This window comes from Variovorax sp. OK212, assembly GCF_900112425.1.
Taxonomy (GTDB): domain Bacteria; phylum Pseudomonadota; class Gammaproteobacteria; order Burkholderiales; family Burkholderiaceae_C; genus Variovorax.
The window spans coordinates 54,028-111,520 of the sequence record NZ_FOLP01000015.1 but is presented as its reverse complement, the minus strand read 5'-3'; the positions used below and the strand labels follow the sequence as shown (position 1 = coordinate 111,520).

The window sequence follows — 57,493 nt, the reverse complement described above, 5'->3', positions numbered from 1 at the left end:
CGATGCGCACCGACACGCCGTAGCGCAGCGCGATGTCCTTGTGCGGCGTCTCGTCCACGCGCGACGCAATGAAGATGTCCCGCCGGCGGCGCGGCAGCTCCTCGAGCGCGCGCTCCAGTGCCTGCACCTCGCTGCGCGACTCGGCCACGCGCGCCGGGTCGTGGCTGTCGTCGGCAAAGCGCAGCAGCTCCTCGACCTCCACGAAGTCGAGCAGCCGCCCGTTCGCGATGCGCCGGTCCTCGGCCACGTTGGACGCGATGCGCAGCAGGTAGGCCACGGGGCTTTGCACCGGGCCGGGGTCGGCCATGCGGTGCACGCGCAGCCAGGTCTCCTGCAGCACGTCGTCGGCGGTTTCCTCGGAGCCGAACTTGCGCTTGAGGCGGTTGCGAAAGTCCTGGTAGCGGCTGACGAGCAGGCCGCGCAGGAAGCCGGGGGTGTCCTGTTCCATCGCGGGCTCAGGGCGCGGCGTCCGGCGCGGCGCAGACGTCGGTGCTGCCCTGGGTGTCCGGCAGCAGCAGGATGGTCAGCGGTTGCTCGGCCTCGCTCGCGGGCGGCGCCAGCACCAGCGTGCCCATGGCCGCGCGCAGCGCCGCGTCGCGCTGGGCGATGCCGGTGGAGGCCAGCATGCGCGTGCGGCGCACATGGCCCGAGGGACCGATCCACAGCTGGACCACCGCGCGGTAGCTGCCGGGTTGCGCGCGCGGCCAGCGGCACAGCATGCGCTCCAGCGCGCGCTGCACCGCGCGCGCATTGCCCTCGGCCAGCGGCTCGGCAAACGGCGCCGGCAACGCCGGCACACCGGCACGCACCGAAGCGCCCGCGTCGTCGACCAGCGTGAGCGTGGTGTCCGCCGCGAAGCGCGGCGCCAGCCCCGAGCCTTCGAGCAGGCGGCGCAGCGCCTCCTGCGGCGTGAATTCGCCGTGCACGGCCACGCTGGTGCGCCCGGCGGTGACCTGTGCGTCGAAGAACACCGACAGGCCCGTGGCCTTCGCGTAGGCCTGCAGCGCGTCGCCCAGCGGCTGCGCGGCAATGTCGAAGCCGATGCGCTGTGCCGGGGCCGCGCCTTCGGCAAGGCAGGAGGCCGCGGACAGCAGAGCGAAGATCAAGGTCAAGGCACGAACCAGGCGCGACCGAGCCATCCGAAGCATGCCTGGTCCTGTCAGGGGAAGGGGAAGCGGCTCGCCGATGAATGCGTGGCCGTACTGCGTTTGTCGGCGCGATGCTAGTGACGCTTCGTGACAGGTTGAATGCAGCGCCCGCTCAATCGCCGCCGCCGTGCGCGGCCGCGCGGCGCGCGGCGTTGAGCTCGGCCATCGAGATGTTGAGCTCCGCCATGGTCTGCACCAGCAGCGCCAGCAAGGCCGCGCGCTGCTTCTGGCGCACGGTCTCCGCGCGGCGCGCGCGCTGGGCCTGCCGGCCGGCGGCGACGATCGCGCGGCCGGTCGGCGAATCGTGGCTGTCGCCGGCCGCGCCGCTGCGCTGCATGGCGCGCATCCTCAGGCGGCCGCGGCTTCGCCCCGGGCGTTCCCGGTGTTGTCGCCGGCGGCGCCTTCTGCGGTGTTGGCGCTGTTGCCGTCGTTGCCGTTCGCGGCGTCGGCGCGCGTCTGCGCCGCCGGGCCGTAGTTGCGCAGGTGCAGGAAGAACTCACCCATCATCTGCATCCACAGCCGCACGGCGAACGCCAGGTACGCGGGGCTCACGCCGCCGGCCACCACCACGTCCATCTCCAGCACCACGAAGTCGCCGTGCTGCGCCACGCGCGCAAAGCGCTTGGTGCGGTGCCACGAGGCCAGCACCGCCTCGGGCAAGGTGCCGCCCTGCACATGCAGCGGGCAGCTCAGCGTGAAGTCGGTGTACTGCGTGGTGGTGACGGGGTTGCCCCACATCACCTGGAAGCCGATGCCGTGGCTGGCGCTGTGCAGGCGCACCACGCCGTCCTGCTCGATGCTGGTGACGGCGCCGCCGGCAGCCTTGATGGCGTCGGCCACCTGCTCGGGCGTGACGGCGTCCAGCATGTCGATGGGGGCTGCGGCGGTGTCGCTGGTGTCGGGGGGGGTCGAAGTGTTGTTCATGTTGGCCCTGTGGATGTGTTTGTGTGCGGATGGAATCAGTTGGTCTTCTTGAGCGCCGCGTCCAGCGCGGCGGCATCGATGCTCAGCGCCGTCGCCGGCGCCACCTGTGCAAGGTAGGCCTGCACCAGTTGCTGCTGGCGCTGCTGGCGCAAGGCGGCCTGCAGCTGGGGCTTCATCTCGTCGAGCGTGGCGGTGCGCGCGGGCGTCACGTCGAGCAGCTTCACGACGTGAAAGCCGGCCTCGGACTGCACGGGCTCGCTCACCTGCGCGGGCTTGAGCTTCGCGATGGTGTCGCGCAGCTCGGGCAGCATGCGCGCCAGCGGCAGCGTGTCGACCTCGCCGCCGCGCTCGGCGCTGCGCTTGTCCTGCGAGCTGGCGCGCGCCACGGCGGCGAAGTCGCCGGTGCGGGCCTGGCGCGCAAGCCGGTTGGCTTCGTCGCGCACCTTGGCCACGGCGGCCGCGCTCCTGTCTGGCGTGGCCAGATAGATCTGCGCCACGCGGTAGGCGGCCGGCAGGTTGTAGCCGGTCTTGCCCTGTTCGTAGGCGGCCTTCACTTCCGCGTCGGACGGAAAGCCCGCGGGCACCTGGCTCACCGCGTCGAGGTAGGTGGCGCTCACGACGCGCGCGGCAACCTCGCGCGTGGCCGCATCGATCTTCGCCTTGACCTCGGGCTTGTCGGCCCAGCCCTTGGCGCGCGCGTCGCGCAGCACGGCCTCGCTCAGCAGGCGCTGGCGCAGCCAGCCGTCGAGCGTCGAACGGTCGGCCTTGACGGCGGCACGCTCGGCCTCGGGCAGCGCCTGCAGCAGCTTCTCGATCTCGTCCTGTGCCACCGTGACGTCGCCGACACGGGCCACGACGGCGTTGCCCGGCACGGCCACCGGCACCTGCGCGCTGGCCACGCCGACCGAGGAGGCCAGCAGCACGAGCGCCGCGGCCGAGGAGGACTGGAGGCGCTTCATGGCTTTTCTCCGGATGCGGGGGCTGCAGGGGTTGCAGGAGCAGCAGCGGCGGCCGGCGTTGCGGCCGCGGCCTGTGCCGGCGCGCCCACGGCGCGCACGTCGAACTTGCTCTCGTACAGCTTGTCGCCGTACTGCTGCGCGATCTGCTCGAACTTCACGCGGCTCTGCGCCGCGAACGGCTGGCGCGACGCGAGCACGGTGCCCACGTCCACCGTCTCGTAGGCCCGCAAAATCTCCTGCCCCACCGCGTACAGCTGCGTGTTCTTGGCCTCGCACTGCGTCATGGCGGTGCGGTGCGTCGCGCTCTCGGCCGCCAGGCGTTGCCGCTCGGCTTCCGACGCGCGCGCCATCTTCAGCAGCTCGTCGTAGGCGTTGCGGTACTGCCCGATCTGCGCGGTGGCCTTCTCGGTGGTGGCCTGCGCCTGCTGGCGCAGTTGCTGGCTGCCGGCGCTGGCCGACTCGCGCGCCTGGCGTTCGGCCGCGAGCTGCGACTGGCTTTGCGCCAGCTCCTTCTTCAGCGCGTCGAGCTCGGACCTGGCCGGCGCGGTGGCGGCGCCCGCGGGGGCGACCGCTGCACCTGCACCAGAACCTGCACCTGCGGGTTGCCCCGCCTTCAGCACGGCGAGTTCGTTCTGCGCCTGCTGCAGCTGGGTCGTGGTCGTGCGCAGTTGCGCGCGAAGCCGCTCCTCCATGCTCTGGCCGCCGGGCTGCTGTTGCGGCTGCGCATGCGCCACGCCGGCAGGGACCGCCAGGGTGGCGAGCGTGGCCAACGTGGCGAGCGTCAGCGCCGGGAAGATCTTTCCTCTGGACACGGCCGGCTCCTTAGAAACGCGCATTGAATTCGAGCTGCAGGGTGTCGATCGACTGCGGCGGTCCGTAGACCTCCTTGGTCGAGATCCAGCGGCCGGTGAACCACATGTTCTTGTCGATCGCGTACGAGCCGCCCAGGAAGTAGCCGCGCGCATTGGTGCCGCCGCCGTGGAAGGTCGAGTCGTTGTAGCCGTCGGGCATGGCGTCGGGCTCGATGCGCTTGTAGCCCGCCAGCACGTTCCAGTCGCCACGCGCGGTGGGTGCCGGCTTGCCGTAGGTCGCCTGCACCATGTAGGCATTGCCGCCGCTCTTGAAGTCGGACTGGCTCACGCCGCCGGTGGGGCCGAAGTTGTTCACGATGGCGCCGCGCAGGCCGGCACGGTTCCAGATGTCGCGCGAGTCGTACGCGGAGTTCTTCACGAAGTTCGCGTCCAGGCGCAGGTTGTTGCCGGCCACGGCCGTGTCCCAGCGCAGGTTCAGGTCGATCAGACGGAACTTGGAGGCCAGGCCCACGAACTGCGGCTGCGGCGTGCCGGCCGGGTTGAGCGGGTCCAGCGAGATGTCGCGCAGCAGCATGAGCGTGTTGCCCTTCTGCATGAAGGCCGGGCGCGACCAGTCGGTGCTGCAGCCGTCCACGCCCGCATACAGCTTGCAGGGCTCTGAGACCTGGCCGCTGATGTTGCGGAAGTTGTAGTACGCGAGCGCGCCGCGCACGCGGTTGTCGTCGTCGATCTTCCAGTCGGCGCCGATCTGCGCGCCCAGCAGCCACTTGTTCTCGCTCTTCATCTTGATCTGGTTGCGCGCCGGCGCGTTGTCCGACGAATATTCCAGCGGGATCAGGCCGAGCGTGCCGAACAGCGACAGGTCCTTGTTGGACGTGAGCTTCTTGTCGAACTGCGCGGCGATGCCGTCGAAGTTCAGGTCGTTGGAGTACAGCAGGTCGCTCGACATGAAGGGGTTGCCGAAGCGGCCCGCCGTCACGGTGAGCCAGTCGACCGGCTTGTGCGAGATCCACATCTGGTCGAGCCACACGCTCTTCTTGCTCAGGCCGCCGCCCAGCGTCTGGGTGGTGGACACCGGGCTCTCGTCGCTGCCCGAGGCCAGGCGCACGCCGGCCTTGGTGTTCTCGGTGAGGTCGGCGAACACGCCCAGCCGCGCGCGGGCGCGGAACAGGTTGCGGCGGTCCTGGCGGGTGTTCAGCAGCGACGGCAGCGCCAGGTTGGTGTTGGGGTTGACGTCGTAGCCCGAGCCCTTGTTGAACTCGCTCCAGTTGGTCTCGATGTCGCTGTTGCCGCCGGCATAGCCGCGCGACTCGTTGCGCACGCGCACGTCGCCTTCCACGCGGATGCGCTTGCTCCACTCGGGCGTTTCGTTGGGCGCGGCCCAGCCTTCGTCCTTGGCCTGCGCCATGACCTGGGCCTTGACCTCGTCGCGGATCTGGTCGCGCACGGTCTGCGAGATGTAGGGCACGCGCACGTCGCCCGCTTCCAGGCGCAAACCGCCAGCCGTGCCGGCGGCGCTGGCCGACGCGGCGGTGGCCGAAGCCGGCATGCGCTGCGCCTGCTGCGCGGCCATGGCTTCGGTCTGCGCCTGCGCGAGCAGGGCCTCGCCCACGTCCTTGGCGAGCGTGCCGCTCTGGATCAGGCCGCGGATCAGCCTGACCATGGAGGTGTCCGCCGGAGCGGCCTGGGCCGCGGCGGTGCCGGGCGCGAAGACGAACACGGAGGCCACGGCCGCCGCGAGCGCGCACTGGCGCAGGACCGGCATGGCGCGCCGGCTCGGAGTTTGTTGAAGTTGGTTCATCGCTTCGTTCACAGGATTGAATGGGACAGTCGGGGCGGCCGGGGCACGGACCGGCAGGCGGTCAGCGTTCATGGCCGGCGCCCCTTCATGGACACGCGCATCGGGAATCGCAGCGACGCGGGCGGTTTCTCGTCGATGCGGTCCAGGCCGCGGATCAGCGCGAGCACCGTTTCGTCGATGTCGCTCGTGCCGGTGCCGCGCACCAGCTGCGCCCGCACGGTCTTGCCGTCGGCGCCGAGCCACAGGTCGATCTGGATGTCGTCGAACACCAGCTGGCGGGTGCGCGCGTCGCGCGACAGCGCCTGCTGCAGCAGGTTGGCCACGTAGCGGCCGTAGGAGCCGCTGCCCAGTCCGCCGCCGCCACCGGTGCCGCTCATGCCGCCGCCGCTGCCGGCCTGGATGCCGAACGCGTCGTTGCCGGCCTGGGCCGCGCTGTCCATCGTCACCGGGTCGCCCAGGTCTTTCGACGGGCTGGGCGGGGTGTCGTCCTTCGGCGGCTCCAGCGGCTCGACCGGCTTGGGCTCGGGCTCTGACACGGGTTTGATCTTTTCCGGCTCGGGCTCGGGCAGCTTCTCGGGCTCGGGCGGCGGTGGGGGTGGCGGCGGAGGCGGCAGCATGAGCATCGGCGCATCGGCCACCACGCGCTTGGTGCTCGCGGTGTCCGACAGCAGGTGCCATACCAGCGCCACCAGCGCGGCGACCAGCACCCCGCCAATGGCCGCCCCGCCCCAGCGGCGCCACAGCCCTGGCTTCGCGCCGGCGCGCCGCGCGGAAGCAGGAGAACTCGGGTCGCGAGGGTTCACGCTCGGTTCCTCACTTCTGCTTGCCGGTCACGAGGCCGATCTGGTTGAGCTCGATGCGGCGCAGCAGGTCGAGCACGTCGATCACCTTGGCGTACTGCACGCTGGAATCCCCGCGCACGATCACGGGAAAGTCCGGCGACAGCGCCTTCTCGGTGCGCAGGCGCTCCTCGAGCTCCGGCAGCGTGACCGGGTAGGCATCGAGGAACACGTTGCCCGCGTTGTCGATGGTGATGGCCTTGGTCTTGGGCTTCTCCAGCGCCACCGAGGCGCTGGCCTTCGGCAGGTCGACCTTGATGCCCGGGATGCTGGCGTTGCTGGTGAGGATGAAGATCACCAGCACCACCAGCAGCACGTCCACGAAGGGCGTGATGTTGATGCCACCGGTGCGCCTGCGCGGCGCGAACTTGGCTGGGGTTGCCATGTCGGTGCGCTCCTCAGGCCCGTGCTCGTGCCGGTACCGACGGCATCGAGCGGCCTTCGCCCTGCTCTTCGGCCAGGCGCGTGACGAACTCGTCGACGAACACGGCCATGTCGGCGGTGATGGCGTCGGAGCGCGAAGCGAGCCAGTTGTAGCCGAACAGCGCGGGAATCGCGACGCCCAGGCCGGCGGCGGTACACAGCAGCGCGGCCGCCATGCCCGGGGCCACCGAGTTGATGTCCACCGCGCCGGCCATGGCCGCCACGACGAACACCAGCATGATCCCGATCACGGTGCCGAACAGGCCCACGTAGGGCGCGCCTTCGATGGTGGTCGACAGCCAGTTCATGCGCTTGGACATGCGCTCGATCTCGCGCACCATCACGCCGTCCATGGCCGCGCGGATGGCGCCGATGGTGGCGTCGGACACCGCGCTCAGGTCGTAGCCGCGGTCATGGCGGCGGCGCATTTCGTCCACGGCCACTTCGTACAGGCGCCACAGCGACGAGTCGGCACGCACCTCCTGCGGCACCGTGTTGTGGGTGGCCAGGCGGTCCAGCGGCGCGCCGGCGGCCTCGCGGAAGTGCTCGATGAAGGTGCTGTTGGCGCGCGCGGTGGCACCGTAGTGGCGGCCCTTGCCGATCATGATGGCCCACGAGACGGCCATCATCAGGCCCAGCAGGCCCACCACGATCCACGCGTCCAGCGGCATCGCGGCCAGGATGAAGCCGAAGTGGCTCTTGCCGGCCTGCTGCTCGTCGGCGCCGAACACCGTCAGGCGCGACTCGGCGCCTTGCGAGACGGCGTCGGCCAGCAGCAGCGCGTCGCCGCGTGCCACCTTCGACAGGCGCGCTTCGTCGATGGCGCCGGTGAAGGGCGCGAAGGCGGCGGCTTGCGCGGCTTGCGTCCCTTGCGCTCCGGCTGCGGCAGCGCCCGCCGGCCCGGTGGCCGGTGCATCGGCGCCGAGCGCGGCGGCGGTGTTCATCGCGGGCAGCTTGGCCGCCAGCGACACGGCGGGACGCCCACCCACGTAGAGCGCCACGCTCTCGCCTTCGGCCTTCACCGCGATGTGCGACCACTGGCCGGCCTGCACCGGCTGGCCCGGCGTGCTGCGCTGGCCGTTGACCTGCACGAAGGGCACGCCCTGGTCGATGCCGACCACGAACTCGCCGGCGCCGTCGCGGCGCGCATAGATCGCCTGGCGCGCGCCGAGCTGGTCGGGCTTGATCCAGGCGGAGAAGGTGAGCGTGCCGCCGGCCTGCACGGCGAGCGACGGCGTGGCCGGCAGCATCAGCGCGCCGTTGCCCATCTGCGCGCCCTTGCCGATGACCGTGCCCTCGACCGGGACGGTGGGCGTCTGGCCGTTGTTGCCGTAGGCGGTGGTGTCGCGCGGGGGCACCGCGCCTTCGGCGAAGTGGTAGACCAGCGTGTAGTCGGGGTCGAAGCTGCGCTGGCCGTTGCCCGAGGCCGGGGCCTTGGGGTTGCCGTAGTACATCCACAGCTTCTGCGGCGTGCCGGCCGAGACGTTGGGCACGTCGACCCAGATCAGCGCCATGCCCAGCAGCGGATCGAACTGTTCGATCTGGTGGTTCAGCACGGTCTTGTCGTCGGCCGCGACGAAGCGCAGGTCGGCGCCGGTCTCGCTCACGCCTTCGAACTTGAAGTTGCCGGTGTGCAGGCGCACCAGCACCGGCACGCGGCCGGCATCGCTGCCGATGGCACCGGCCTGCGGGCCGCCGTCGATGGTGACGGGCTTGCGGTAGGACCACTCGGCCTGCCACCAGGCGTGGGCCAGGCCCGGCAGGAGCGTGCTCAGCAGCGTGAGCACGATGAAAAGGATGCGTCGCATGACAGTTCTCCGGAAAACTCGTAGAGAGAGAAAAAAATGAAAAGGAAACGGGGAGCCGCGCCGCCGGTACTCAGTAGCTCGCGGTCAGGCTGAAATTCACGTTCGCGTCGTGCCGCTTGGTGCGCGGGCCGTCCTTCAGCGGGTAGCCGAAATCGACCCGGCCCGAGAAGTACTGGCCCACCTTGAAGGTCGTGCCCACGCCCACCGAGGCGAGCTGGAAGCGGTCGGCCTGTTCGGCCAGCGGGTTCTTCAGGCGCAGCCGCGCGGCATCGACGAAGCCGTACACGCGCCAGTTCTCGACCGTGCTGCCCAGGAAGGTCAGCGGCTGGCTGCGCAGCTCGAGCGAGCCGACCACGCCGTAGTCTCCGGTGGCCTCGGCCGAGAGGTAGCCGCGCACCGAGTTCATGCCGCCGCCGGCGATCTGCTCGCTCGACACCAGCGGCGAGTCGGTCATCTGCGCGTTCACGCGGAAGGCCAACTGCTGGCCGCCGTCGAAGGTGTGGGCGCCGTTGAAGTCGGTCTTCAGCACCATGAAGCTGGGCGAGGACTTGTAGCGCTTGTAGTCGAAGGCGGCGGAGTCGCTGCCGTACTTGAACGAGCTGCTCGTGCCCACCACCAGCGACAGGCCCACGCCGTACTGGCTTTTCTCGGCCTGGCGCAAGCCGGTGTACGACAGCGTGATGGGCGCGTACTTCAGCGGCACCGTGTCGCCCGAGCCCTTGAGCTGCAGCGCTTCCTTGTTGTTCTTCAGGTCCACGCCCATGCTGAACGAGTGCCACCAGTTGCCCGCGTTGGGCACGGTGTAGATCGCCTTCAGGCCGATGGAGTGGCCCTTGCCCAGCACGCTGGTGCCGCCGACGGTGGCCACGTTGCTGTCGGACACGTAGGCGTTGCCTTCCAGGGCCCAGTTGGTGCCCGCGAACGGCGCGTTGTACGAGGCCGAGAACACCTTGGTCTGGCTCAGGTCCTGCGGCGCGCCGAAGAAGCTGATGGAGGCGCTGTGGCCCATCTGCCAGAGGTTGTCGTGGCCCAGCGAGACGCTGGCGCGCAGCTTGCGCGTGTCGGCGCTGTAGTCGTTGTTCAGGCCCACGCTGGCGCGCCACGGGTTGCTGTCGTCGACCTTCAGGTCGACGTCCATCGTGCCGGGCAGGCTGCCCTGGCGCACCAGCGGCATCACCTGGCGCTTGGGGCCGCGGTTGAGCGCGGTGAGCTCGGTCTGCGCCTGCGTGAAGTTGGGCACGCCGCCTTCCTTCAGCGCGGGCACCTGGTCGCGCACGTCCAGCGGCGAGCTGTACTCGGCGCCCACCACGCGCACGCGGCCCACGCGGGTCTCGTTGACCTGCAGGAACACCACGCCCTGCGTGACCTGCTGCTCGGGCAGGTCGACATACACCGACTGGTAGCCCGCGGCCTGGTAGGCCGCGAGCAGCGCGTCGCGCGCGGCCTCCACGTCCTTCAGCGTGCGCTCCGGGCCGAGGAAAGGCGTGACGGCCTTCTCGATGGCGCGCGCGTCGAGCACGGTGTTGCCGCGCACGATGTACTCGGCAATGTCGACCTTGCGCTGGGGTTCCGCGGGGGCGGGGGCGGGTGCGGCTGCCGCCGCAGGTGCGGCTGCGCCTGCCGCCGCAGGTGCGGGTGCACTTGCCGCCGCGGGCGTGGCCACGGGTGCGACCACGGGCGCGGGTGCGCCGTCCGGCGCGCCCGCCTGCGCGAAGGCCGCTCCCTGGGCGCCCATCGCCATCACTGCCAGCCACACCGCTCTCCAACACATCGGTGGGCTGTTCTTCTTCATGTCTTGCATTTACAGCTCGTTCTCAAAGATGAATCGCTGTGCAGCAGCGCATGGTGGAGAGCCCTCATGTCGCTGCTGCGTACGGTTATCTAGACGCACGGCGCGCGCGGCGACTGCCGTTTGTCACAAAAACTTCATCAAGAAACCGACACTCGGTCCGGCGCACGGGTTTTTGTTGCACATAAGAAGAAGGGCCTCCGAATGGGAGGCCCTTGTTTTTGACACTGCGATGAAATCAGCGGCGAATCACGCTCATTGCCTGAGCCCGCGTTTCTCGCCCGGCGTGAGCGACTGCATCTGCGCCGCGGTGAGCGTGCCGGCGCCGAGCACCTGCACCACGCCCTGCGGGTCGTAGGCCGCATGCGGTTCGCGCGCCTTCGGCGCGGCGCCGTTGTCGCCACCGCCCGCGCCTTCGTTGCCGAAGCCCAGCACGCGCACGCTGAACACCGAGGGCAGCGCCTGGCGCTGCGCCGCGCGGTCGCGCTGCAGCACGTCCTGCGCGGCCGCCGCCGCCTGCGACGCCGCCGCGCTCGCGTTGGTCAGCGCCCCCACGTTCACCGCCGCGATCACCGGGATGCCCACCGACTGCCCCTTCACCTGGATGTTCTCCGCGTTCACCACGCGCAGCGCCGCAAGGTTCACGTTGCCCGACACCCGGATCCCCGCCTCCCCCGCGTCGATCGTGCCCAGCGGCGCGATCAGGTCCACGTCGCCCGGCGGGATCTCCGGGATCGGGTTCAGCGTCGCGATGCCCGCGCCGGTGTTGGGCGTGTTCGGCGACAGCGCCACGTTGCCGACGTTGTCGTAGGCCCGCCGCTGCGGCGTGTACACGATGGTGGTCTTGGCGCCGCGCCCGGCATTGATGTCGCCCTGCGCCGACCACGCCAGCACGTTGCCGCCGAAGGTGGTGAAGATGCGGCTCTGGCCGAGCAGCAGGCTGCCATGCGTGTAGACGTTGATGTCGCCCTCGCCCTGCGTGAGCAGGCCCGAGCCCTCGCCCGGCGTGAAGCCGCCGTCCACGCCCACCACCGCGCGCCCGCCCGGCACCAGCAGGCTGATGTCGCCGCCGAAGTCGGTGTGCATGCCGGCGTCGAGCACCTTGTAGTACGGCAGGTCGGTGCCCGTGCCGCCCATGGTCAGCCATTCGTCGTAGCGCATGTAGGTCTTGCCGGGCAAGGGGCGTTTGGTCGGCTCCGCGCCGCTCAGCTCGAAGTACCGGGCGCTGCTGAACATGGTCAGGTCGCCCGCGTAGCTGCGCGCGTTGCCCTGCGCGTCCTGCGACGGCAGCAGCGTGGCGATGGCCTCGCGCCCGCGCAGGTAGCTGCCGCTGCGCCGGCTCTTCGGGTCGTTGTACTCGCGCCCGCCGGCCTTCAGCTCGGCGTAGTACACGTTGCGCAGGAAGGCGCGTTGCTGCGGTTGCGGCAAGGCGTCGAAGAAGGCGCGCGCGTCCATCGTCTTCGCGTCGAAGTGCAGGCCCAGGCCGTTGGCGCCGCCGAAGTGTTCGGCGAGCCAGTTGACCAGGTGCAGGCCGCTCTCCAGGCGGTACTCGCGCTCCAGCGTGCGGATGGCCGCGCCGCCGCCGGTGCCGCTGCCTTGCCGCCCGCGGTCGAGCTCGGCCTGCTTGCCCGCCAGGTACGCGGGCGCGCCCGCCTCGTCGCCGCCGTAGCCGAACTCGCGCGCCAGCCATTGCGCCAGCGACAGCGCGCCTTCGTAGGTGCGCAGCGCCTTGCCCGGCTGTTCGGCGAAGGACTGATCGGCGTTCGCCAGGTTCTTCGGATCGAGATAGCGTGCGGCAAAGGCCGCCCAGTCGGCGCCTTCGCGACCCGCGCCCACGGTCACCGCAATGCCGGCGCCGCTGCGGCGGTCGCCCGGCACCACGCCGGGCCCGCGCGCCACCGAACCGACGCTGCGCAGCTCGGCCTTGTCGGCCATGTACACGTCGCGCCCCGCCGTGAGTTCGAGCTGGCCAGGCCCGGCCACGTAGAAGCTGCTGTAGCGGATGTCGCGGCCCGCTTCCACCACCGACACGTCGTCGATGTGGTTGTGCACGATCAGGTTGCCCGTGGCAAAACCGTTCCCCAGCGAGGGCTCCGGCCGGTACGGCGCATTGCTGTCGGGGCCGCGGGTGCGCGTCCAGCCCAGGGCATTGGCCGGCAGGGCCTCGGGGGCGCCGAGCGGCGTACCGGCATTCACGATGTCGCGCCCGGCGCGGATCGCGACCGGGCCGCTGCCTTCGTACCAGGTGTCAGTCGGGCCGAAGACCTCCGAGCGCGAGATGATGGAACCGGTGCGCAGGCCGACGATGTCCCCCTGCACCGCGTAGAAGCGCGACGGCGCCTGGCCCGTGACGCTGTAGCCCGAAGCCGTGGGCGGCACGAAGCTGAACAGCGGATAGCTCTGCGCCGTGACATTGGGCGCCGAGCTGCCCGACAGCAGCACCGAAGGCGCGATCGCATCGGGGTGCACGTTGGTGATGCGAAGCGGCCCGTACCAGACGGCCTGGCCCAGGCCGACGAAGCCCGGGTTGAACGGCGTGGGCAGCATCGCCGGATCGACGCCCGAGGGCGTGACCGCATAGCCGCTCGCGTAGATCGAGTCGCCGGCCAGCAGTTCGAGCTGCGGCTTGCCCTGATGCACGAACTGCGCGCCGACCGGGGTCGGTGCCAGCAGGATGCCGGTGCTCGACTGGTCCGGCACGTTGCTGCGGTTGAACGTGCCGGTCACGGCGTTGCCGTAGTAGAGGCTGCCGTTGGCCGATGCCGCGCGCAGCACCGAGGGGTAGATGAAGCGGTCGCCGCTCGCCACCTGGTCGCTGCGTTCGCGGTTGTCGGTCCAGGCCATGCCCGGTGTCAGGTTGCCGCCGGCCGAGAACAGGTCGACCGCGGTCGCCGGCGTCCACAGCGAAAACCAGCCGATGCCGCCGCCCGCGAAATGCGAGCCGCCGGAGGTGAACGGCACGCCGCCGTTGAACTGAGGCACGCGCCCGGCGTCGGTCACGGTACCGATCACCAGGTCACCGCGCGCCTCCACGCGCAGGCCGCTGTCGCCCAGCACCAGCACCGGACCGCCGCCGGCAATGCCGGAGCTCGACACGTTGACACGCAGCGCGCGCGACTCCGTCGGGTCGGCCCGGTCGTAGCGCAGCTCGATGCCGCCCACCGCGCCCGCGTCCACGCGCAATGCGCCGCGCAAGTTGGTGAAGGTGCCGTTCAGGTCCAGCCGTTGCTCGGTGCGGCGCAGGTCGGTCGCGACTTGGCTGCCTCCGTAGGGCGCGAAGCTGCGCGTCTCGGCCACGGGGTTGAGGCCGCCGCCGATGCGGATGTCGAGGTCGCCGCCGCCGGTGAGCACCAGCTCGCCAGCGGAGGTCACGCGGCCGGTGCTGCCCACGGCCAGGCTCAGGCCCTGGCTGCGCGAGACGAAGGCGGCGTTCCAGTCGCTGACGAGGTTGAGCATGCCGGCATCGCGGCCCGCCTCGAAGACCAGGTTGCCGCCGCCCAGCGTGCCGAAGCCGGTGAAGCCCATCAGGTAGGGGGCGCTGTCCTTGCCGGCACCGGCCACATAGGTTCCGAAGTTGATCCACCAGGCCGTCGGCACGTCCTGGGCCACGGCGCCGCCGCCCTGGCGCCACAGCCATTGCCCGACGGAGCTGGTGCTCGTCATTGGCCCGCGCACGCCCAGCGGGTCCGTTCGGAGCAACGCGGCGGCACTGCCGACCTGGTCGCCCATGACGTCGCCCCCCGCGCGCAGCAGCAGGTTGCCGCCGTGCTCGGGGTACCACGCCTGGTAGAGGCTCTGGCTGCTGCTGCCGTCGACGAAGGGCGCGAGCGTGGTGCCCAGCGAACCGAGCATGCTGCCGTCGGCCTGCTGGCCGCGGGGCAGGTTGTGGAGATCGGCCTTGCCCGGCTGCGCCAGCGAGGCCGAGGGCGTGCCAGCGGTGTAGACGCCATACGGCGAAGTCATCAGGATGTCGCCGCCGGAGACCAGGTCGAGGTCGCCGGTACCGGTGCGCAGCACGCTGAAGATCGGCTCGCGCAGCGGCTTTTCTTCCAGCCGGGTCTGTGGCGGCTTGCCGGGCGCGGTCTGCACCAGCAGCGGGCCGACGCCGAAGTTGTTGAGCTCCAGGCCGCCCCAGCCAAGAACCTCTTCGACCTGCGCCGGTGTCAACGCCTGCCCGGGGTGAATGTCGAAGCCCAGGCCTTGCTCGTTCCAGAGCGCCACGTCGGCGTCGATCGCCCACATGAACTCGCCGGGTGTGGCGGTGCCGGGAATTTCAATCCTGATGAAGCTGGAGCCGTAGTGCGTGTCGGACAGGCGGATGCCTGCATTGGCATGCGGCTGCGTGAGGCGCGAGTCCGCCGCCGACAGGTCGGCCCCGCCGACCAGGCGCAGGTCCCAAGACTGCGAGCCCTGCGCCAGCAACGGCGCCAGTGCCCAGGTGCGGCCCTGGGTGCCGTCGGCCTCGCGGTCGCGCAGGTCGACGAAGTTGATGCCGCCCGGCAGGCGCACCAGGGTTTCGCTGGGAATGACCGCGCCCTTGGCCAGCGCAAGCGGCCGCGCGAGCTGCACGCCGTTGAGAGGCGATCCCGGGAAAGACTGGTCGTGGATGACGCCGTCGGGGAAAGGCAGCGCCACGCCGTGCGGCCAGGTCATGGCCGCCACGTTGGCGACGTTGTTCAGGCGAAAGCCCGCGCCCAGTTGGGCGCCAGCGGGCAAGGTCACGTCCGACGGGAGCACCGTGCCCGCGGCGTACAGCTCGTTGCCGGCCGCATCCCGCACCGCGCCGCCGAGCACCGCGCCCTTGGCCAGTGCCAGCGGCTGGCTCAGCGTGGCCGTGACGGGCAGCAAGGTGCCGCGCGCCAGGCTCATCGCCTGCATCGGCAGGTCGTAGTTCAGCACGCGGCCCGACTGGAAGAAGGTGCCTGTGTCCAGCGTCACGCGCCCGCCCTGCGGCAGCACCATGTCGCCACCCAGCGGGATGCGCCCGCTCGGCAGCACCCAGCCCTTGTCGTCGGGCGTGACCGGCAGGCGCGCACCGTCGAAGCCGTCGCTCAGGCTGCCGAAGACGTCCAGCCGGCCCTTGGCGCGCAGCACCAGCGCGCCGGCCTCGCCCGAGCCCGCGACGCCGGTGCGCTGCGTGTGCGGGTTGACGCTCTGGTAGCGGTAGCCCGACAGGTCGATGTCACCGTCCAGGTGCAGGTCGCCATCGGCCGTGCGGCTCGCGATTTCGATGCCCGGGCGCAGGTGGAAGGCATCGCCGTACGCGCGCAGGCCCTGCAGCCGGGCGTTCATCAGCGTGCCGTTGCCCAGCGCGTTGGCCATGAAGACCGTGCTGTCGGCGTGCTTGGCATTCAGGTAGGCCTGCGTGACCGACTGGTAGCTGCGGCCGTCGACGCCAACGTCGGTGCCCACTGGCGCATCGTCATAGCGCCAGAAGGCGTTGAGCATGATCGACCGCGCGCCGTCGATGGTGATGCCACCCGCCGCGTCGATGCCGATGTCGTTGCCGGTCGCGCCGCCCAGGCGCGGTGCGTTGAGCGCGACGGTGCCGAACGAGCGGCCCGAGCCCCCCGCGCGCAGGTCCATGCGCACGCCGGGCTCGATGCGCAGGCGTCCGCTGCCCGCATCGATCTCGATCACCGCGCGGTTCGGTGCATCGATGGCCTGGCCGTAGCTGTCCACGCGCAGCACGCTGCCATGCGCGTCGAGCACGGCGTTGCCGGCCAGCGTGACGCCGTTCTTCGCCGCGAGGCGGATGCTGCCCACCTGCTCGCCGCTGGCGTCGACAGTGCCGGCCACGGTGAGCTGGCCGTTGTCCACCGACACGTTGATTTCGCGCGCGCGCAGTTCGTTGCCCACCAGCAGGTCGCCCTGCCTGAGCTGGAAGCTGCGGCCGCCGACCACGCCGCCGTCGTTCAGGCGCTGGTTGAGGCCGGTGAAGTCGTCGATGTGCTGCGCGCGAATGTCGGCGCGGCCCGCCGCGTAGGGCACGTCGGTGCCGCCCGCGTCGTAGTGGCCGCTGCTGGCACCGCGCAGGGTGCCCGCGAGCGACACCGTGCCCGCGGTGTCGCCCAGCGCCATCGCCACGATCTTGCCGGCGCGGTTCTCCACCGCCGACACGTCGATGGCCGAGCCCGCCGCCTGCGCGATGTTGCCCGCGCGGCTTTCGAGCAGCACGTCGCCACCCCAGCTGTGCTTGGCGCTGTCGAAGAAGTCGATGCGCCGGCCCGCCATGTCGATCTGCGCGCCCGCCCCCAGCAGCAGGTCGCCCTGCGCCGCGAGGCTGAGCTTGCCGCTGGGCAGCAGCACCGCGGTGTCCAGGCGCAGGTTGCCCTTGCGGCTGTCGAGCGACAGCTCGGCGCCGAGCGCGTCGGCCAGCGCCGCGTTGTCGGGCGCGCCGGCGCGCTCGCCGGGGAAGGCCGCCACGTCGATGTCGCCGCCCGCCGAGATCCTGTTGACCGAGCCCGCGCGGCCGGTAAGCAGCGGCGTGCGCAGGTGCAGCGTGCCGCCGCTGTAGCTGAAGTCGTTCAGCGTCTGGTCCCATGGGCCGCGGCTCTGGTAGACCGACAGCGAGCCGCTGCGGTTGGCCGTGATGCGCTCGCTCGCGTTCAGGCTCACGTCGGCAAAGCCGAGTGTCGTGCGATCGAAGGTGTGGACCGAATCGACGCGCGCACCGGGGCCGAAGCCGAACTCGATGCGGCGCGCGTCGATCGCCAGGCGCCCGCTGCCGGTGCCCGCGCCGCCGGCCACCACGTTGCCGGCCGGCGTGTTCGCTCCGTTCCACACCAGCGTGTCGGTCTGGATGCGCGCGAGCGCGTCGGCGCTGCCGTGGCCGTAGATGGCGGGCGTGCCCAGCACCAGCCGCTCGACCGACGAGCGGCCGGTGGCGGGGTCGATGGTGGACAGCGTGGCCGTGTCGTAGAAGTTGAGCGAATCGCGCACCGTGAGAACCAGGTTCTCCAGCGCGGGCGCGCCGGCCTCGGTGTCGCCGCGCAGCAAACGGTCGAGCACGCCCTGGTTGAGCGTGAGGCCTGGTGGCAGCACGCCACGCGCGGTGGCATCGGCCAGCGACTTCTCGCTGCCCACGTTCACGCCGCCCACGGCCAGCACCAGGTTGCGCGTGCCGTAGCGCACCGCTTCACCGAGGTTGAAGGCGTTGTCGGTCGCGGCCGTGATGGTGCCTTCGGAGTACAGGCGCGTGACACCGGCGCACGGCGTGAGCGTGCAGACGCCGATCTGGATCGCGCCCGCGCCCTTGCCGTCGCCTTCGGTCGGCAAGGTGGGCGCCAGCATGTCGAGCCAGCCGTTGGACACGGCCACCAGGCTGTTGGGACCGGGTGCGAAGACGAAGCCTTCCTTCGAGTCGTAGGCGGCGTTGCCGCGGCCCAGCGTGTTGATGCTCGCGCCCTGCTCCACGGTGATGCCGCCGGCGCGCGAACTGGTGATCAGAAAGACCTCCGCCGCACGCAGTTCGCTGCCGGCGCGCAGCACGACGGCGCGCGACTGCGTGGTGGCATTGACCATGTTCGCCTGCTGCAGGCTGCCCTTGTTGTCGGTGTAGGAGGCCGTGAGCTGGCCGCCGATGACCAGGCGCGCGGCGCCGATGGCGTTGAGCTCGGAAGCGTGGATCGACACGCCGGTGAAGCCCGGCGTGCGCGAAGCGCCGTCGGGCAGGATCTCGACGTCGCTGCCGCCGCCGACCGACGCCGTGCTGCCGCGCCCGCCTTCGGCCGGGGCGGCCAGTACGCTGCCGGCAAAACGCAGCTGCTGCGGCCGCTCGAACGAGCCGGCTTGCGTGGGCGCCACCAGGTCCACGCGGATCGACTTGGCGTCGCGCTCCAGCACCGCGCGCGGCACGCCTTCGCGCAGCGCCTGCGCTTGTGCGAAGGCGCTGTAGCCCATCTCGTTGTATTGCGAGTAGGTGCGCAGCGTGTCGGCCGGCGTCAGGATCACCTGCGTGGGCATCGCATCGCGAAACGCGGTGCCGGCCGTGCCGAGCTGCCCAGAGGCCGCCCACGATCCGTTGCGCATGGCACCGGCGGTGCCCATGGTGCCCACGCTGGGCGCCAGCCCGTTCAGCTCGACCCGGAACGCGCCCGGCAGCAGCGCGTAGGTGGAAGGCAGCAGCGTGTAGGTGCCCGGCGGCAAGCCCGGCACGCCCGCGCCGATGGTGATCTGGCGGCCCACGGCCGCGCTGCTCGCGCCCTTCTCGCCACTCGCGCCATTCACCGGCGCATAGGCCGCCGACATGCCCGGCACGATCGCGTACACCGGGTTGGTCGCAAGGCCCGGCAGCACGAAGCCGTGGCCGTCGGCGCTGCGCTGCATCAGCGGGTTCATGCGCGCATCGACCGAGCCGCCACGGCCCGGCAGGAAGGCCGTGCCTGTGAGTTCGCCGCCGCCGGACAGGTCGACCACCGCGCCCGCGTGCACGTCCACCGCGTGGCTCACCAGGCTGACCGACGGGTCCCGCCCGACGCCCCGGTACTCCACGTCCTTGCCGTTGACGACATAGTTCAGCCCGTCCGACGTGCCGCCATAGGGCATGCGCAGCCCGGCCGCGCTGACCGACGTGACGCTGCCCGGCATCAGCTCGACCAACCCGGTGTAGCCGCTGCCCGTTGCACTGCCCAGCGTGATGCCGCCCAGCGGCGCACGCAGCACGCCGCCCTGCACCACCTTGGCCGCCGACAGCGTGAGCTGGCCGAACACACTCTGCGGCAAGTCCGGCAATGCGTTGCCGATGCGCTCCACGGTGAGTGTGCGCTGGGGGTCGAACGCGACGTCCACGGTGCCGAATTCAGGCCGGGGAGTGCTGTAGCGTCCGGCCACCACGGTGGCCATTTCGTTGCTGGCCGGATAAATCTGCGCCGCCGCGAGCGTGAGGTTGCCGGGCACATAGAGCCCGCCCCGGTCCTGGAAGCGAATGTCTCCCTGGCTGGCCAGGCGCATGTCGTCGAAGGCGAGGCGCTCCACGGCCACCTTCTTGCCATTGTTCAGATAGACCAGGCCGCGGGTGCCGGTCATGACGTCGCCGGCGATGTCGATCTGGTCGGCGTCCACCCGCAGGCTGCTGCCCGCCGCCACCTTCGGAACGCCCAGTTCCCCGCTGCCCTGGCCCAAGTTGCGCGCGCCGGTCACGGGGTTGGGCATGAGTGTGTTGTCGACCTGGCGGTTGGCCGAGCCGCCAAGGCGCACGTAGGGGGCGCTCAGCACGATGCGGCTGTCGATGGGGGCGTTCTCCACCAGGCCCAGGCTGCTGGCGGTCAGGCGCAGGCTCTGGCCCAGCCGAAGTTGCACCGAGCCGTCGAAGCTCAGCACGCCGTTGACGCCCAGCGCCAGGTTGTCGAAGCCGCCGGCCTGGATGCGGTCCACGCCGACGCGCGCGTGGCCGTAGGTGAGCGCGGGATCGGCCGCGCCGGCCTGCAGGCCGGCCGCCAGCACGCCGTCTCCCTGCGTCTGTGCCAGCACGAGTTCACGCGTCTTGCGCACCGTGTCGGTCACAGTGGGGCCTGCGTAGGTGAAGTTGGCGACCGGGCCGTAGATCGGCGTCTCCAGCGTCAGGGCCAGCGTACCGCCGGCCGCGCCAGCGCCGCCCGAAGCGGCACGCATCTGGCCGTCCAGGTACAGGCCGCGCGAAGAGGTGAGCGAGATCACGCCGCCCTGGCTGGGCGCTTCGAGGGGCCCCGCGCCCGGCTGGTACAGCGTGGCCGTGGCGCCCGAGGCGTCGAGTCGCGCGCCGGGGCGCACCACCACGAAGGCGTCGGCCTGCGCCGACTTGCGGGTGTCCAGGTCGAAGGGCACGCCGATCTCGATGGTGCCGCCCGCGCTGACCTTGCCGTAGGCATGGCCGAGCGAGTCGGTGGCGGTGAAGGCGCGTCCGGAGACGTCGAGTTCGGCGTGTTCGCCGATCCAGATCGAACGGTTGTCACCGAGGCCATTGGCAGTGTCCGCCGGCCCGGCCTCTTTGTAGGCCCCGCGCAGCACCGAGATGCGTCCGCCCGGGGCCTGCAGCAGCCCGTCGATGGTGGTTTGCGCATTGGCTTCGAGCGCAATGGCGCGGCCCGGGTCGACCTGGATGCGCGCACCGGTTCCGATGGTCAGCGCCCCTTCCGCTTCCAGCGTGCCCGCCTTCAGCGACAGGTCGGCGCCGTCGCGCATCGTGAGCGTGCGACGCACCGCGTTCTCTTGCTGCAGCGGCGGCAGCCAGGCCTGCAGCGCCTGCGAGGTATTGCCCCCGGTGGCCAGCATGCGGCCCGCGGCCGGGTCGAAGCGCAACACCGGCATGACGACCTGCAGCTGCGCGCCGTCGACCACCGAAATGCCGTCGGGCGAATTCACCGCGTAGCGGCTGAAGCCGCGCTGGAACAGGCTGGGGTCCAGCGCGAGAAAAGGCACCACAGCCACCGTGTCGGGCCACACCGTGCCGGTGGCAATGCGCGTGCCTGCGGGCACCGTGACCGGAAACCTGGAGGCAGTGCCGGCCTTGTAGACGGCGACCAGCTCGAAGGTCGGCAGGCCATTCGGAAACACATCGGCCGGCAACACATAGCCCGCGGGAATGTTGGAGATGCCGACCAGAGCGCTGCCCGCCGGCACCACCTGGTTGGCGGCAATGAGCTTGCCCGAAGCCAGTTGCACGGTCGACGTGCTCACCCACGGGGCGGCGGTGATCACGGGGTTCTGGTCGTCCAGCCGCGGCTGCGAGTTCTGCCGCACCACCTGCCCTGGCGCCAACCTGTCGCTGGTGACGGAGAAGTCCATCGGGATCGGCGCGCCCGCGCCAATCACGTAGTCGTTGGCCAGGCGCAGCGGCTGCGCGCTGGCCAGCCCGCCCTGCAGCACCTTGTCGGCATCGGTCGGCATGCCGCCGATGCTGATGGTGGTGCCGTGTTCCACGCTCAGCTTGCCGCCGCCGCGCACGCCGTAGCCGCGCAGCTCGCCGTCCATCGCCAGCGCGCCGGCGCCCAGGTTCTGGCTGGCGCCCAGCGTCACGTTGCCGCCCTTGCCGCCGCGCAGCGAACCGTCTTCCATCAGTGCCGCGCCCGACGACACGTCGATCAGGCTGCCCGTGCCCAGCGCCACGCTGCCGGTGCTGCGCATCGACACGCTGCCGCCGTCCACGTACGGCAGGCCGGCAATGTCGTTGCGGTCGATCTTCAGGTTGGTCCAGAGGCCGCGCGCGTCGAGCGTCACGCCGGGGGCCACCCGCGTCTGGGCGAAGTAGCCGCCGGGTGGCATCTTCTCGATCGGCAACTCCAGCCAGGGCTGGGCCGCGGAGGACGTGCGGCGCTCGATCATGTTGCCCAGCAGAATGCTGCCGCCGCGCGCCGTGAGGTCGGCATTGACCTTCACCTCGGTCGCGTGCAGCGCGAGCGTGCCGCCGTGGGCAACGCTCACCGCGCCGTCCACCTGGATGCCGCCCGCCGCGTACACGCGCAGCTCACCCAGCCCCAGGCTGCTGAGCCAGCCGGCGTCGAGCAGCAGGCTCTTCGCGGCCGCCTCGGGCAGCGGCTGCGCGAGGGCCAGGCCGTCGGCCAGCTGGCGCGCATGCGTGCCGATGTCGACCTTCTCGACCACCGCCTCGGGGCTGTTGCGCAGGTTGCGCAGGGCCTTGTCGTGGTACGGCGTGAGCGCGCCGATGACGAGCTGCCCCTGCTTCGCAACGGCGGTCTGCGACTGCAGGTAGCCCTCCATGCCGGCGTCGCGCGCGCGCTGCTGGCGCGGTCCCTGGAAGGCGGCGGTGGTGAGTTCGCCCTCGAGCACCGCGGCGCCCGTGGCCACCACCAGCCGGCCGGCGTCGCGGCCCACGGTGTAGCCGCTTTCCAGCCGCTGCTGCGGCGCGATCAGCGGGTTGTAGAAGAAGTCGGTGGCCGAATCGCCCCAGCGCTTGTGCGCCGACTCGAAGCCCTTGTACACGCCGTCGTACAGCAGGTCGCCCGGTGCCTTCGAGGCTTCGTAGAGGCGGCCGTCGCGGCCCTTCAGGTAGCTCTGGCGGATGTTGCCGGTCTGCACGTCGAGCGTGCCGCCCGAGAGGTTGATGCTCGAGCCGCCCTGCGTGACCAGCTCGCGGCCCGCGAACTGCACCGTGCCGCCCTGCGCCGCCCACTCGCCGATGCCGTGGCCGTCGGTGCCCAGGTAGCCGCTCACCTCCAGCAGGCCGCCTGCCGTGTACCAGCGGTCGGTGTCGTAGCCCTGCTGCGCGTCCTTGGGCACGCGCACCAGCGTGCGGCGGTCGATCCACAGCTTGCTGTTGTTCAGCCGCTTGCTGTCGCGGTTGCCCGGTGCGTCGCGCTGCTCGTTGCCCTGCACGTCGACCTGCACGTTGTTGGCTTCCATCGCCACGTTGACGCCCACCGCGCCCGAGACGTCGATGCGCGCGCCGCTGGCCACCTGGCTGCGGCGCGCCGCGTCGACCATCACCTGGCCGCCGGTGGCGAGCGTGAGCGACTCGCCCTGGAAGTCGACGTTGCCGCCGCTCACGATGCGCACCAGCGACTGGTCGCGGCGGTTGAAGCCGTCGCCGCCGGCCTTGTCGCTGTCCGTCAGCAGCGACTCGCGCTGCACGTCGAGCGCGGTGGCGGGGTCGGCGTCGAGCCGGATCGCGCTGATGCTGCCGGGGGCGAGCGTGACCGTGGCGCCAGCCTGCTTCTGGTCGGCCAGCAGATGAATGGTGCCGCGCGTGTGCACGGAGGTGGTCGCTTCCAGCACGCCCTCCTGCCGCACCTGGCGGCCCACCATCGTGATGTCGCCGGTGGGCGCCTGCACCAGCCCGCTGTTGACCACGCGGCCGGCGGCCGAGTCGCCCAGGTACAGCGGCGTGACCACGTTGCCGCGCGTGCTGGAGGTCTGGTTGGCGTCGGTGCCCATGCCCTTGCGGATCACGAAAGCGTCGCCGGCGGCCAGCACGGCCTGGCCCGACGGCGTTTCGATGTGGCCGCGGTTGATGCTCTCGCGGCCCGCGAGCAGCACGTAGCCGCCGCCTTCGGTGACGCTGGTGGGCCGGTGCGTGGCGATGCGCGCGCCGGCCTCGACCGTCACGTCGGCCGTGGCCGCGCCGTGCGTGAAGCCGGTCGCGGTCACGGCCAGGTCGTTGGCCAGCGTCGGCACGAAGGCCGAGCCCTGCGCGTCGCTGTACAGGCCCTTCTTGAACTGCGCGTCGCTGAGGCCGACGGCGGAGGCCACGAGGTTGCGCGTGTTCACCTGGCTGCTGCCGCTGAACACGATGCCGTTGCGGTTGACCACCAGCACCGTGCCGTCGGCCTGGATCTGCCCCTGGATCTGCGAGGGCCGCGCGTTCGGGTCGTTCACGCGGTTGAGCACGGCCCAGCTCGGCTGCTGCTCGAACTTCAGCGTGGTGTTCTTGCCGACGTTGAAGGTCTCCCAGTTCAGGATGGCCTGCGCGCCGGTCTGCGCAACGGTGACCTGCGTGCGGCCTTCGCCTTGCGTCTGCACCGGCGCATTGGCATTGGCCCAGCCCGCCGTGAGGCTGGCGGTGTCCACGCGCAGGCCGCCTTCGGCCAGGCCGTCGGGCACGCCCTGCCCGCCTTCGATGGCCGCACGGCGCGCGGCCTCTTGTGCGGCCTGCTGCGCCGCGATGCCGCGCGCCGCGATGTTCAGGTTGCCGATGGAGCGCTGCAGCTGCTCGCCCGCGCGCTGCTGCTGCGCCTGCGGGCTGGTGAGCATCGACGCGGGCATGCCGTTGGGCAGCCGGCCGGTGGCCGCCGCGGTGCTCTGCGCCATGCTCTTCTGCGCCATCCACGCGGGGCTGAAGGCTTGCTGCGCATGTGCGCCTTGCACCGCGGCGCCGGTGGCCAGCATCAGGGCGATGGCATGCACCAGCGGCGTGAGCCGAGGCTGCGGCGAGAAGAAAGAAGAAGGGTGCGTGTTGCGCCGGGACACCGTGCTGCTGCTGCGTTGCATGCGGACTTCCATGGGTTCGTGTTTCATTGCTCGAATCGATGCCACGCGCACACGTCCGGACAGCGGACGGCGCGTGGTCTACCGAGCTATGACAGCGAAGAACGCGAGCGACTGCACCATGTCACGAAATCTTCACAAAAGGCGTCCGCGGCGGCTGCCGGCCGCCATCCCGCCATCCCACATTCACGCCTTGCCCATGCCGAGCAGCACGATGCCCCCGGGCAGCTGCGTGAGCTCGGCGCCGTACACGTCGCGCACCAGCGCCGCCACGTCGTCGAGCCGGTCGATCGAGAAGCTCGCCTGCACCTTGCTGCGGCCCAGCGCCTCGCTGGTCAGCACGAGCCGGCCGTGGCGGTAGCGGTTGACCTCGGCCACCACCTCCGCGAGCGGCACCTGGTCGAACACCAGCTGGCGCCGGCGCCACGCGCTGACGGCGCTGGCGGCGCCGGTGTCCACCGCCGTCACCGGGCCGAGGCCGTCGGGGCCGTAGCGCAGCTGGCGGCCTTCGACGAGCTGCGCGCGCTGCGCGCCGCGCGCCACCTCGACCTGCCCCGCCAGGCAGGTAACGCAAACCTCGCCGCCGAGGTTGCGGATGTTGAAGCGCGCGCGCACCGCCGACACCATGCCGCCCGCCGCGGCGACGCGCACGCGGGCGCCGCCGCCGGCGGCCGGCGCGCCGGCGAGCACCTCGGCCTCGCCGGCCACCAGCTCGATGCCTTCGCCGGCGTCCGCGCCTTCGCCGCCACCACTGCCACTACTGCCACTACTGCCACCACCCGGCAGCGTGTTCACGCGCGTCTGCGTGTTCATCTGCACCACCACGCCGCCGCCGATGTCGACCTCGCGCTGCTCGCCGGTCGCGGTGCGGTAGTCGGCACCCCATTCGGTCACAGAGGCCCAGAGCCCGAGCGGCGGCGACACCGCCAGGTAGGCCACCGATGCCAGCGAGGCCGTCACCGCGCCGCCCAGCAGCGCGCGGCGGCCCGCCGCGGGCATGGGCCGGGGCGCGAGCAGCGGGGTGCGCTGGCGCGCCGCGCGTTCTTCCTGCTGGCGCACGCGCTGCGCGGCCGGCGCCATCGACTGCCACACCTCGCGCGCCCGCACGAAGGCCTGCGCGTGCAGCGTGCTCTGCGTGCACCAGCGCCGGAAGGCGCGTGCGTCGTCTTCGTTCGCCTGTTGCGAACCCAGCCGCACGACCCAGGCCTGCGCTTCCCGTTGCATGGTTTTCATCGCTTCGGACTCCCCGCGTTCAGCTGTCATCACGCTTAGACTGTTTTCCCGCGCCGGGACCGAAGCGCTGGATGAAATCCCTGCCCAGCCTTTCGCAGCAATGCTCCAGGCCGGCGCGCAATTCCTTCTCGACCGTGCGCACCGACACGCCGTAGCGCGTGGCGATGTCCTTGTGCGGCATCTCGTCCACGCGCGCCGCGAACACGATGGCGCGGCGGCGGCGCGGCAGCTCGGCCAGCGCGCGCTCGAGCGCCTCGATCTCGCTGCGCGCCTCGGCGCCGCGCGCCGGGTCGGCCATCTCGTCGGCCATGTCGTAGAGCTCCTCGACCTCGCCGGCATTCAGCAGGCGCGCGTTGCTCTTGCGCTGGTCTTCCGCCGCGTTGAGCGCAATGCGGAACAGGTAGGCCGACGGGTAGCGCACCACGTCGCGGATGTGGGTGTTCTCCACGCGCAGGTACGCCTCCTGCAGCGCGTCGTTGGCCAGGTCTTCCGAGCCCAGGCGAATCTGCAGGTGCTTGCGGAACTGGGTGTAGCGCGCGAGGAAGAGCGCGCGCAGCGCCGCCTTGATCGACTCCGGCATGCCGCTCAGCCCGCGCCGCCGCGGTACGGCCGGCAGTCGCGCTGCGGATTGGCGCGCGGGGTCAACAGAATGGTCACCGGTTGCGCGAGCGCCGCCGGCACGGGCGCCTCGAGGTCGAGGGTGCGCAGGCGTTCGATGACCGCCGCGTCGCGCTCGTGCACGCCGCTGCCTTCGAGCAGGCGTGCCGCGCTGACCAGGCCGCCGGGGTCGATCCACAGTTGCACGGCAAGGCGGTAGCGCCCGAAGGCGTCGGGCTGCGCGATGCACAGCACGCGCGTGATGGCGCGCTGCAGCACGGCGCCGAAGGCGGCCTGGGCGAGCGCGGTGTCGGCGCGGCCCGCGCCTTCAGGTGCGGGGGCTTCGGAAGCTTCGGGCGCATGCGGCGCCGCCGCGTCGTCCTGCAGCGGCACCAGCGTGAACGCATTGGCGGAGATGTAGCGCGCCGCCAGGCGGGTGCCCGCGAGCAGGCGCCTCAGCGCCTCCTGCGGCGCGAAGTCGCCATGCACGGCCGCGGCCTCCCGGTCCGCCATGAGGCTGCCGGCCACCAGCACCGAGTGGCCGGTGATGCGGCCGAAGACGGCCAGCGAGGCGGCCAGCGGCTGGGCCGGCAGGTCGAAGCGCACCATGGCCTCTTCCTGCGGCGCGGCGTGCACCGGCGACCAGCGCGCCCCCAGCATCAGCGCCATCATGAGACACCAGGACAGTGTCAGCGCGCCGCCGGAGGTGGAAGGAATTGTCATGGGGCGGAAATCGAAACGGCGTAGGTGGTCGGGGAAATGGCCGGGCGCCCGGCGGCCGCAGCGAGACTAGCGAGGGCGCATGACCGACATGTGACGTTTGGTTTCCATGCGCCGCCTGGCGCGGCGTGCGTCTTCCGATTGACATGCGCGCTGCATAGACTCTTCGCTTTTTCCGTCCTGCCTTGCCGTGCCTTGCGTCGGCGGTGGCGGGCCGGACACGATGGAGGTGGGGATGGGCAGGTGTCGTCTGTGCGGTTTCGCCGCTGTCTCTGCTGTCGTTGCGCTGGCATGCAGCCTCGCCGCACCGGCGCGGGCCGCCGAGGCCGCTTGCGTCGAGGTGACCGTCAACGGCGAGCGCGCGCCCTCCTATGCCTGCATGACGGACAAGCTGCGTCCGGCCGCACCGCCGCCGGGCACGGCCACCCAGGGCCTGGCTTCCGAAGCCATCGTGCAGCGGCCGTCCAACCAGCTCGGGCTGTTCAATCGCGCCGCGACGGAACACCGCATGGGCAACACCTTCGGCACCTCCGTCTATCCGCAGCGCCCGCCGGCCGTGACGCCGTCGGGGCCGGTGTTTCCGAGCCGCTGAACAGAATCGCCAAGGCCGTCCCGCGGCCGCGCAGCCAGGTGGCGCGGCGCTTGCATGTGAATCGACCGGCACGCACAGGCACTCCGTCCGACCATTGAAGGGATTTGCAATGAGGCTTCACGCCACCTGCAGGATGACCGTCAACGCCAGCAGCGACTGCCCCGTGGTCGCCATGCTTCGTCCGCGCAGCGGCGACGCGCAATGGATGGTCAGCGAGCGCTACGAGCTGCACCCCTGGGTCACGACCACCGAATACGTCGACAGCTTCGGCAACCTGTGCCAGCGCCTGACGATCCCGCAAGGCGAGATGCGCATCGAGGTCGAGATGATCATGGAAGCGGAAGCCGCCATTGCCGTTGCGCCCGACGCCGCGGCGGTGCCGGTCGAAGACCTGCCTTCCGACGCGCTGCAGTACCTGCTGCAAAGCCGCTACTGCCCGTCCGACAAGATGGGCGAGCGGGCCCGGCGCATCGCCGGCGATACCAGGCCCGGCTATGCGCAGGTCGAGGCCATCCGGCAATGGATCCACACCAACCTTCAATACATGTACGGCGTGAGCGACGGTTCGACCGACGCGCTGGACACGCTGAACGACGGCGCGGGCGTGTGCCGGGACTTCTCGCACGTGGCCATCGGCATGTGCCGGGCGCTGCGCATCCCGGCGCGCCTGGTGGTGGGCTACCTCCACCAGCTCGACCCGATGGACATGCACGCATGGTTCGAAGCCTTCGTGGGCGGGCGCTGGTACACCTTCGACGCCACGCAGGACCGGCCGCGCGGCGGGCGCATCGTGCTGGCCTACGGGCGCGACGCGGCGGACGTTGCTTTTCTCTCCAACTACGGGCCGCTGGAAATGGGCGATATGGCCGTGACCGTGGAAGAGATTTCCGCGGATGCGACGGACGCCGCGCAGCGCTGCTGAGCAACAGGCCGGCGGGTCAGGACGGTGCCCGGCGCAGGTACGCGCTGGGCGGCACGCCCAGCGTGCGGCGGAACATCGCGGTGAAGGCGCTCGGGCTCTCGTAGCCGTGCGACAGCGCCACCTCGAGGATCGACGCGCCCGCCGCCAGTTTCGGCAGGCTCAGCAGCAGCCGCGCCTGCCGGCACCAGGCGCCGAAGTTCATGCCGGTCTCGCGCTGGAACAGGCGCGCGAGCGTGCGGCTGTTCATGTGCAGGCGCCGCGCCCACGCGTCGAGCGACGCGGGCCGCGACGGGTCGCGCACCAGTTCCTCGCACAACGCGGCCAGCCTCGCGTGGCGCGGCATGGGCACGTGCAGCGACAGGGCCGGCGCGGCCTCGATCTCGTCGAGCAGCAGTTCCATCACGCGCTCGTCGCGCCCGCCCGGCGCGCAGTCGCGCGGCAGCGCCACGGCGGTGACGATCAGCGCGCGCAGCAGCTCGCCGACGTGGATCACGCGGCATTCGCCGCCCAGGTCGGCGCGCGTGCCGGGCTCCACGAAAACGGTGCGCATCTTCACCACGCCGGCCATGCGGATCTCGTGCGCCATGCCGGCCGGCACCCACACGCCGCGCCCCGGCGGCACCACCCAGCTGCCGGCCGCCGCGCCCACGAGCATCACGCCTGAAATGGCATGGATCAGCTGCCCGCGCCGGTGCACATGCGAAGGAATGAAGGCGTCGCCCGCCGGGTCGGTCGCCAGCGCCGCGACGGCGCGCGGGGTCGACTCGCCCTCTTCGGGCCGCAGGTTGATGTCTTTGTCCATTTCTCGACGATGTTTGCCAATTCGTAGCAAGAAGATCTTCGCACGGCTTCCTACGATCGCTTTTTCACAAGAAAACGAAAGAAGCGATAGCCATGAACAAGCGCCGCCTCGGGCTGCTCACCGGCACCCATGCCGTCAACGATCTCTACCAGGGCCTGGTGCCCGCGCTGCTGCCCTTCATGGTGCTGGAGCGCGGCTACAGCTACACGGCCGCGGCCGGCCTGATGCTGGCGGCCACCGGGCTGTCGAGCGTGGTGCAGCCGCTGTTCGGCCTGTACGCCGACCGCCATCCGCGCAGCTGGCTGGTGCCCACGGGCTTCCTGGTGGCCGCGCTGGGCGTGGTGCTGGCGGGGCTGAGCCAGAGCTACCTGCTGACCTGGATCGCCATTGCGCTGTGCGGCCTGGGCATTGCGGCCTACCACCCGCCGGCCACGGTGGCGGCGCGCGCGGCCGGCGGCGCGTCGCAGAAGGCGATGAGCGTGTTCTCGGTGGGCGGCACCATCGGCGCGTCGTTCGCGCCGGTGCTGGCGGCCACGGCGGTGGGCGGCGGCAGCCTGTCGCGCAGCTACCTGCTGGGCGTGCCGGCGGTGGTGATGGGGGTGGTCTGGCTGCTGGCCAGCACGGGGCGCGCGGGCAGCGCCGCGGCGGCCGCTTCGGCCGCCGCGCGCAAGGCCGGCGCCGCAGTGGCGAAGCCGCCCAACGACTGGCGCGCCTTCGGCTGGCTGGTGGCGACCATCGTGGGCTGGTCGATCCCGTACGTCACGGTGCTGTCGATGCTCTCGTTGCGCATCACGCGCGACCTGCACGGCACGGCCTTCCAGGGCGCCGCGGCGCTCACGGCCTTCACCGCCGCGGGCGCGGTGGGCACGCTGCTCGGCGGCTGGCTGGGCGACCGCATCGGGCGCATGGGCACCATTCGCGCGGGCTACCTGCTCGCCTTGCCGGCGCTGGCCGGCCTGGTGCTCGCGCCCTCGGCCGGCTGGGCGCTGGCCTGCACCGCGCTGCTCGGCATGAGCATGTTCCTGCCCTTCGCCGCGCAGGTGACGCTGGCGCAGGACTACCTGCCGCGCAACCCGGCCACGGCCAGCGGCATCACGCTCGGGCTGGCGCTGTCGGTGGGCGGGCTGGTGTCGCCGCTGTTCGGCATGCTGTCGGACGCGCGCGGCCTCGGCGTCACGCTGACCGCCGTGTTGTGCGTGCTGTGCGTGGCCACGGTGCTGGCGCTGCGGCTGCGCAACCGGTCGATGCAGCCGATGGGCGCGGACGTGGAGGGTGCCGCGGCCTGAACGGGTTGGACGGGTTGAATGGGTTGAACGCGCGCGCAACCATTGGCTCATCCGCAAGGAAAGCGCAGGCGGCTGAGCTTGTGGCCCTGTAAGTCGAATGGTTCATGAAGGTGTCACCACTTGCAACGATGCTGCAGTCCTCGATTCCCCAAGGCTGTGGCTGCATGCTTCCCACCAAGACCGACAAGGCGCGCGACGAACTGCAGGGCGGCCAGCGCACGCTCACCCAGCGTGAGCGCGCGCTGCTGCTGATGGCCGACGGCCGGCGCTCGCTGACCGACTTCAGTCCGCTGTTCACCACCCGGGACGAGGCCGAGCAGGCGCTGCTGGCGCTGGTGCAGCGCGGCTACCTGCAGGACCCCCAGGCTGCCGCCGCCGCGGCAGCAGCCGCCGCGCAGGCGGCGCAGGCCCAGGCCCAGGCTGCGGCTGCGGCCGCCCCGGTCGCGGAACCGATCCAGGTCAGCACCTCGGCCGACAGCTTCGACGGCAAGCGCTCGCTGGCCACCACGCGCATGTTCCTGTTCGACATGTGCGAGCGCATGTTCGTGCGCCGCGACCCCAGGTTCGCGCTGCAGATGCGCGACGCCCTGCGCGAGGCGCGCGACCGCGACGCGATGCTGACCATCGCCGCGCTGATGCTCAGCGAGGTCGAGAAGACCGCAGGGCCGGAGCGCGCCGAATCGCTGCGCGAGCGCATCGACCGGCTGCTGCCGCCGGCCGAGATCGTTCACTGAAACAAAAACCTGGGCCCCGCGCGATCCACTACACTCGCCCGGGTCAGGAGAGAGCCCCGCACGACGGGGCCGCCGAAGGCGCAGGGGATTCCCGAACGCTCAGGCAAAAGGACTGACAAGGCGCCGGTGAACACCGGCGTTTCCTTGCTGGAGAGAGGCCGCGGCACCCGAAACGGTGCACCGGCCCACCGAAGGAGCAAACCCCGATCGTGGGGTGAATCTCTCAGGTAAAGCGGACAGCAGGGGTGGCCCATGGCTTGCGTCATGGATTTCGTCTGCCCCTTTTGCCCTCTGGAGAGCCCCGTGGCTGCTTCTTCCGCCTCCGACACCCTTCTCAAGACGCCGCTGTACGACCTCCACGTGGCGCTCGGCGCCCGCATGGTGCCCTTCGCGGGCTACTCGATGCCGGTGCAGTACCCCGCCGGCCTGATGGCCGAGCACAAGCACACGCGCGACGCGGCCGGCCTGTTCGACATTTCCCACATGGGCCAGCTGCGCCTGGTGGGCCCCGACGCCGCCGCCGCCTTCGAAACCCTGATGCCCGTCGACGTGGTCGACCTGCCCGCCGGCAAGCAGCGCTACGGCCTGCTGCTGAACGACGAGGGCGGCATCCTCGACGACCTGATGTTCTTCAACGAAGGCAACGGCTCGCTCTTCGTGATCGTCAACGGCGCCTGCAAGGTGGCCGACATCGCCCACATCCAGCAGAAGATCGGCGCGCGCTGCGAGGTGCGCCCCCTACCCGACCACGCCCTGCTGGCGCTGCAGGGCCCGCAGGCCGCGGCCACGCTGGCGCGGCTGTCGCCCGGCATCGAGCGCTTCGTGTTCATGACCGGCGGCGCGGTGCAGATCGGCGATGACAAAGTCAAGGTCGACGCCTTCGTCACCCGCAGCGGCTACACCGGCGAAGACGGCTTCGAGATCTCGGTGGCCGCCAAGGACGCCGACGCGCTGGCCCGCCTGCTGCTGGCCCAGCCCGAGGTGAAGCCCGTGGGCCTCGGCGCGCGCAATTCGCTGCGCCTGGAAGCCGGCCTGTGCCTGTACGGCAACGACATCGACACCACCACCACGCCGGTCGAGGCCTCGCTCAACTGGGCGATGCAGAAGGTGCGCCGCGCGGGCGGCGCGCGCGAAGGCGGCTTCCCCGGCGCCGCGAAGATCCTGGCGCAGCTGGCCGCGGCCACCGCGGGCGCGGCCGGCCACACCGACCACGACACGCTCAAGCGCAAACGCGTGGGACTGGTGGCGCTGGAGCGCATTCCGGTGCGCGACGGCACCGTGCTGCAGTCCTTCGAAGGCCATGACATCGGCATCGTCACCAGCGGCCTGCTCGGCCCGACGGCCGACCGCTGCGTGGCCATGGGCTACGTGGCCACCGCGTTCTCGCAGCCCGGCACGCGCGTGCAGGCCATCGTGCGCGGCAAGCCGGTGCCGATGGAAGTGTCCACCATGCCTTTCGTGCCAACCCGCTACTACCGTGGTTGACGCGGCTGACGCGGCTGAAGCACACCGAGCCCCGTTAGGCTCTGCACCCCGAAACATTTTTTCCACGAGGAGTTTTCCATGAGCATCAAGTACACCAAGGACCACGAATGGGTGTCGGCCGAAGGCGGCGCGGCCACCGTCGGCATCACCGTGCATGCGCAGGACGCGCTGGGCGACGTGGTGTTCGTCGACCTGCCTGAAGTCGGCAAGAGCTTCGCGCAAGGCGAAGTCGCCGGCGTCGTCGAATCGGTCAAGGCCGCCGCCGATGTGTTCATGCCCGTGTCGGGCGAAGTCACCGAAGTGAACGAAGCGCTGCGCGCCGACCCCTCGCTCGCCAACAGCGACCCGCTGGCCAGCGGCTGGTTCTTCAAGGTCAAGCTGAGCGAACCCGCGCAGCTCGACGCCTTGCTCGACGCCGCTTCGTACGACAAGTTCGCCGCCGAATCCTGAAATGATGTTTGCCCCTCGGCTTGCCACTTCGTGTGCTTCTCCATCCCCCATGGGGAAGGCGCGGTCCGCCTTGGGGCGGCCCGGCGGCGACCGCTGAGTTCTTTTATTAACGCCGATAGACAGTCACCGCCATGCCGACGCCCGCCCTTCCCTCTTTGCAAGAACTAGAGAACGCCGAAGAATTCCTTGCCCGCCACATCGGCATCGATGCGGCGGACGAGGCGCGCATGCTGCCGGTGATCGGCTCGGAAACGCGCGCGGAACTCATCGACGGCATCGTGCCCGCGGCCATCCGCCGCGCCAGGCCCATGCGCCTGCCCGCGCCGGTGACCGAAGCCGACGCGCTGGCCGAGCTGAAGGCGATGGCGTCGAAGAACAAGGTGTTCAGGAACTTCATCGGCCAGGGCTACTACGGCACGCACACGCCGGGCGTGATCCTGCGCAACATCCTGGAGAACCCTGCCTGGTACACGGCCTACACGCCCTACCAGGCCGAGATCTCGCAGGGCCGCATGGAAGCCCTGCTGAACTTCCAGACGATGGTGTGCGACCTCACGGGCATGGCCATCGCCAACGCGTCGATGCTCGACGAAGCCACCGCGGCGGCCGAGGCCATGACGCTGGCCAAGCGCAGCGTGAAGAGCAAGAGCAACGTTTTCCTGGTCTCGGGCGACTGCCATCCGCAGACCATCGAAGTCATCAAGACGCGCGCCGCGCCGCTGGGCATCGAGGTGAAGGTCAGCACCGTGTCGGAAACGCTGCCGCTGCTGATGGTGAGCGGCGAGTTCTTCGGCGTGCTCGCGCAGTACCCCGCCACCACCGGCCATGTACACGACCTGCGCCCGCTCGCGGGCCACGCGCACCAGTGCGACGCCGCCTTCATCGTCGCGGCCGACCTGCTGGCGCTCACGCTGCTGGTGGCGCCAGGCGAGTTCGATGCCGACATCGTCTGCGGCACCACGCAGCGCTTCGGCATGCCGCTGTGCAACGGCGGCCCGCACGCCGCCTACCTGGCCTGCCGCGACTCGTTCAAGCGCTCGCTGCCGGGCCGCCTGGTGGGCGTGAGCGTGGACACGCACGGCCAGCCCGCCTACCGCCTCGCGCTGCAGACGCGCGAGCAGCACATCCGCCGCGAGAAGGCCACGTCGAACATCTGCACCGCGCAGGTGCTGCCGGCCGTGGTGGCCAGCATGTACGCCGTGTACCACGGTCCCGACGGACTCACGCGCATCGCGCAGCGCGTGGCCGTGCTCACCGCCATCCTGTCGAAGGGCCTGTCGCAGATGGGCCGCGAGCCGGTCAACACCACCGCCTTCGACTCGCTGACCATTCGCACCGGCGACGACACCGCCGCCATCATCGAACGCGCGCAAGCCGGCGGCGTCAACCTGCGCCAGCGCCTGCAGCAGCACCTGGGCATCTCGCTGGACGAGACCACCACGCGCGCCGACATCGAAACACTGTGGGCCCTGTTCGTGCCGGCCGGCACCGCGATGCCGCGCTTCGACGACCTGGCCGCGAACACCACGCCGCTGATTCCCGACGACCTGCGCCGCGCCAGCGGCTTTCTCTCGCACCCGGTGTTCAACACCCACAAGAGCGAAACCGCGATGCTGCGCTACATCCGCAGCCTGTCGGACAAGGACCTGGCGCTCGACCGCAGCATGATCCCGCTGGGCAGCTGCACCATGAAGCTCAACGCGACCAGCGAGATGATCCCCATCACCTGGCCGGAGTTCGCCAACATCCACCCCTTCGCACCCGCCGACCAGCAGCAGGGCTATGCCCAGCTCGACGCGCAACTGCGCGCCTGGCTGTGCGAGGCCACCGGCTACGCCGGCATCAGCCTGCAGCCCAACGCCGGTTCGCAGGGCGAGTACGCGGGCCTGCTGGCCATCAAGTCCTTCCATGAAGCCAAGGGCCAGGGCCACCGCAACATCTGCCTGATTCCCTCTTCCGCGCACGGCACCAACCCGGCCAGCGCGCAAATGGTGGGCATGCAGGTGGTGGTGACGGCCTGCGACACGCAGGGCAACGTCGACATGGACGACCTGAAGCGCGCCTGCGAGAAGCACAGCGACAAGCTGGCCGCGGTGATGATCACCTACCCCAGCACGCACGGCGTCTTCGAAACCCGCGTGAAGGAACTCTGCGAGCTGGTGCACGCACACGGCGGGCGCGTGTACGTGGATGGCGCCAACATGAACGCGCTGGTCGGCGTGGCCGCGCCGGGCGAGTTCGGCGGCGACGTGAGCCACCTGAACCTGCACAAGACCTTCTGCATTCCGCACGGCGGCGGCGGCCCCGGCGTGGGCCCGGTGTGCGTGGTCGAAGACCTCGTGCCGTACCTGCCGGGCCATGTGACCGCTGGTGTGCCGTCGCACGGCGTCGGTGCCGTGTCCGCGGCGCCGCTGGGCAATGCGGCCGTGCTGCCGATCAGCTGGATGTACTGCCGCATGATGGGCGCCAAGGGCCTGCAGGCCGCGACCGAGACGGCCATCCTGAGCGCCAACTACATCAGCGCGCGCCTGAAGGACCACTACCCCACGCTGTACGCGAGCCCCAACGGACATGTGGCGCACGAGTGCATCCTGGACCTGCGCCCGCTGAAGGACACCAGCGGCGTCACCGCCGAGGACGTGGCCAAGCGCCTGATCGACTACGGCTTCCACGCGCCCACGCTGAGCTTCCCCGTGCCGGGCACGCTGATGGTCGAGCCGACCGAGAGCGAGCCGCTGGCCGAGCTCGACCGCTTCATCGACGCGATGATCGCCATCCGCGGCGAGATCCGCCGCATCGAGGAAGGCGTCTGGCCGAAGGAAGACAACCCGCTCAAGCACGCGCCGCACACCGCGGCCAGCCTGCTGGGCAGCGAGTGGGAACACCCGTATTCGCGCGAACTCGGCGCCTACCCGCTGGCCGCGCTGAAGAACGCGAAGTACTGGCCGCCCATCGGCCGCGTCGACAACGTGTACGGCGACCGCAACCTGTTCTGCAGCTGCGTGCCCGTGGGCGACTACAAGGAAGCCGAAGAGGCCTGAGCAGGCGGGCGCGAGGCGGCCGGCGGTTCGGCCGCGCGCGCAGTTGCAGTTGCCGCTGCGGCAGCGGCAGCAGCGCCCGCTGTCGACCCGCTACGCGGCTACGACTTCTTCTTCGCCACGTCCCCCGTGGCGATCTGCTGGCGCAGCCCGCGCAGGCTGGCCTTCATCTTGCGCTCGTTCTCCGGGCCCATGCGCACCATGATCTTCTGGCCGGACGACAGCGCCTGCAGCTGCGGGTCGACGTACTCGTAGCGCACCCACGGGCGCTGCGAAGGCACCTCGCCCTTCACCTCGACCAGCCGCACCTGCACCGGCCCGCCGGGCTCGGGTGCCTGCAACAGATGGTCGATCACCGCGATCAGCCGGTCGTTGAAATAACGCCCCGGATAGCCCAGCTCCTCATAGGCCTGCTGGAACAGCGGGTAGAGCCTGGCGTACACCGCGGCGGCCTTCGCCGGATCGATCGACCCGGCCAGCAGCACGGCGGCGTTGTAGCGCGCCGCGTTGTTCGGCGAGATGGTCTGCGCCTCGCCCTGCCCTTCGGTGATGAAGCGCTGACCCGTGGGCTGCACCGGCCATGTGTTGGCAGGCGCCTGTTCGCGCGCGAGGTTGTCGACCGTGGCCACGAAGCGATGCACGATGCCGTCGGAGCGCAGGAACGCGTCGGCGTTCTTCGCGCCGAGCAGCTCGGCCAGCGCCTTCATCACGCGCGAATCGGATTCGGCCAGCTTGGGCAGCGCGGCGTCCGGCGGCGCGAGCGCGTCGACCGGGTTCTGCGGGCCCGTGGGCTGCGCCGCGACGGGCGGCGGCGGTGCGGGTGCGTCGTTGGGCGCCGCGGCCACGGGCGTGGGCTCGGCGGGCTTTTGCTGTTGCTGCTGGTACCAGCGCCAGCCGAAGAACGCAGCCGCCAGCAGCACCAGCACGGCGATCACGATGGCGCCGGTGGGCGTTTCGCGGCGGGGCCGGAAATCGGCGGTGTCTCGGGTGTCGCGGATGTCGCTGTCGGACATGAGGTCGGGTTCCTTGTGAGAGGAATGTCGGAAGGATCTCAGGGAGGCGAGCGGCTATGGTGCACCAATTCGGACCACACCCGAGCCAGATCCTCGTAACGCCCTGTGACGCCTGTGATGCCCTCTGACGCGCCCGTCGCGCGGAAGTTCACTCGGCCCGGCTCTTCGCCGGGCCGGTCACGGCCGTCCGGCGGGTTCGATCGCCAGCCTGCGGTCAGTCGACCAGCACGCCGCCGAGCACCGTGCCCACGATGCTTTCGAGCGCCTGGTCGTAGTGCGCCGCGGTGAGTTTCTTCACCTGCAGCACCGCGTTCACGATGGGCTCGTAGTCGGCATAGAACTGGGTGGCGGCCCAGAGCATGAAGAGAAAGTGCCGGGGGTCGATCTTGCGGATCTTCTTGGCGGCCATCCAGGCCTCGAACACCTCGATGCTGGCGGCCGTGCTGTTCGCGATGTGCGCCCGGTCGGCGGCCGACAGGAAGGTGCCGCCGCGCACCACCTCGTTGGCGAACAGGCGCGCCTCCAGCGGGTTCTTGCGCCCCAGCTTGAGCTTGGCTTCCACATAGGCGCGCAGCGCCACGGCGGGCTCGGTCTCGGCCTTGAGGATGCGCAGCGCGCTGTCCCACTCTTCCAGCAGCGGCGCGAAGGTGGCGCTGTACAGCTCTTCCTTGGTCGCGTAGTAGTAGTAGACGTTGGCCTTGGGCAGCTCCGCGACGGTGGCGATCTCCGCGATGCGCGCGCCGTCGAAGCCCTTGGCCGCGAACACCTCGCTCGCGGCCTTCAGGATCTTGCGTTTGTTGGCCGCCCGGATCTCCCGGTCCGCAGGGGTTTCCGGTTTGGGGGATCGGGGAGTGGAGGTGTCGCGCATGGGCATGGTGTCACTGGTGACCGGGCTCAAATTCTAGAGGCGCCCCGAAACGGAGCACGGGTAAGCACCAAAAAAATTCTGACCAACTCGTCAATTTATTCCTTAGAATTTCCTGACGAACTGGTCAGCTTTTTTTTGAAGTTTGAATGTAACCCATGCCCCAAGCCCTGCGCACCGCACTGCAAGAAACACTGGCGAACTGGCCCGACGACCTGCCCGATGCCTGGCGGGCCGCGCTGGGCGATGTGAAGCTCGACTTCGAGGGCGTCGATGCGGCGCTCGAACTGCAGGCGTGGGAGCCGATCTTTCCGGCGCGCAAGGGCCGTCGACTGGCCGGCATGCCGCACGGCGCGCACATGCTCAAGGCCTTCGACAGCGTGATGCCCGCGCGGGTGCGCTGCGTGGTGCTGGGGCAAGACCCCTACCCGTCCATCGACATCGCCACCGGCCGCGCCTTCGAGGTAGGCAACGTGGCGCAGTGGCGCGAGCTCGACAAGATGTTCACCAAGAGCATCCGTGCGTGGGTGCAGATGCTGGCTGAAGCGCGCACGGGTGATGCAACCTATGGCGGCAGCTTTGCCAACTGGCCGCGCACGCTGCAGGCCATCGAATCCGGCGCGCTGCCCTTCGAAACACCCGCCACGCTGAGCGACCGCTGGGTCGACGACGGCGTGCTGCTGCTCAACACCTCCTTCACGCTCAGCCGCTTCCAGGTGGCGATCGACCCGCACCAGTCGCAGGGCCACCTCGTGCTGTGGAAGCCGCTGATCCAGGCGGTGCTGTCGCACCTGCTCAAGCGCGGCGAGCCGGTGGTGTTCATGGGCTTCGGCGCCTCCGCGGCCGAGGCCTTCGAAGCGGCCGGCATCGCGCAAGGCTTGCACGGCAAGGTCGCCTGCATCCTGCGCGAGCACCCCGCGTTTGCCGACGCCGTGCTGGGCCTGCCCAACCCCTTCGCGCTGTGCAACGCCCATCTCGCCGAGATGGCCCGCGACCCCATTTCCTGGTGAGACCCGGCGACCCCATGAACCACAACAACCCCAACAACGACCAGAACGCCTACGACTACATCGTCGTGGGCGCGGGCTCCGCGGGCTGCGCGCTCGCCGCCCGGCTCAGCGCCCGCCCCGCCACGCGCGTGCTCCTGCTGGAGGCCGGCGGCAAGGACTCGAACCCGCTGTTTCGCCTGCCGATGCTCATGGGCAAGCTGTTCCAGTCGGGCATCTACAACTGGCACTTTCACTCCGAGCCCGAACCCAACCTCAACGGCCGCAAGATCTACTGGCCGCGCGGCAAGGTGCTCGGCGGCACCTCGACCATCAACGGCATGATCTACGTGCGCGGCGGCAAGCAGGACTACGACGGCTGGGCCGCCATGGGCAACCTGGGCTGGTCGTACAAGGACGTGCTGCCCGCCTTCAAGCGCTCCGAAGGCCACATCCAGCGCGACGGCGTGTTCCACAACGCCAACGGCGAACTCACCGTGTGCCGCGCGCGCGGCTGGAACGCACTGCTCGACGTGTTCTGCCTCGCGGGGCAGCAGGCCGGCTACCCGCTGAACGATGACTTCAACGGTGCCAGCCAGCTCGGCTTCGGCCGCTACGACTTCACCATCAAGAAGGGCAAGCGCTGGTCCGCCTCCTTCGCGTTCCTGCGCCCGGCAATGAAGCGCAGCAACCTCCAGGTGGTCACGCGCGCGCTCACGCACAAGGTGTTGATCGAAAAGGGCCGCGCCGTGGGCGTGGCCTACGAGGTGCTCGGCCGCATGAACACCGTGCGCGCCCGCAAGGAAGTGATTCTTTGCGCCGGCGTGGTCGGCTCGCCGCACCTGCTGATGCTCTCGGGCGTCGGCCCGCAGGAAGAACTGGCGAAGCACGACATTCCCGTGCTCAAGGCCTTGCCCGGCGTGGGCGGCAACCTGCAGGACCATGTGGACTGCGTGATGTCGTACGAGTGCAAGCAGCCCGTCACGCTCTACAAGGACCTGCGCGCCGACAAGATCGCGTTCTCGGTGGTGCGCGGCATGCTGTTCGGCGAAGGCATCACCACCACCTTTCCGTACGAGGCCGGCGCGTTCATCAAGACCCGGCCCGAGCTCGAACACCCCGACGTGCAGCTGCACTTCATGCCCGCGCTCGAGAAGACGGCCAACCTGTACTTTCCCAACCCGTTCAAGAAATCCACCGTCGAGGCCAAGCACGGCTTCACGCTGCGCGTGGGCCCGGTCAACCCGAGCAGCCTGGGCCGCATCCGCCTGCGCTCCGGCCGGCCCGGCGACGCGCCGCTGATCCAGCCCAACTACCTGGACACCGAGTTCGACCGCAAGACCATGGTCGATGCCATTCGCGCCACGCGCGAGGTCATCGCGCAACCCGCCTTCGACGCCTACCGCGGCAAGGAACTTGCACCCGGCCCCGAGAAGCAGAGCGACGAAGACCTGGTGGCCTGGCTGCGCGCCACCGCCATGACCACCTTCCACCCCGTGGGCACCTGCAAGATGGGCCACGACGACATGGCCGTGGTCGACCACCGCCTGAAGGTGCACGGCATCGCCAACCTGCGCGTGGCCGACGCTTCCATCATGCCGGTCATCTCGAGCGGCAACACCAATGCCCCGGCCATCATGATCGGCGAGAAGTGCGCCGAATTCATCCTGGCCGGCCAGTGAACCCCAGCCCCATCCGCAGCATGACAAGGAGCACTTCATGATCGTCGAACACCGCCTCTACACCTTCCGCCCCGGCACCATCGACCAGTGGCGCGAGAAGTACGAACACGAAGGCCTGCCCGTGCAGCAGCGCCACCTGAACAGGTTCGTGGGCCTGTACATCTCAGAGATCGGCCGGCTGCACACCTCGGTGCTGATGTGGGCCTACGACAGCCTGGCCGACCGCGAGGCGCGCCGCGCCGCGATGTACGCCGACCCCGAGTGGCAGTCGTTCATCAAGAGCGTGTGGGCGCTGGACGCGATCCAGAGCCAGGACGTGATGATCATGAATCCCGCGCCCAGCTCGCCCACGCCCTGAACTCTTCCTCGAGTTCCTTCCGAGTTCTTTCCGAGTCCTTCAAGCCGTCCGTTCTTCCTTCCTCAACCCCAGAGATATCCGCATGACACACCACGCATCCTCCAGCGCCAAGACGCCCCGCCGGCAGTTCCTCAAGGCCACGGCCGGCCTGGGCGGCGTCGCCATGGCGAGCGCCCTGTACCCGCTGATCGCCAATGCCAAGGGCGGCCTCATCGCGCTGGTGCACACGCAGGCCGCGGGCGACGCCAGCGCGGTCGACGCGATGATTGCGCGCCTGAAGCTGCTGGGCAAGGAAACGGGCATGCAGACGCGCGCCATCTACGCGAAGGACCCGTCGACCTACGAGACCATCTTCCGCACGCTGGCCGACGCCGGCGCGGCCGTGATCGTGTCGACCTTCAACGAGGTGAGCGAGCCCTTCAAGGCGCTGGCGCCCAAGTACCCGAAGACGCAGTGGCTGCAGCTGTTCGGCGACGAGATGAAGCCGGCCATGCCCAACGTGACCACCGTGTCCTACGACTACTACCTGGGCACCTACCTGGCCGGCATCTTCGCGGGGCGCATGTCGACCACGGGCAAGATCGGCTTCATCGGCGGCATGTCGATTCCGCCGCTCAACGCCGACTACAACGCGTTCAAGGCGGGCGTGCTGTCGGTGCGCAAGAACGCCACCGTCACCGTCGCCTTCGCGGGCTCGTTCCAGGACCCGGTGAAGGGCCGCGAAATTGCCACGCAGATGTTCAACGGCGGCATCGACTTCATCCAGACCGACGCCGCCGCCACCGACGCGGGCATCATCGCCGCGGCCAACGACAAGCCCGGTCGCCTGGTGAGCTGCCTCGACCCCGCGCAGTACCCGCAGGGCCCGAAGTCGCTCATTTCCATCGTCAGCCTGCACTTCGGCAAGTCGCTGTACGACGAGGCGTCGAAGATCCTCAAGACCGGCAAGGGCGGCGCGCACCTGAACACCGGGCTGGGCACCGGCGTGGTGGGCCTGGAGCTGTCGCCGGTGTTCCAGAAGGAAGGCGACAAGGCGGTGGCCGCCAAGGCCGAGCAGACCATGGCCGAGATCCGCACCACGCAGGCCGCCATCCTGAACGGCTCCGTCAAGGTGGCGTTCAACACCGTTCTCTGACCTTGCCGATTCCTCCGACGTTCCGACTCTCCTTGCAGCCATGAACCCCAGCCCCCCGAACAGCGAGACCTCACCGGCGCGCCCCGCGCTGGTGCTGGACGGTGTCACCGTGCAATACGACAGCGTGAAAGCGCTGTCCGACGTGTCCATCGCTTTCGCGCAGGGGCAGATTCATGCGGTCGTCGGCCAGAACGGCGCGGGCAAGACCACCTTTGCCCGCGTGTGCTCCGGCCTGGTGAAGCCCACGCGCGGGCGCGTGCACATCGGCGCGCACGAGATCCGCACCGGCCACGTGAACGCCGCGCGCGCGGCCGGCGTGGAGCTGGTGCACCAGAGCTTCGCGCTGCCGGCCTCGTTCACCGTGGCGCAGGCCATGGAGTTCGGCTCCGACCGGCACCGCGGCATCTTCACCTCGCGCCAGCTCGAGAAGCGCTGGCAGGCCCACCTCGACGGGCTGGGCCTGTCGGTGAGCCCGCGCGAGGTCATTCGCAACCTGCCGATCGAGACGCAGCAGGGCATCGAGATTGCGCGCGCGCTGGTCACCGACGCCAAGGTGCTCATCCTCGACGAGCCCACCGCGGTGCTGGCGCCGGCCGGCGTGGAGACCCTGTTCGAACGCATCCGCATCCTGAAGAAGCGCGGCGTGACCGTCGTTCTCATCCTGCACAAGATCCGCGAAATGATGGCCATCGCCGACACCGTGAGCGTGCTGCGCCGCGGCGCGCATGTGACCGGCCCCGTGCCGTGCAGCAGCATCGGCGCGGCCGAGCTCAGCCAGTGGATCATGGGCGATGCCAAGGCGCCCGCGCCCAGCAGCGCGCCTGCCACATCTGGCGCATCTGCCGCATCTGCCGCATCTGCCGCATCACCGCGCCGCGACCTCACCGCACCCACCGTGCTCCAGCTGAAGAACCTGTCGACCAAACCCGACGCCGAAGGCGCCGCACTGGCCGACGTGAGCCTGAACATCCGCGCCGGCGAAATCATCGGCATCGCCGGTGTCGAAGGCAACGGCCAACGCACGCTGGTGCGCGCCATTGCCGCGCTGGCGCAGACCGCCAGCGGCAGCATCGAACTGGCCGGGCGCGACGTGACGCACAGCGACCTGGCCACGCGGCGCGCGGCGGGCCTGCGCATCATCCCGTTCGAGCGCAACGTGGAAGGCCTGTCGCTCAACAGCAGCCTGTGGGAAAACTGGTCGATGGGCCGGCTGCTGCAAGGCGGCCTGCTCGCCTTCGTGCGGCCCGCCAGGCTGCAGGCCGCGTGTGACACCGCGCTCACGCAATGGGACGTGCGCTACGCCCACAGCGGCCAACCGGCCGGTTCGCTCTCGGGCGGCAACGCGCAGAAGGTCATCTTCGCGCGCGAGGTGGACGCCAGCGCGCGCCTCATCATCGCGGCGCAACCCACGCGGGGCCTGGACATCGGCGCCACCGCCTATGTGTGGAAGGCGCTGCGCGAGGCGCGCGGCCGGGGCGCCGCGATCATCCTGATTTCGTCGGACCTCGACGAACTCTTCGACATCAGCGACCGCGTGCTGGTCATGCTGCGCGGCCAGGTGGTGGGCGACTACGGCGCGCCGTACGACCTGCGCGAAGTCGGCCAGGCGATGGTGGGGGCTCACGCATGATGGCCACTGTCTTCTCCCCCGCGCGCATGCTGCCGGTGCTGCGCGTCGTGCTCTTCGTGTGCCTGGCGCTGCTGCTGTGCGCGCTGGCGTTCTACAGCGCCGGGCTGGCCGTGGGCGAGCTGTTCACCGGCATCCTCGACGGTGCCTTCCTGCGCGAGGGCGCGCTGCACCAGGGCCTGCGCTGGGCCATGCCGCTGTTCATCACGGCGACGGGCGTGGCCATCGCGTTTCGCGCCGGCTTCTTCAACATCGGCGCGCAGGGGCAGTTCTATGTCGGCTCCATCCTCGCCGCCTTCACCGCCGAATGGCTGGGCGGCGCACCCGCGTGGGTCGTGGTGCCGGGCTGCCTGCTGGCCGGCATGGCGGGCGGCGCGCTGTGGGCCATGTGGCCGGGGCTGCTGCGGCTGCGCTCGGGCACCGACGAGGTCATCACCACGCTCATGGGCAACTTCCTCGCGGGCCTGCTGCTGGTGTACGTCACCTCCGGCCCGCTGAAGGACCCCTCGGGCTCGGGCCAGCAGGCCTCGAGCCGGCCCATCGCGGACGCCTACCGCATCTCCGATTCGCTGGGCGTGTCGCCGCTCATCTGCGCGCTCACGCTGGCGGTGTTCGTGCTGTCGTGGCTGCTGGCCAACCGCACGGCGCTGGGCATCGTGGCCAACCTGGCGGGGCGCAACCCGACCATGGTGGCGTGGCAAGGCGCGCGGGTCGGGCGCATCGGCCTGTTCAGCTTCCTGGTGAGCGGCGCGCTGGCGGGGCTGGCCGGCAGCATCGAGCTGCTCGGCCCCAACGGCCGGCTGGCCAGCGGCTTCCTGCCGGCCCATGGCTTCACGGCCATCCTGATTGCACTGGTGGCGCAGCTGTCCATCGTGGGCACGGCCGTGTCCGCCCTCTTCTTCGGCGCGCTGGCCTCCGCCGCGCTGTACCTGCCGGTGATGGTCGGCATGCCGGCGGCGGCCATCGAGGTCATCAACGCGACCATCGCCCTGTTCATCACGTCGCGCGCCAAATGGCTCGACAAGCTCCTCACCCGAAAGCCCGCATGACCGACACGCTGGTATCCATCCTGATCTCGGGCACGCCGCTCGTCTACGTCACGCTGGCGGGCGTGCTGGCGCAGCGCGCGGGCATCTGGAACCTGGGCCTCGAAGGGCTGATGATCATCGGCAGCTGCGCGCTGATCGTGGGCATCGTGCAGACCGGCTCCTTCGTGCAGGCCATGCTGATTGCGGCCGCGCTGTGCGTGGGCGCCTCGGCGCTCTTGTGGTACGTGGTGAAAAAGCTCAAGGCCAACCCCATCATCGCGGGCCTGGGGCTCACCGGGCTGGGCCTGGGTGGCACGTCGCTCGCCATTCAAGCGCTGTACGACAGCGAAGCCACCGTGACGGCGCCCTTCGGCATTCCCAAGCTCAACAGCCTGTTCGACGCGGACCTGGGCGCCCTGGGTGGCCTGTCGGTGTTCGTGCTGTTCATGCCCGTGGCCGTGTGGCTCGTGTGGCTGCTGCTGGAGCGCACGCGGCTGGGCCTGCGCCTGTCGGCTTCCGGCGAGCACCCGTTCGCCGCGCGCAGCGTGGGCGTGAACCCCAGCCGCATGCGGCTGCTGGCACTGGCGCTCGGCGGCGTGCTGTGCGCCATCGGCGGCGCGGAGCTGGCCGGCGGCAGCCTGCAGATCTTTTCGCAGAACATGACGGCGGGCCGCGGCTTCATGGCCTTTGCCGCGGTGATCTTCGGCGCCGGCAGCGCACTGGGCGCCACGGCCGCCGCGCTGTTCTTCGCGGTGGTGTCGGCGCTGGGCATCCGCGCGCAGCTGGTGTACGGCGGCGCCATTTCCAACGACCTGCTGCAGGCCCTGCCCTACCTGGCCACCGTGTTCGGCGTGTGGCTCAGCACCAAGCTGCGCGGCGGGCTGGGCTCGATCCGCGGCACGGCGGAAATGCGCGACTGAGCATGAACACCCGCATGCCCACCGCCATCCTGATCCAGGGCGCCGAAGTGCTGGCCGTGGGCGGCCCGCAAGGCGACCGCCCGGTGCGCGCCGACGTGCTGCTGCAGGACGGCAAGATCGCCGCCATCGGCCACGACCTTGACCTTCCGCTGCCACGCCCCGCCGCGTGCGACGTGATCGACGCGCGCGGCAAGCTCCTGATGCCCGGCCTCGTCAACGCGCACACCCATTCGAGCGAGACCTTCTTCAAGGGCCGCTACGAGCAGATGCCGCTGGAAATCTGGCTGCTGTATGCGTACACCTACCTGTCGGGCAGCCCCATCTCCGACCGCCTGCTGTACCTGCGCACGCAACTGCTCGCCCTGCAGTCGCTGAAGAACGGCGTGACCACGCTGTGCGACGACTTCTTCGACCCCATGGCCCACAGCATCGACCGGCTGGGCATCGTGTTCCAGGCGTACCGCGACGCGGGCATTCGCGTGAACGTGTCCAGCGCCGTGCTCGACACCCCCGTGCTCGACTCCACGCCCTTCGGCCACGAGGTGTTCCCCCCCCACCTCAGCGCCCAGCTGAAGTTCGGCGCGCCCACCACGGTGGCCGACTACACCGCCTACTGCGAAGAAGCCTTCCGCCGGTTCCATGGCCAGGCCGAAGGCCGCTTGCGCTTTGCCATCACGCCGTCGGCACCGCAGCGCTGCACCACGGGCATGCTGCAGGCCTGCCACGCGCTGGCCGTACGGCACGGCGTGCCGCTGCACACCCACCTGCTCGAAACCAAGGTGCAGGCCGTGGCCGGCCAGATGTTCCACGGCAAGACGCTGCTCGCGCACATGCACGACACCGGCACGCTCGACCGCCACACCACACTGGCGCACGCCATCTGGATCACCGACGCCGACATCGCCCGCATGGGCGAAGCCGCATGCTCCGTGGTGCACAACCCGCTGAGCAACCTCAAGCTGGGCTCCGGGCTGGCGCCGGTGCGCAAGCTGCTGGACGCGGGCGTGGCCATCGGCCTGGGCACCGACGGCCTGTCTTCGAACGACAGCGCGCGCGTGTTCGACCTGATGCGCTTCGCCGCGCTGATGCACAACGTGAACGGCACCGAGCCTTCGCAATGGCTCACGGCCTTCGAGGTGCTGAAGATGGCCACGCTGGCCGGCGCGCGCACCGCCATGCTCGACGACGTGACCGGCTCCATCGAAGTCGGCAAGGCCGCCGACCTGGTGCTGCTCGACCTGGACAACGACAACTTCCGCCCGCGCAACGACATCGTGAAGCAGCTGGTCTACTGCGAGAACGGCAGCGCCATCGAGCTGGTGGTGGTCGGCGGACACATTGTGGTGTGCGACGGCCAGCTCACCACGGCCCGTGAACACGACGTGTGGGCCGAGCTGAACGAGTTGCTGCCCGCGTACCTGGAAGAACACGGCCGGTGGGAAACGAAGAACCGCGTGTTCGAGCCGTACTTTGCCGAGGTCATTCGCCGGTGCAAGGAAGTCGACGTGGGTGTCCAGCGCCACGCCTGAAGCCGGGGCCAGGGCCGAGGGAGCTCAACCCCAGGTCAGCGGGTCAAGCCCCAGGTAGAAGCCCAGCCGCCCATCGTCCGGCTCGGCGATGCCCAGCACCTCGAACAAGCCGGTGCGCGCCGCCGCCGCTTGCGCGGGTGCGGTCCAGTGGTCGCGCGCGTTCGCGAGGAACAGCGCCAGGTCGACATACGGGTCCGCCACGCCGAGCCGGCCCAGGTCGATCAACCCCGTGCAGCGCAGGGTGTCGGGGTCGACCATGAAGTTCGGCATGCACGCATCGCCGTGGCACACGACCCGCTCGCGTGCCTCTTGCGCGAGCCGCGCGGGCAGTTGCGCACGCAATGCGTCGAGCAGCACCCGCGGCTGGGTGTGCCGGTCTTCGGGGTCGAGAAACTCCGGGTCGACCGCGCCGCGCGCCACCACATCGGCCGCGCGATCGAACATGGCCGAGAGGCTGCGCACGAAGGGGCAGTTCGTGGCCGGCACCGAATGCAAGGCCTTGAGCCGCTGCGCCATCGAAGGCCACGCGGCCAGCAGGTCTGCCGCCGGCAACTCGCTGGCCGGCACGCCCGGCACCGTGCGGGTGACAAGGCAGGCGCCAGCTTCCGACGTGCGCCAGTCGAGCACCTTCGCGGAGCCGAGGTCGAACGGCGCGAGCCATTCCGTACGGCGGTGCTCTTCTTCGAGCGAGGCAGCGCCGGCGCCCATCGACACCTTCGCGAATGCCGCACCATCGCTGCGCCTGTACACGCTGTCGCCGGACTCGCCGCGCTGCACGGGCAGCCACGTGACGCCCGCGGGCAAAGCGGGAAGCAAAGGCTTGTCGTTCACGGGTTCATCGGGGGGAATCTGCATGGGGCTGGGTAGAGTGGTGCGCCTCCCCGGAATCTACCCAAGCTCCCTCACCGCACACGCCAAAGACCATGAAGTTCGGCTACACCATTGCCTACGTTCCGCACGTCGCCCAGTCACTGCAATTCTTCGAGCAGGCCTTCGGTTTCAAGACCAAGTTCCTTCATGAATCCGGCACCTACGGTGAACTGGCGACCGGTGAAACCACCCTGGCCTTTGCCGCGCACGAGCTGGCCGAATCGAACTTCGCGCAGGGCCATGTGGCCGCGTCCGACTCGGCCAAGCCGCTGGGCATGGAACTGGGCTTTGTCACCGCCGACGTGCCGGCGGCCCATGCGCGCGCCGTTGCGGCGGGCGCCTCGGAACTCTCGCCGCCCACCACCAAGCCGTGGGGCCAGGTGGTGTCTTATGTGCGCTGCCCCGACGGCACGCTGGTGGAGCTGTGCTCGCCTATCGGCGGTTGACCGCGGGCGACGAGGCGACGGTCACGGCGACCTTCATGTTCACGTCGCGACAGGTCGACGAAACGCAAGCGACGCCGATGGCGCGCCTGCTGCCTAAGCGCTCGCCGGCGCGCTGAGCGACTGCAGCCAGGCCACCGTGGCCTGCAGCTCCGCCGGGCGAAGCTCGTGCGCGCCCGGAAAGTCCGCGCCCGACAGTGCCAGCGGCAGCGTGCGCGCCAAGTCGCGCGTGACCTGGGCGGCGCTCGGCGGAATCACGTTGTCGGCGCTGCCGTGGCTCACCCACAGCGCCTTGCCTTCGAAGGCCTCGGGCGGCGCCACGTGCGGCACCACCTGCGACAGCAGGCGGCTGTGCCACACCATCGCCGCGCGCACGGTCTCGGGCTTGGTCAGCAGCATCGACAGGGCCATGATGCCGCCCTGGCTGAAGCCGCCGACGATCACGCGCGCCGGCGGCACGCCGAGCTGCTGCGCGGCAGAAGCGACCATCTCGCCGATGAGGAAGCGGCTTTCGCGCTCCTGCTCTTCGTTGATGTGGCGCTCGCCGTTGGCCAGCACCTGGAACTCGAACCACGCATACGCGTCGGGCGAGAGCACGTACGGCGCGCGCAGGCTCAGCACGTGGAACTGCGGCGGCAGCATGCGCGCCAGGCCGAACAGGTCCTGCTCGTTGCTGCCGACGCCGTGCATCAGCACCAGCAGCCAGGGTTCGCGCACCGAGGGTTGCGCGGCATGCTCGAGGAACTTGAGGGGCAGGTGAAGTTGGTTCATGGTTCAGGCCGGCTGGATAGACTGGAACGAAACGAGGGGAAGGCAATTTTTCATGCGACATCCGCAACGTCCGCGATATTCGCGAGTGACGAGCTTACTTCCTGCCCTGTTCCTGCTGTGCGCGCCGGTGTTTGGCGCTCAGGCCGCTCACGGCGCCCAGGCCGCCGAATTCCGCAAGGCGCCGGCGTGCAGCTTCGACGCCAAGGCGGTGCAGCTGCGCAAGGACCTCTGCGTCGGCTTCGATGCGGGCGCCTATGCGTCACGGCACAGCTACGAGGAAGCCGGCCAACTGCGCTGCACCGACGAGGCCGACGAGGCCGACGTGCCCTGCCCCACGCTGCGCGTGCTGACCCGCGCGAACGGCAAGACGGTGGTGCGCGCCTTTGCACCGCCGCCGAAATCGTCGCTCGGCGACCCGAGCGACGCCTGCGTCATCGACACCATCGCCGTGAACAGGAGCGGCAGCCGCTTCGCCCTGCAAGGCCAGGGCCGCGACTGCTTCGGCGGCACCGCGCGCTTTTCGGTCGAGGACGTCTACGAACTGAAGAGCGGCGCGCCGGTGCTGGTCAAGAAAAACGGTGCCTACCTGCGCTGACGCCGCTCAGCGAAAGCCCTTCGCCAATGCCTGCGTGACCTCGGCCGAAGACACCTCGCGGCAGCCGGTGGCGTTCTGCCCCGACCACAGCGGAGAGAAGTCGCCGCTGCCTTGCGCCTCGGCCTTGGCGCGCAGCGGTGCGATGCCCGAGGTGGCCAGCGGAAACTCCGGTGCCGCGGCGCCGATGGGGCCCAGCTCGCGCATCACGCGGTTCACGATGCCGCGAGCGGGCCGGCCGGTGAAGAGGTTGGTCAATGCCGTGTGCCGCGCCGCCTCGCTCTTGAGCGCCGCGCGATGGATGGCCGTGGTCGTCGCCTCGGGCGTCAGCATGTAGGCCGTGCCCACCTGCACGCCCGCCGCGCCCAGCGCCATGGCCGCGGCCACGCCGTCGGCATCGGCGATGCCGCCGGCCGCGATCACCGGCACCTTCAGGGCGCGCACCAGTTGCGGCAGCAGCGCGAAGGTGCCGAGCTGCCTGGTCAGGTCGTGCGACAGGAAATGGCCACGGTGCCCGCCGGCCTCGAGGCCCTGCGCAATGACCGCGTCGGCGCCGCGCGCCTGGAGCCACAGCGCCTCTGCGACGGTGGTGGCCGAGGCCAGCACCTTCGCGCCCCAGCCGTGCACCTGCGCCAGCAGCGCCTCCGACGGCAGCCCGAAATGAAAGCTCACCACCGGCGGGCGGAACTCGCCCAGCAGCGCGGCCACGTCGGCGCTGAAGGGGTTGCGGCCCGGGCCGGTGGGAATGCTCGCCGCGTCGATGCCGAACTCCGCGTAGTACGGCGCGAGCGCGGCGCGCCACGTGGCCTCGCGCTCGGCGCTGGGCTCGGGCGGCGTGTGGCAGAAGAAGTTGACGTTGTAGGGCTTGTCGGTGCCGGCGCGAATGGCGGCGAGTTCGCCGCGCATGGCGTCGGCGCCGAGCATGGCGCAAGGCAGCGAACCGAGTCCGCCCGCGTTGCTCACCGCCACCGCCATCGCGCTGCCCTGCACGCCGGCCATCGGCGCCTGCACGAGCGGGAGTTCGGTGCCTAGAAGTTGCTGCAGCGTGGTCATGGGAAGCGCTCCTTGTCTGGTGTGTCGTCTCGGATGCCGCGCATTCTCACGCCAACGCGGAGGTCGCCGCGGCGACAGGGTCATCGCCGCGCGGCTTCGGCAAAATGGCGGCCATGTTCAGACCCCACCCGACACCGCTGTCGACACCACCCTCGCCATCGCACGTTTTCTCGAAGCCGCTGTACCGCGGCACCGCCGTGGCCCTGGCCGCCGCCGGCCTGCTCGTGCTGGCCGGTTGCCCGCAGAAGGAAGCGCAAGCGCCCTCCGCTTCGACCGCCGCGCCGGCTGCCGCTGCGGCGCCCGCCGCGCCCGCCGTGACCGCCGTGGCCGCAGCACCTGCCCCCGCCGCAGCGGCACCGGCCACGCCCGCCACCGCATCGGCCAGCCTCAAGCGCGCCGAACTCATGGCACTCGTGTTCCCCGACTCGCAAGGCCCCGCCGCCAAGCCCGGCCAGCCCGACACCGTGTCGCTGCCCGAGATCGGCAACGACGGCAAGGCCGTGCCCGGCAGCGCCGCCGAGCAGAACGCCCGCGTGTCCCCGCGCGAAGTGGTGAAGCTGGACGACACCCACGCCGTGCTGCTGACCGAGACCGTGCCCGTCGACGACCAGGGCCAGCCGATGGACGGCCACGTCAACGGCGCATGGCTAGGCGCGTACTTCTTCGAACAGGGCCCCGAAGGCTGGAAGCTCGCCAGCCGCGAAGACGGCGTCGACTACCTCGGGTTCATGGGCAACCTCGGCACCACCAAGGTCGAGCGCACCGCGCCGCAGCGCTTTGCGCTCACCATCACCAACGGCAGCTGCTGGCAGGGCTACTGCGGCCAGTGGCTGTCGGTGTACGCGCTGGAGGCGGGCAAGGTGCGCGCGGTGGCCTCGGCCATTCCGCTGTCGGCCAGCAACGAAGGCGCCGACGAGGCTTGCGAGAAGGTGCTGAAGTCGGAAAAGCCCGAAGAGGCACCGCGCGGCGCCTGCTACGACATCAACGGCACGCCCGCCTTCGCGGCCGGCCCCGACGACGGCACGCCGGGCGAGATGCGCATTGCCTTCAAGGGCGAGCGCACCGCCGGCCCCAAGGGCCGCCGTGTCGAGACCGTCGACAGTACGCTGGTGTACGCCTGGCGCAAGGACGCCTACGTGCTGACCGAGGGCCGCAACCCCGTGCCGTCGTTCTGACTGGTCCGAGGCAGGGGGCCTCGACCGCTTCAGCCCCTGCTTATTCCTCGCTCGTCCACTCCACCTGCACGCCCAGGCTGCGCAGGTTTTCCACGAAGCGCGGGTGCGCGCGGCGAATGGGCGCGGCGTTGCGGATCTCCGACTTGCCTTCGATGCTCGCCGCCACCATGAACAGCGCGATCGCCACGCGAATGATGTAGGGGCTCTCGACCACCGCGGGCGTCAGCGGGTTGCCGCCGAAGGTGATGAGGCGGTGCGGGTCCGACGAGAACACGTGGGCGCCGAACTTCGAGAGCTCGCCGGTCCAGCCCAGCGCGCCGTCGTACACCTTGTTCCAGAACATCGCGTTGCCTTCGGCGCGCACGCCCAGCGCAATGAAGATGGGCAGCAGGTCCACCGGAAAGTAGGGCCACGGCGCGGCCTCGACCTTGGTGAGCACGTTGCTCGTGAACGGCGTCTGCACCTTCAGCGGGCCGGTGCGAATGGCGCGCGACCAGCCGCCTTCATGCACGATCTGCACGCCGAACTTGGCGAACGTGCGGTCGAGCAGCGGAAAGTTCTCGGGCGCGCTGTTGCGCACGATCACGTCGCCGCCGGTGATGGCGCCCAGCGCCAGGAAGGTGGTGATCTCGTGGAAGTCTTCGTCGAAGCGGAACTCGCCGCCCTTCAGCGTGCTGCCGCCATGCACGGTGAGCCGCGAGGTGCCCATGCCTTCGATGCGCACGCCGATCATGGCCATGAAGCGGCAGAACTCCTGCACGTGCGGCTCCGAGGCCGCGTTGGTCAGCGTCGACGTGCCGCTGGCGGTGGCCGCGCACAGCACGAAGTTCTCGGTGGTGGTGACCGAGGCGTAGTCCAGCCAGTGGTCGGTGGGCGTGAGCCGGCCCTTGCTGTGCACCAGCAGCGAGCCTTCGGTGCGCTCGACCTCGCCGCCGAAGCGCTGGAACACCTCCACGTGCGGATCGATCTCGCGCACGCCCAGCGTGCAGCCCTTGACGTTGTCCTCCAGCCGCGCCACGCCGAAGCGCGCCAGCAGCGGCGGCACCAGCATGATCGACGAACGCATTTCCTCGGGCAGCCGGTGGCGCGCCGCGTCGAAGCTGGTCTCGCGGTGGTGCAGCTCGAGCGTGCCGGTCTCGTGGTCCATGTGCACTTCGCTGCCCAGGGTGCGGAAGATGTCCAGGATCTTGCGCACGTCGGTGATGTCGGGCACGCCATGCAGCCGCAAGGGCTCCCAGGTCAGCAGGGTGGCGCAGAGCACCGGCAGCACGGCGTTCTTGTTGGCGGAAGGGGTGATGCGGCCACGCAGCGGCGTACCGCCATGCACGATGAGGTTGGACATGAAGGAGCGGAAAACAGGGAGGCGGTGGGGGAATGGGGAAAGGCTCGAAGACAATTCGAAACCGCAGGCGAGCATTTTGCCGTCTGAAAGCAGCATGAACGGCGCTGAAGTTGTAAGAACTTCAAAGTGAAAGACGCCGAATTAACAATTCTTTCGCATTACTTCCGATTGCTTTCAGATTCCTTCGGATCGCTTCGAAGCCTTTTTCACCCAACCAACTTCTTATGCGCACGCTTGACCAACTGATCGACACCGAAGACCCCGCATTGCCGCTCGTCAGCGAATGGGCCGAAGGCGCCGCCCATTCCTTCGAGATTCTTCCGCCCTCACCCGAGCGCGAACGCGTGCTGCTGGGCCTGCAGGTCACTACCCGCTCGACCATGGGCGCCGTGGCGTACGACACCGGCGGCCTGCTGATCGACCACGGCTGGCTGCGCGTGCTGGGCTCGGGCCATGCGAGGCTGCGCCGCAACATCGCCGACTGGAACAAGGCGCGCTCCGACGGCTTCCTGCTCGTGGCGGACGACGTGGTGGGCGGCTTCTTCGCCGTCAACGGCGGCGGCCTTGGCGAGGACGCGGGCGCCATGTACTACTGGGCGCCCGACACCCTCACCTGGGAGTCGCTCGAAATCGGCTACAGCGACTTCCTCGAATGGGCGTCGACCGACCGGCTGCAGGTGTTCTACGCAGACTCGCGCTGGAGCGGCTGGGAGGCCGACATGAAGAACATCGGCGCGGACCAGTGCTTCAACTTCTTCCCGTTCCTCTGGAGCAAGGAAGGCTCGGTGCACCAGAGCTCGCGCAAGGCGGTGCCGGTCGAGGAGCAGTACGCGTTCAACGCCGAGATGGCGGGAAAGATGGAGGGATAGCCTTCCCGAGCCAGACGCCTCTATTCGCTGGGTTCGGTCGGTTCCGTCGGTTCGGTCAGCGCCTCGCACTGCGCTTCGATGCGCTCGTGCAGCAGGCCCAGCGACACCGCCAGAAAGCGCTGCAGCGCGCTGCGCTGGCAGGCATCGAAGAGCGGCGCGGGGTCCGCGGCACACAAGGCGGCATCGCGCCGGTCTTCGTCCCAGGCAAGCAACCGGGCCAGCGTGTGCGCGCCTTGCACCACGTCGCGCGCATCGTTGAGGAACGCGGCGTTGCCTTGCAGGAAAGCATCGAGCCGTTCGCCCTGAACCCATTCGAAGGGTTTGAACTGGGCGGTGGGCCGGTAGGGCGCGCAAGGGCCAGGGCCAGGGCAGCCGGTGTCTGAAACATGGGCCATCGGGCCTCCAGGGATGTCGATTTGCAACAACCGGCGCACCCGCTGTCAAACGAGGGCGGCAGCTCGAACGGGTTGACAGACCGGGACATCCTTGCGGAAACCGGCAGGGCGTGAGCCCTCCCGCTCGAGCCGCCTGAAAAAGCTCGAACGAAAAAGCCGCAGTCCCTGTGCGGTAGCTGCGGCTTTCGTCGCAGGATGTCAGCGGGCTGTCAAACCCGGCCCCGCTCATCACGAGGCGAAGGCAATGTAAGCGGTCTCGGCGGCGCGGGTCAAGCCAGGCGATGGGGAACTGCCATGGCATTGCGGGCAAATGCCCGAAAGCGGCTCGCCGGGTTCGAGCCGGCCGCGCAGTGAGGACCACGCTTCCACGCTCGGCGGCTGCCTCGGCCTGCGCCCGTCCCCTCGACTTCGCCAGGCAGACAGACCGTTCTACAATGCCCCGCCCACCGCCTGCCGCAGCTGTTGCCCCGCAGGGCCGGGGCGTTCAAATCATGAAGCTGGTCATCGTCGTGTTGGAAGGTGTGCAGGCATTGGACGTCGCGGCGCCCATGGATGTGTTCACCGAGGCCAACAGCTTCCTCCCCGCCGACCAGCACTACGAGATCACCCTGGTCGGCCTGCGCGCCGGCAGCGTGCGTTGCGCCAACGGCATGGAGCTGCATGTCGGCACCGGCTACCTCGACTACACCGGCCAGCCCGACCTGCTGCTGGTGGCCGGCGGCCCCAAGCTGCCGGAGCTCAACACCTACGCGCCCGAGTTTCTCCAGTGGCTGAGCGCCAAGGCGCAAGGCTCGCGGCGCTTCGGCTCCGTGTGCAACGGCGCCTTTCCGCTGGGCCATGCGGGCCTGCTCAACGGCAAGGAGGTCACCGCCCATTGGCATGACGTCGACCGGCTCATCGCGCAGTTCCCCAGGGCCCGCGTGCGGCCCGACAAGATCTTCGTTCGCGACGGCGCCCTCTTCACTTCGGCCGGTGTCGCGGCCGGCGTCGACCTGTGCCTGGCGCTGGTCACGGAAGACTGGGGCCACGAGCTGGCGCTGCGCATCGCCAAGCGGCTCATCGTGTACATCCGCCGCGAGGGCGGCCAGTCGCAGTACAGCCCGTTCCTGGCGGTCGGCCCGAAGGAAGAGACCGTCGTGGCGAAGGTGCTGCGCCATGTGACGGACCACATCGGCGAGCAGCTGTCCATCGAGGAGCTCGCCGACTCGGTGGGCGTGAGCCGGCGCACCTTCTCGCGCGTGTTCGCGAAGGACGCCAACATGACGCCGTCGGCCTTCGTGGAGCAGGTGCGGGTCGACTTCTCGCGCAAGCTGTTGGAAGAGACCGACCTGCCGCTGAAGACGGTGGCGTTTCGCTGCGGCTTTCACAGCGCCAACCACATGCGCGTCATCTTCGCGAAGCGGCTGGACACCACGCCGCGCGAATACCGCCGGCGGTTCAGGGACGAAGAGCCGACGCGGGCGCGCGACGAGGCGGCCAATTCGCCGACAGTGGGCGCGGCAACGGGCGCCATCGCTTCCTAGCGAGCCGCGCGGCGCCTGCCGCTTTCTTTCCGCGGCGGCGCAATGCCGCCGCATCCACCGCAGTGGCCCGAAAGCAGCCATCAATGGCGCAAACCTCACCACACCCAAGGCCTGCGCCGCAGACCCGGCCCATAGACTTTTCACATCGCTTCCGCAAAGCGATTTCCGGGCTGTGGTGACGGTGTTGTCGAGCTGACGCGCCTGCTGCATCGGGGTCGTGCGGGAGCCCAACCTCCACGGTTCGAGCACCGAGGAACGCGCTGCGTCAGTGCGCGCCTCGCATGCTTCTCCGTGCCCCTCCAGGAGCAAGCATCAACCCCACGCAAGCGCTGAGCCCAGCGGAAATTCCGCGGCAGGCATCCATCCAGTACCTCCCCGTCAACCTGTTCGCCTCGGTCATGGGCCTCTCGGGCCTGGCCCTCGCCTGGCGCCAGGCCAGCCACCAGTTCGGCACCAGCGCGCTGATCGACGCCGCCATCGGAAGCCTTGCGGTCGTGGTCTTCGCCGTGCTCTGCATCGCGTACGCGGCCAAGGCCGTGCTGCATCCGTGCGCCGTGCACAACGAGTTCCGGCACCCGATTGCCGGCAACTTCTTCGGCACCATAACCATCGCGGTGCTGCTGATCTCGTCGGTGGTGGCGCCGGTCAGCGCGCGCGCATCGGAAATCATCTGGGGCTTCGGCGCGGCCAGCACCGTCGCGCTGTCCTTCACCATCGTGAGCCGCATGCTGCGCGGCAAGGTCGACGCGGGCCACTCGGTTCCGGCGTGGCTCATTCCGGGCGTGGCCACGCTCGACATCACGGTGGCTGGCGGCACCCTGCCGATGGCATGGGCCAGGGAGGTCAACCTGTTCGCGATGGCCGTGGGCACCACCATGGCGCTGGTCTTCTTCACGATGATCATGTCCAGGCTCATCCACCACCATGAAAAGCTCGCGAGCGACATGGTGCCGTCGATGATGATCCTGATCGCCCCGTTCGAGGTCGGCTTTCTCGCGTACACGAGCTTCTTCCAGCGCATCGACACCTTCGCCG

44 protein-coding genes and 2 riboswitches (2 of these 46 running past the window's edge) are annotated in these 57,493 nt (G+C 70.0%); of the genes, 21 read left to right on the top strand and 23 right to left on the bottom strand.

Annotated features, from left to right (window positions below; all coding sequences use genetic code 11):
• The 15 genes from BM004_RS30480 to BM004_RS41595 form a co-directional block, all read right to left on the bottom strand.
• Positions 1-448: the 5' portion of an RNA polymerase sigma factor gene (locus BM004_RS30480; RefSeq protein WP_093218951.1), read on the bottom strand. The gene continues 101 nt to the left of window position 1, outside the view; 448 of the gene's 549 nt are visible here — the first part of the coding sequence; its start codon is at positions 446-448; its stop codon lies beyond the left edge, outside the window.
• Positions 449-455: 7 nt separating this feature from the next.
• On the bottom strand, positions 456-1,112 hold the full coding sequence (locus BM004_RS30475) for a secretin and TonB N-terminal domain-containing protein (RefSeq protein ID WP_177206647.1): 657 nt from the start codon (positions 1,110-1,112) through the stop codon (positions 456-458).
• Positions 1,113-1,260: 148 nt separating this feature from the next.
• A complete protein-coding gene (locus BM004_RS30470; protein WP_143072563.1) occupies positions 1,261-1,485 on the bottom strand; it encodes a hypothetical protein in 225 nt (74 codons plus the stop codon).
• A gap of 11 nt (positions 1,486-1,496) precedes the next feature.
• Positions 1,497-2,072 (bottom strand): YbjN domain-containing protein, encoded by a 576-nt coding sequence (locus tag BM004_RS30465; protein ID WP_093218947.1) that lies wholly within the window; start codon positions 2,070-2,072, stop codon positions 1,497-1,499.
• 35 nt (positions 2,073-2,107) lie between these two features.
• A complete protein-coding gene (locus BM004_RS30460) occupies positions 2,108-3,031 on the bottom strand; it encodes a peptidylprolyl isomerase (protein WP_093218945.1) in 924 nt (307 codons plus the stop codon).
• On the bottom strand, positions 3,028-3,843 hold the full coding sequence (locus tag BM004_RS30455) for a hypothetical protein (protein WP_177206646.1): 816 nt from the start codon (positions 3,841-3,843) through the stop codon (positions 3,028-3,030). The genes BM004_RS30460 and BM004_RS30455 overlap by 4 nt, the downstream gene beginning before the upstream one ends.
• A gap of 10 nt (positions 3,844-3,853) precedes the next feature.
• Positions 3,854-5,644 (bottom strand): putative porin, encoded by a 1,791-nt coding sequence (locus tag BM004_RS30450; protein ID WP_218152750.1) that lies wholly within the window; start codon positions 5,642-5,644, stop codon positions 3,854-3,856.
• 68 nt (positions 5,645-5,712) lie between these two features.
• A complete protein-coding gene (locus tag BM004_RS30445; RefSeq protein WP_256220120.1) occupies positions 5,713-6,447 on the bottom strand; it encodes a hypothetical protein in 735 nt (244 codons plus the stop codon).
• Between the two features lie 10 nt (positions 6,448-6,457).
• On the bottom strand, positions 6,458-6,868 hold the full coding sequence (locus BM004_RS30440) for an ExbD/TolR family protein (protein WP_093136235.1): 411 nt from the start codon (positions 6,866-6,868) through the stop codon (positions 6,458-6,460).
• A gap of 13 nt (positions 6,869-6,881) precedes the next feature.
• Entirely contained in the window at positions 6,882-8,714 is a 1,833-nt protein-coding gene (locus tag BM004_RS30435) for a DUF2341 domain-containing protein (RefSeq protein WP_093218942.1), read from the bottom strand.
• Positions 8,715-8,784: 70 nt separating this feature from the next.
• Entirely contained in the window at positions 8,785-10,506 is a 1,722-nt protein-coding gene (locus BM004_RS30430) for a ShlB/FhaC/HecB family hemolysin secretion/activation protein (RefSeq protein WP_256220119.1), read from the bottom strand.
• Positions 10,507-10,758: 252 nt separating this feature from the next.
• Complete coding sequence (locus BM004_RS30425; protein WP_177206645.1) at positions 10,759-24,426, bottom strand: filamentous haemagglutinin family protein; 13,668 nt, start codon at positions 24,424-24,426, stop codon at positions 10,759-10,761.
• Positions 24,427-24,609: 183 nt separating this feature from the next.
• Positions 24,610-25,656 (bottom strand): FecR family protein, encoded by a 1,047-nt coding sequence (locus BM004_RS30420; RefSeq protein ID WP_256220118.1) that lies wholly within the window; start codon positions 25,654-25,656, stop codon positions 24,610-24,612.
• 19 nt (positions 25,657-25,675) lie between these two features.
• Positions 25,676-26,236: an RNA polymerase sigma factor gene (locus BM004_RS30415; protein WP_093131978.1), complete on the bottom strand. Its 561-nt coding sequence runs from the start codon at positions 26,234-26,236 to the stop codon at positions 25,676-25,678.
• Between the two features lie 5 nt (positions 26,237-26,241).
• Positions 26,242-26,976, bottom strand: a complete 735-nt coding sequence (locus BM004_RS41595; RefSeq protein WP_093218939.1) for a secretin and TonB N-terminal domain-containing protein — start codon at positions 26,974-26,976, stop codon at positions 26,242-26,244.
• A 232-nt stretch (positions 26,977-27,208) separates the two neighbouring features.
• Here BM004_RS41595 and BM004_RS30405 point away from each other — a divergent pair, with 232 nt between their 5' ends.
• Both BM004_RS30405 and BM004_RS30400 read left to right on the top strand, forming a co-directional pair.
• Entirely contained in the window at positions 27,209-27,565 is a 357-nt protein-coding gene (locus BM004_RS30405) for a hypothetical protein (RefSeq protein ID WP_143072561.1), read from the top strand.
• 109 nt (positions 27,566-27,674) lie between these two features.
• Positions 27,675-28,487 (top strand): transglutaminase domain-containing protein, encoded by an 813-nt coding sequence (locus tag BM004_RS30400; protein WP_093218935.1) that lies wholly within the window; start codon positions 27,675-27,677, stop codon positions 28,485-28,487.
• Positions 28,488-28,503: 16 nt separating this feature from the next.
• Here BM004_RS30400 and BM004_RS30395 read toward each other — a convergent pair whose 3' ends face one another.
• The gene (locus tag BM004_RS30395; protein WP_093131970.1) at positions 28,504-29,289 is read right to left on the bottom strand and encodes an AraC family transcriptional regulator; all 786 of its coding nucleotides are present in this window, start codon (positions 29,287-29,289) and stop codon (positions 28,504-28,506) included.
• Positions 29,290-29,381: 92 nt separating this feature from the next.
• Here BM004_RS30395 and BM004_RS30390 point away from each other — a divergent pair, with 92 nt between their 5' ends.
• From BM004_RS30390 to gcvP, 5 genes are all read left to right on the top strand, one after another.
• Positions 29,382-30,575: an MFS transporter gene (locus tag BM004_RS30390; RefSeq protein WP_093218934.1), complete on the top strand. Its 1,194-nt coding sequence runs from the start codon at positions 29,382-29,384 to the stop codon at positions 30,573-30,575.
• A gap of 164 nt (positions 30,576-30,739) precedes the next feature.
• A complete protein-coding gene (locus BM004_RS30385) occupies positions 30,740-31,309 on the top strand; it encodes a hypothetical protein (RefSeq protein WP_177206644.1) in 570 nt (189 codons plus the stop codon).
• 34 nt (positions 31,310-31,343) lie between these two features.
• Positions 31,344-31,434, top strand: a riboswitch (glycine riboswitch).
• 12 nt (positions 31,435-31,446) lie between these two features.
• Positions 31,447-31,559, top strand: a riboswitch (glycine riboswitch).
• A gap of 53 nt (positions 31,560-31,612) precedes the next feature.
• Complete coding sequence (gcvT, locus tag BM004_RS30380; RefSeq protein WP_093218932.1) at positions 31,613-32,794, top strand: glycine cleavage system aminomethyltransferase GcvT; 1,182 nt, start codon at positions 31,613-31,615, stop codon at positions 32,792-32,794.
• Between the two features lie 78 nt (positions 32,795-32,872).
• Positions 32,873-33,244, top strand: a complete 372-nt coding sequence (gcvH, locus tag BM004_RS30375) for a glycine cleavage system protein GcvH (protein WP_093218930.1) — start codon at positions 32,873-32,875, stop codon at positions 33,242-33,244.
• A gap of 131 nt (positions 33,245-33,375) precedes the next feature.
• A complete protein-coding gene (gcvP, locus tag BM004_RS30370) occupies positions 33,376-36,285 on the top strand; it encodes an aminomethyl-transferring glycine dehydrogenase (RefSeq protein ID WP_093218929.1) in 2,910 nt (969 codons plus the stop codon).
• A 98-nt stretch (positions 36,286-36,383) separates the two neighbouring features.
• Here the strand turns inward: gcvP and BM004_RS30365 are convergent, their stop codons facing one another.
• Together BM004_RS30365 and BM004_RS30360 are read right to left on the bottom strand one after the other, a co-directional pair.
• On the bottom strand, positions 36,384-37,295 hold the full coding sequence (locus tag BM004_RS30365) for a DUF3014 domain-containing protein (RefSeq protein ID WP_093218927.1): 912 nt from the start codon (positions 37,293-37,295) through the stop codon (positions 36,384-36,386).
• Between the two features lie 214 nt (positions 37,296-37,509).
• Positions 37,510-38,163 (bottom strand): TetR/AcrR family transcriptional regulator, encoded by a 654-nt coding sequence (locus BM004_RS30360; protein ID WP_093132002.1) that lies wholly within the window; start codon positions 38,161-38,163, stop codon positions 37,510-37,512.
• Between the two features lie 155 nt (positions 38,164-38,318).
• Here BM004_RS30360 and BM004_RS30355 point away from each other — a divergent pair, with 155 nt between their 5' ends.
• From BM004_RS30355 to BM004_RS30320, 8 genes are all read left to right on the top strand, one after another.
• Positions 38,319-39,170 carry a uracil-DNA glycosylase family protein gene (locus BM004_RS30355; RefSeq protein WP_218152748.1) on the top strand — a complete coding sequence of 284 codons (852 nt, stop codon included), beginning with the start codon at positions 38,319-38,321 and terminating at the stop codon, positions 39,168-39,170.
• Between the two features lie 14 nt (positions 39,171-39,184).
• Complete coding sequence (locus BM004_RS30350) at positions 39,185-40,828, top strand: GMC family oxidoreductase (protein ID WP_093218926.1); 1,644 nt, start codon at positions 39,185-39,187, stop codon at positions 40,826-40,828.
• Between the two features lie 37 nt (positions 40,829-40,865).
• The gene (locus BM004_RS30345; protein ID WP_093218924.1) at positions 40,866-41,186 is read left to right on the top strand and encodes an NIPSNAP family protein; all 321 of its coding nucleotides are present in this window, start codon (positions 40,866-40,868) and stop codon (positions 41,184-41,186) included.
• A gap of 82 nt (positions 41,187-41,268) precedes the next feature.
• On the top strand, positions 41,269-42,321 hold the full coding sequence (locus tag BM004_RS30340) for a BMP family ABC transporter substrate-binding protein (protein WP_093131950.1): 1,053 nt from the start codon (positions 41,269-41,271) through the stop codon (positions 42,319-42,321).
• Between the two features lie 40 nt (positions 42,322-42,361).
• Complete coding sequence (locus BM004_RS30335; protein ID WP_093218923.1) at positions 42,362-43,951, top strand: ABC transporter ATP-binding protein; 1,590 nt, start codon at positions 42,362-42,364, stop codon at positions 43,949-43,951.
• Positions 43,948-44,997, top strand: coding sequence for an ABC transporter permease (locus tag BM004_RS30330; RefSeq protein ID WP_218152747.1), 1,050 nt, complete (start codon positions 43,948-43,950; stop codon positions 44,995-44,997). The genes BM004_RS30335 and BM004_RS30330 overlap by 4 nt, the downstream gene beginning before the upstream one ends.
• A complete protein-coding gene (locus BM004_RS30325) occupies positions 44,994-45,896 on the top strand; it encodes an ABC transporter permease (RefSeq protein ID WP_093218920.1) in 903 nt (300 codons plus the stop codon). The genes BM004_RS30330 and BM004_RS30325 overlap by 4 nt, the downstream gene beginning before the upstream one ends.
• Before the next feature lie 2 nt (positions 45,897-45,898).
• Complete coding sequence (locus BM004_RS30320) at positions 45,899-47,425, top strand: amidohydrolase family protein (protein WP_218152746.1); 1,527 nt, start codon at positions 45,899-45,901, stop codon at positions 47,423-47,425.
• Positions 47,426-47,449: 24 nt separating this feature from the next.
• Here BM004_RS30320 and BM004_RS30315 read toward each other — a convergent pair whose 3' ends face one another.
• Positions 47,450-48,280, bottom strand: a complete 831-nt coding sequence (locus BM004_RS30315; RefSeq protein WP_093218918.1) for an APH(3'') family aminoglycoside O-phosphotransferase — start codon at positions 48,278-48,280, stop codon at positions 47,450-47,452.
• 68 nt (positions 48,281-48,348) lie between these two features.
• On the opposite strand from BM004_RS30315, the gene BM004_RS30310 reads away from it, so the two are divergent.
• Positions 48,349-48,741: a VOC family protein gene (locus BM004_RS30310; protein ID WP_093218917.1), complete on the top strand. Its 393-nt coding sequence runs from the start codon at positions 48,349-48,351 to the stop codon at positions 48,739-48,741.
• 93 nt (positions 48,742-48,834) lie between these two features.
• Here the strand turns inward: BM004_RS30310 and BM004_RS30305 are convergent, their stop codons facing one another.
• Entirely contained in the window at positions 48,835-49,509 is a 675-nt protein-coding gene (locus tag BM004_RS30305; protein ID WP_093218915.1) for an alpha/beta hydrolase, read from the bottom strand.
• A gap of 85 nt (positions 49,510-49,594) precedes the next feature.
• On the opposite strand from BM004_RS30305, the gene BM004_RS30300 reads away from it, so the two are divergent.
• Complete coding sequence (locus tag BM004_RS30300) at positions 49,595-50,104, top strand: hypothetical protein (protein ID WP_093218914.1); 510 nt, start codon at positions 49,595-49,597, stop codon at positions 50,102-50,104.
• 6 nt (positions 50,105-50,110) lie between these two features.
• Here BM004_RS30300 and BM004_RS30295 read toward each other — a convergent pair whose 3' ends face one another.
• Positions 50,111-51,154, bottom strand: coding sequence for an NAD(P)H-dependent flavin oxidoreductase (locus BM004_RS30295; RefSeq protein WP_093131934.1), 1,044 nt, complete (start codon positions 51,152-51,154; stop codon positions 50,111-50,113).
• Between the two features lie 113 nt (positions 51,155-51,267).
• Here BM004_RS30295 and BM004_RS41590 point away from each other — a divergent pair, with 113 nt between their 5' ends.
• Positions 51,268-52,329, top strand: coding sequence for a hypothetical protein (locus BM004_RS41590; protein ID WP_177206643.1), 1,062 nt, complete (start codon positions 51,268-51,270; stop codon positions 52,327-52,329).
• 40 nt (positions 52,330-52,369) lie between these two features.
• Here the strand turns inward: BM004_RS41590 and BM004_RS30280 are convergent, their stop codons facing one another.
• Positions 52,370-53,671, bottom strand: coding sequence for a UDP-N-acetylglucosamine 1-carboxyvinyltransferase (locus tag BM004_RS30280; RefSeq protein WP_093131930.1), 1,302 nt, complete (start codon positions 53,669-53,671; stop codon positions 52,370-52,372).
• Between the two features lie 224 nt (positions 53,672-53,895).
• Here BM004_RS30280 and BM004_RS30275 point away from each other — a divergent pair, with 224 nt between their 5' ends.
• Positions 53,896-54,540, top strand: a complete 645-nt coding sequence (locus BM004_RS30275) for a DUF2625 domain-containing protein (RefSeq protein WP_093218910.1) — start codon at positions 53,896-53,898, stop codon at positions 54,538-54,540.
• 20 nt (positions 54,541-54,560) lie between these two features.
• Here BM004_RS30275 and BM004_RS30270 read toward each other — a convergent pair whose 3' ends face one another.
• Positions 54,561-54,935, bottom strand: coding sequence for a hypothetical protein (locus BM004_RS30270; protein WP_093218909.1), 375 nt, complete (start codon positions 54,933-54,935; stop codon positions 54,561-54,563).
• Positions 54,936-55,426: 491 nt separating this feature from the next.
• Between BM004_RS30270 and BM004_RS30265 the strand changes: the two genes are divergently transcribed.
• Positions 55,427-56,458 carry a GlxA family transcriptional regulator gene (locus tag BM004_RS30265; RefSeq protein WP_093218908.1) on the top strand — a complete coding sequence of 344 codons (1,032 nt, stop codon included), beginning with the start codon at positions 55,427-55,429 and terminating at the stop codon, positions 56,456-56,458.
• Between the two features lie 281 nt (positions 56,459-56,739).
• On the top strand, positions 56,740-57,493 hold the 5' portion of the coding sequence (locus BM004_RS30260) for an SLAC1 anion channel family protein (protein WP_093218907.1). Its footprint extends 272 nt past the window's final position; the window shows 754 of its 1,026 coding nt (coding positions 1-754); the start codon lies at positions 56,740-56,742; the stop codon falls past the right edge of the window.

Bases quoted from the DNA above. Each gene is read 5' to 3' on its own strand.
- BM004_RS30470 (WP_143072563.1), bottom strand. From the start codon at position 1,485: ATGCAGCGCAGCGGCGCGGCCGGCGACAGCCACGATTCGCCGACCGGC.
- BM004_RS30465 (WP_093218947.1), bottom strand. From the start codon at position 2,072: ATGAACAACACTTCGACCCCCCCCGACACCAGCGACACCGCCGCAGCC.
- BM004_RS30460 (WP_093218945.1), bottom strand. From the start codon at position 3,031: ATGAAGCGCCTCCAGTCCTCCTCGGCCGCGGCGCTCGTGCTGCTGGCC.
- BM004_RS30450 (WP_218152750.1), bottom strand. From the start codon at position 5,644: ATGAACCAACTTCAACAAACTCCGAGCCGGCGCGCCATGCCGGTCCTG.
- BM004_RS30440 (WP_093136235.1), bottom strand. From the start codon at position 6,868: ATGGCAACCCCAGCCAAGTTCGCGCCGCGCAGGCGCACCGGTGGCATC.
- BM004_RS30435 (WP_093218942.1), bottom strand. From the start codon at position 8,714: ATGCGACGCATCCTTTTCATCGTGCTCACGCTGCTGAGCACGCTCCTG.
- BM004_RS30430 (WP_256220119.1), bottom strand. From the start codon at position 10,506: ATGAAGAAGAACAGCCCACCGATGTGTTGGAGAGCGGTGTGGCTGGCA.
- BM004_RS30425 (WP_177206645.1), bottom strand. From the start codon at position 24,426: ATGCAACGCAGCAGCAGCACGGTGTCCCGGCGCAACACGCACCCTTCT.
- BM004_RS30420 (WP_256220118.1), bottom strand. From the start codon at position 25,656: ATGAAAACCATGCAACGGGAAGCGCAGGCCTGGGTCGTGCGGCTGGGT.
- BM004_RS30415 (WP_093131978.1), bottom strand. From the start codon at position 26,236: ATGCCGGAGTCGATCAAGGCGGCGCTGCGCGCGCTCTTCCTCGCGCGC.
- BM004_RS41595 (WP_093218939.1), bottom strand. From the start codon at position 26,976: ATGACAATTCCTTCCACCTCCGGCGGCGCGCTGACACTGTCCTGGTGT.
- BM004_RS30405 (WP_143072561.1), top strand. From the start codon at position 27,209: ATGGGCAGGTGTCGTCTGTGCGGTTTCGCCGCTGTCTCTGCTGTCGTT.
- BM004_RS30400 (WP_093218935.1), top strand. From the start codon at position 27,675: ATGAGGCTTCACGCCACCTGCAGGATGACCGTCAACGCCAGCAGCGAC.
- BM004_RS30395 (WP_093131970.1), bottom strand. From the start codon at position 29,289: ATGGACAAAGACATCAACCTGCGGCCCGAAGAGGGCGAGTCGACCCCG.
- BM004_RS30390 (WP_093218934.1), top strand. From the start codon at position 29,382: ATGAACAAGCGCCGCCTCGGGCTGCTCACCGGCACCCATGCCGTCAAC.
- BM004_RS30385 (WP_177206644.1), top strand. From the start codon at position 30,740: ATGCTTCCCACCAAGACCGACAAGGCGCGCGACGAACTGCAGGGCGGC.
- gcvH (WP_093218930.1), top strand. From the start codon at position 32,873: ATGAGCATCAAGTACACCAAGGACCACGAATGGGTGTCGGCCGAAGGC.
- gcvP (WP_093218929.1), top strand. From the start codon at position 33,376: ATGCCGACGCCCGCCCTTCCCTCTTTGCAAGAACTAGAGAACGCCGAA.
- BM004_RS30365 (WP_093218927.1), bottom strand. From the start codon at position 37,295: ATGTCCGACAGCGACATCCGCGACACCCGAGACACCGCCGATTTCCGG.
- BM004_RS30360 (WP_093132002.1), bottom strand. From the start codon at position 38,163: ATGCGCGACACCTCCACTCCCCGATCCCCCAAACCGGAAACCCCTGCG.
- BM004_RS30355 (WP_218152748.1), top strand. From the start codon at position 38,319: ATGCCCCAAGCCCTGCGCACCGCACTGCAAGAAACACTGGCGAACTGG.
- BM004_RS30350 (WP_093218926.1), top strand. From the start codon at position 39,185: ATGAACCACAACAACCCCAACAACGACCAGAACGCCTACGACTACATC.
- BM004_RS30345 (WP_093218924.1), top strand. From the start codon at position 40,866: ATGATCGTCGAACACCGCCTCTACACCTTCCGCCCCGGCACCATCGAC.
- BM004_RS30340 (WP_093131950.1), top strand. From the start codon at position 41,269: ATGACACACCACGCATCCTCCAGCGCCAAGACGCCCCGCCGGCAGTTC.
- BM004_RS30335 (WP_093218923.1), top strand. From the start codon at position 42,362: ATGAACCCCAGCCCCCCGAACAGCGAGACCTCACCGGCGCGCCCCGCG.
- BM004_RS30330 (WP_218152747.1), top strand. From the start codon at position 43,948: ATGATGGCCACTGTCTTCTCCCCCGCGCGCATGCTGCCGGTGCTGCGC.
- BM004_RS30325 (WP_093218920.1), top strand. From the start codon at position 44,994: ATGACCGACACGCTGGTATCCATCCTGATCTCGGGCACGCCGCTCGTC.
- BM004_RS30320 (WP_218152746.1), top strand. From the start codon at position 45,899: ATGAACACCCGCATGCCCACCGCCATCCTGATCCAGGGCGCCGAAGTG.
- BM004_RS30315 (WP_093218918.1), bottom strand. From the start codon at position 48,280: ATGCAGATTCCCCCCGATGAACCCGTGAACGACAAGCCTTTGCTTCCC.
- BM004_RS30310 (WP_093218917.1), top strand. From the start codon at position 48,349: ATGAAGTTCGGCTACACCATTGCCTACGTTCCGCACGTCGCCCAGTCA.
- BM004_RS30305 (WP_093218915.1), bottom strand. From the start codon at position 49,509: ATGAACCAACTTCACCTGCCCCTCAAGTTCCTCGAGCATGCCGCGCAA.
- BM004_RS30295 (WP_093131934.1), bottom strand. From the start codon at position 51,154: ATGACCACGCTGCAGCAACTTCTAGGCACCGAACTCCCGCTCGTGCAG.
- BM004_RS41590 (WP_177206643.1), top strand. From the start codon at position 51,268: ATGTTCAGACCCCACCCGACACCGCTGTCGACACCACCCTCGCCATCG.
- BM004_RS30280 (WP_093131930.1), bottom strand. From the start codon at position 53,671: ATGTCCAACCTCATCGTGCATGGCGGTACGCCGCTGCGTGGCCGCATC.
- BM004_RS30275 (WP_093218910.1), top strand. From the start codon at position 53,896: ATGCGCACGCTTGACCAACTGATCGACACCGAAGACCCCGCATTGCCG.
- BM004_RS30270 (WP_093218909.1), bottom strand. From the start codon at position 54,935: ATGGCCCATGTTTCAGACACCGGCTGCCCTGGCCCTGGCCCTTGCGCG.
- BM004_RS30265 (WP_093218908.1), top strand. From the start codon at position 55,427: ATGAAGCTGGTCATCGTCGTGTTGGAAGGTGTGCAGGCATTGGACGTC.